Genomic DNA, 43,966 nt, shown 5'->3' on the forward strand with positions numbered 1-43,966 from the left:
TGAATTTTGTCACCTAGAATTAATCTAAATAAACCCGCCCCGTCAGGTTGAAATAATGTCATTAAATGTAGGGGCGGGTTCGTCGGGATTTTGGTGTCTATTATTAATATTAATAAATCCGCCCCTTCCCCGGTATGAATTGAATGAGGCGTGAATTTTGTCAATTGAAATTAACGTTAATAAATCCGCCCCGTAATCAGTTTATAAATAATTGTTGGGGTGGGGCGGGTTTATAACCATTATTTCTGAGTACGATAAGTTATTGCGTAACCCGCCCCTACAGGTCTTTAATTAATTTCGAGTTCCCGCAGAAAGTAAAATTGCTCAGTTCCGTCAACACGACCTAAATAACCCGTTAAGGGAGAAGATAACTCTATCAGCAAGTCTCGAACTTTTTCTTGAGAAAGTGTCGAGTTGATGTCGGTTGCAAACATCGAATTATATTGAATTCTGATTTCTGTAACTGTGGGTTGAGCGGTTCCGAATTCTCCCTGTTTTTTAACGGCTTCAATAATTTTGCTTCGCCGTTGAATGTCTTGTTTAACTTTCTCAATATATTCATCAATTTTATCATCAATTTGTCCGGCTGTAAAATATTCTTTCAGTTCAATTAGATTAACTGAACCGGGATATTTTGCTTGAAGTTCAACCAAGTTTTGTAAAGTCATGGGATTAATAATACTGATAATAGATTGTTGTGCAGATTTCTCAAGATAACTTGTAGGTTTACCTGGGCCAATAATTAATTTGACAGCAGTTTCATAGCTTTCTCTACCTAAATGTCTCGTACCAATTCGATAGAGTTGTTCTGCTGTAGAATCAGGAAGACTCTTTCCGGCTTTGCATTCCCCCACCATTGGATAGGGTTTATGACAATACAAATCCATCCCACCTGCACCGCCTTTTGCATCACTATGAACCTCAAAACCCAAATACGCTAAACTTTTACGAACGATATTTTCAAAGGCGGTTCCTTTTTCATATTTTCCGCCTGTTTCTGCTGTTCCCAACTCGTTAATTGTAGAAATCCAATCGGGTAAAGGTTTAGTTTTTTTTGCCATTTTCCAACCTATAAATTGTTGAATTTGCTCATCGAATTGTTTCGCCGCAGAATGAGTTACTGCTAACTGAGAAATTGCGGTTTGTAATTCTTCTAATTCGGGATGTAATGGAGGCTGACGGTTGAGAATTTGACGATATCGTTGATCGAAGGCGTCGTTACTTAAAATCGGGTTATCTTCACTAACCGTTAAAGCGGGGGAAATAGGAAGAAAACGGGGACTAGAATTAACCGCAATTTCTGACGGTTCACTCAGTTGATAAACCCGCAAATAGGTTAGAAAAAAATGTCCTCGCTTGGCTAAAGTTTGATGCAAAGCTTCCTCAGTCCAAACCGTTAACTGAGATAACAAATCCAACCGTTCTGCTTCGTTAACGATTTGACAAAGTTCACATTTTGCCCAACTTTTTATCGTTACCGTTTCCGAACCCAATTCAGCTAAACTCTGATGAACTGTTGGTAAAAAATTCGGACGATAATATTGTTCGTTTGGGAGGGTATTGGATGATGTATCTGCGGGATAAAGAGCGAACTGTCTACCGGGATTAATAAAAATTCCAGCAATAATTAAGATAGTTCGCCCTTGGTTTAACGCTTCCAATTCGGGAGCAGGTAGACGCAAAGCAACGTCAATAGAAATAGATTGACTCACGTTTATTTCCTTTTAAACTCAACTAAAAATTAGCTAAATCTTGTTCATCGCTAGCATCTTCTTCTTCAAAAGATAATACACCCAAGTCAAACAGTTCTTCTTCGATCATGTCATCAGGGACAATATAGGAAGGATCGCTGAGAATTTCTTGAAGTAAAGGATTACTCGCGCCTAATAAATTTTCAGCACCTTTTTCAGCAATAAATTGTTCAATTTCTTCTTTTGTGAGTTGATATTCAACTTCCCGTTTATTGTAAACCGAACGAATCGCAATCAGGGGTTTAAGCTCATCTTCTTTCAGTTCAACATATTCTCCGCCTTTCTCGATCAAAGGTGTAATATATGTATTCTGAATATAAGGAGTCATTTTTCGGTCTTTGGAACGAACTAAACAACTGCGGGTTAACTCAATCCCAAAGTTTTCGGGTTGGGTTAATCTTCGGAGTCCAGCGCCTAATGAATTTCCTCCCGTGTATTGTAACACTGCTACCCCGATTTTAACTTTTTTTCCGTCTTCGGTTCCAATGATTTTAAAGTTGATATAGTTGTCTTTTCCAGATTTATTGTTGACGCTTTCAGTGACATCTTTAATCAAAACTCGCTCAATGGTTTGACCAATTAACCCTCGAAATCCAAATAACAAAGCATCTGCTATTGAGTAGTTATCGTCAATATAGTTGTCAATTTCTAATTGCATTTCTATATTGAAAGCAGATTGAACTTTATTTTCAACTTCGGGAGAACTTACTTGGGGATCTAAAAGCTGAGGCAGTTTTTCTTTGCACCAAGTTAAAACCCTTCGGACAGTTTCAGATTTAGTTTTTCCAAGTTTACGCAATTCTGTTTCATCAAATGGATAAAGCGGATAAGGAGGTGTGAGATTTGTTTCTTTGTACAACTGGTTTAGTCGTAATTTCACCAACTCAACAACCGATTCTTCATCCATAAATTTCAAGTTGAGTGCTTCTCCATAAGCGGAAACTTTCTGCCAAGATAGATCAGCTTTTTTTATTTTATCTTGCCAAACCGCAGGTAACATTACGCTGAGAATAACGCCATTGCTTAAGTTCTCAAACAGTTCTTTAATCAATCCAGCAACAATTTGTGCTTTGGTGAACCCCTGTTCATTAAATTCTTTACTATCTAGCTCATCAAAGCAAATCAAGATTTTATTGTACTGGCTAATAATTGCCAAAGTTTCAACTACAGTTTCAAACGATTGGGATTGAGTGGGTAGTCTCAACTCATTTGCGTTACATTGAGCAATTTCTTCACCCGCTAACCACTTGACTGCGTATGGAAACTGATCGGGTGAAAGTGTCCAGAAGATCGCTTTGATAATATCAGGATTTTTGTCAGCTATTTTTTTGTGAAAAGCTCTGGTAAACTGCTCAACTTTTTTTGAGATAGATTCCAACGAAGCCTTTTGAAACTTTTCAACCAAATTTGGAGGATCATACTGATTGGGTTGGGGTTTAACAACTTTAAGAACGTGGTTAATCATTGCAGTTGCTAACTCTTGCCATTGTTTGACTTCTTGATGACCCACTTTTTTAAGACTATTAGCCAAGATTTTTTGAAAGGTGTTTTTGAGATCTTGATTGAGATTTCCGTATTGATTGGCATAGACAAATAACGTATTACCCTGAGTTTGCAATTGATGACGAAGGCGACTAATGATATGACTTTTTCCGGTTCCATATTCCGCAGTCACTACAATTGAGGTTGTTTGATTTTGTTTGAGGGCTTGCAGAACTGCATTTGAGGCGTGAGCATTGAGAGATTTGACATCAGTAATAGCGTAATTCCAGATGTGGTTGTGGCACACACTATACTCGCTAAAAGGATTTTTTTCCAGAAGGGCTGATTTGATGTCTTCCAGGGGAGAATGAACGTTTGAATGTGTCATGGTACTGTCCTAAAAATTTAAGGTTTACAAACAATTTACAATTAGAAACTGAGCCGTCTGACGTAATAGCGCATTCCTCCAAGTTCAGTTTTGATCGAGTCTTCAGCTTTATCGGGGGTAATATCTGTCATTTCACCGCCTATCAGTTGGATCAAGTCATTGGCTTGCATTTCTAACATCCAATCACTAAATTGCGATCGCGTGACTTTTTCCCCAATTTCCCGGCGAATGCGATAAATTGGCACAAGATTGTCATAATTAAAGTCACGGTTGAGGCACTCATAAACCTCCAAGGCGACGGACTTAAACTCATCATAAGATGTAATCTTATTTTCTGAAATAGAGGGTTGAGAATTGACCTGTTTTGTGTTATAATTGCTCTGTCGCAGCCACCGCAAAACGGCGTTAAAATCCTTCGTTCTCACCCGTTGTCTGGCGTTATATTCAAAGTCAGGACTTTTCAGACAGTCCTCTAAAATCTGCAAACCGATATCGGTTAAAGAAACTTTAACAGATCGGTTTTTCGTTGTGATCGCGATCGCACCTTTTTCGTTTAATTCGTCTAGTACGGGTTGATAGGTGGCGACTTTCTCTTTACCTTGTTTAACCGAATTAATCAAATCACTTTTTTTGATTTGATCAGTTGCGCCGCCTAAGTCCCACAGTGCAAGCAACAGACGAGTTTTGATTTTTAAATCTACAGAATTGGGCATGATTTTCACGGTACTAACTGAGGCTGTTCAAACTTGCATCAGCTTAGATTCTCCTTCTATCTAATATTGTATAAGAGGTCAGTTTAGATTAAAATCCGTAATATCACGGAAATTAAGTGATTGTTTGTTACTGCTGTGTTGAAAATACTTAGGTGTAGATGATGAAAATTATTCAATCTCTCCATGCGGCGATTTTAGTGGCTGATTTAGAAAAAGCAAATAATTTCTATGGAAATATTCTCGAACTTCCTCAAGTTGAACGTTCTCTCAATTTTCCTGGAACTTGGTATCAAGTCGGAGACTTTCAAATTCATTTAATTCAAGCCCCTGCGGTAGTTCCTGATGTGGTTAATAACGAAAAATGGGGACGAAACAGACATCTCGCCTTTTCTGTAGATAACTTAGAAGAATTCCAACAAAAACTCACCGAAAATAACTGCACGTTTCAAATGAGTTCATCGGGTAGGGCGGCGTTATTTGTGCAAGATCCTGATGGTAATATTATCGAACTCAGTCAAGCTTAAATCATTCCATGAAAATTATTGCTTATTCCTACAGCGATCCGTTGCTAGAAACACCTCCGAACCGGATGATTTGGGGTTGGGAAATCGATCAGGTTTATCAAGATTTGGGAGAACGTCAACAACTGGATAAACTATTAGCAGACTGTGAAGCTGAACCGACAGAATATCTGTTAATTCGACGGTTTGAAGAACTCGGAGACTCTCTACAACAAGTTAGCGATCGCCTCTTGCAATTAGAAAGATTAAATGTTAAAATTATTGCTATAGAATCTAATCTGAATCGTGCGATTTCTGATGCGACTCAAGTTGATTTAATTAAACTGATTGCCGAAATTCAAACCAGTCAACGCAGTCGCCGCATCCGTCAGGGACACGCCCGCAACCGCATCAATGCCACACCACCCCCCGGAAAAGCCCCCTACGGTTATCGTCGGGGAAAAGAGCGCTATACTTTAGATCGAACCACCGCCCCAGTCGTTAAAGAATTTTTTGAACGGTTTTTAATTTACGGTTCGTTGCGGGGGGCGGTGCGATATTTAGAAAAGCGATATAGCAAGAAAATCTCAGTCACAACGGGGAGAAGATGGTTAACAAATCCCGTTTATCGAGGAGATTTAGAATATAAAAATGGGGAAGTTCTTCTCAATACTCATGTTGCAATTTTATCTCGGGAAGAAGCCGCCCAAATTGATAGATTATTGCGCCGCAACCAACAAATGTCTCCGAAAACTGCAAGTGCGCCTCGTTCCTTAGCGGGTTTAGTGTTTTGTGGGGAATGTGGCTGTTTGATGACGGTTAGCCGAGTCACAACCTATCGGAAAAGCCGCGAATATTTGTATTTGCGCCCCACCGCTTGCCCGCTTCAACCCAAGTGTAAAGCCTTATCCTATAATAACATTTTAGAGGCAACAATTCAACAAATTTGTGAGGATTTACCCCGAGCGGTTTCAGAGTTAGAACTACCCAATTTAGATAGAATTAAAATAGAACTTCAACAAGCCCTAACAATAAAACAAGAAATTCTCTCTCAATTACCCCAGTTAACCGCAACGGGAATATTAGATGAAGAAACCGCCCAACTGCGAACCTACAAAGTGAAAACAGAAATCGCCCAACTCCAAGGAAAACTCGCTCAATTTCCCCCAGTGAGTTTAAAAGAAACCGCCCAAGCCGTTTCTATACAGCAGTTTTGGCTAGATTTATCGGAAACTGAACGGCGCTTTTATTTTCGAGAATTTATCCGTAAAATTGAGATTATTCGACAAGACAAAAACTGGAAACTCAATGTTGAGTTTATTTTTTAACTAACCCCCCAACGACCTCTCCCTAACCCTCTCCTACGAGGAGTTTGAAAGCTTAAAAGCGGGGAATAAATTCCCCGTCTAAAAACCCACCTAAGTCCTATACGCGAGGACTTTATGTATTAGACAGAGATTTTAATCTCTGGATCTCTGGATCTCTGACTGGTTATAAATATAATAATAAAGTCTCTTTATTTAACTGGGGTTTTGCTTGAGAAGCAGAAGCTGCTTTAGTTCCCGGAAAACGAGCAATTGCGGCGGCTGAGGTTGATGTTTGTTCCGAATTTGGATTGAGTAAAATAAAATTATTCAGAATTTCTAACTGAGCATCAACAATTTCATCATAATTTTCATACCACTTGGCGATCTCAACTGATAAGGTTTCGATATCATCTTCTAACGGTTCTATTAACTCAAGTAGTTCTTGACGTTTTGACTCGGGGAAGAGTTGAGGTTTTTCTTTCAAAAGTTGCAGAAAGGCTTTTAGGTTTTGACTGTGAAAAGACATAGACTAATATCTGTTAATTGTAACATACAATCAATTGGGTACAGTCCTGATTAACGCTAATGTTGAATCGGGATATTTTCTCACCTCACCACTCAACACCAGGGATCAGAAAACTGCACCCAGTTTAGAGTTTAGCCTTTAGTGAGGCGAAGATGCTCCATCACCCGACGCTTGCGTTCATCCGATGAACTCAAGGGGTTGTACGAGGTGGATGAAGCTTGGGTGAACTGTCCTAGACTACGGGCTAGGTGTTCTTGAATTTTCTGCTTCTGCTCGTCTGAACTGGCCATAATTATTTAGCGGGAACTCGCATCAGGTGTTTTACCTCTCTATTCTTATACGAATTGAGAACTTTTTGACGAAGAAAAATAGATAACTTGAGAAGATAGCGTGATCCTGTCACTTCAACCCCTTTTCGGAAGTTTGGGTACTCGGGTTAGATGTCCAACTCGAGAGGTTTTCCCCCAGAAAAATTACGGTCTTTCCACCTTGACGAAAATCCCAGTTTAGGTAATATTTATAATTAGAAGAATAAATTCTAATCATAACCCTATAACTTCAGGAGGTATTGTCATGTTCTTTCCTTTATGCCTGTTTTCATTTTTCGTTCTCGCCGCTTACTTGACAGTTCCTCTCGTCTAACCGATTAGTAATCATTAACTTCCCTTAACCTATCAAAAACAGGTGAGGGAAGTTTTTTATGTCTTGTTGTCTTGATTTTATCATAAAACATTCAACTAAAATTCAAAGCAAGTTGAAAATTATTTAATTTTTTAGAGCTATTTTTAAAACCAGAAAAACCACCAATGTACAGAGAAAACTTAACAGCAAATCTTTGTGTCTTTGTGTTGAATCACCGTACTACTCTATAATTAAAAAGTGACAAGCAGAGTTACACCATGTCATCATCCTCAAATCCAACTCCCATCACTCCCGACTCACCGCGTAATCTTTGGATTATAGCTGTTCTAATTATTACACTATTTCTACTCATTTTAGCAATGATTTTACAATTTCCTCAACCCAAACTTTTAACCGATCCATTTTTACAGCTTCCCACAGAAAACTCAGTTAGAGTTGTGTGGTTTACTGAGTTTTCCGGTTCTCGTCACTTCGTTAGTTACGGTGAAAATTTAGAACAAAACGTAGCGGCTAAAACCACTAAACTGAGTCGCACTCAAGAAGATCAAAAGTCCCGAGTCGGAGAACAAACCGCAGACGGAACCGTTTATCAAAAACCAACAATGCGCCACATTTGGCGACACGAAGCAGAAGTTCCCAATTTAACGCCAGGAGTGCGAGTTCCCTATCAAGTTACGAGTCTAACGAATCAAGGCGGAACAGTCAAGAGTGAGGTGTTTTCTTTGGCGGCTAAACCCCTACCTGGAACCCCTTTAAAAATCTTATTAACTTCCGATCATCAGTTAAAACCGATGACGGCTGCAAACTTACAAAAAGTGGTTGAAACAATAGATAATATTGATGGAATTTTCTTAGCCGGAGATTTAATCAATATTCCTGATCGCGCTTCGGAATGGTTTGATGATAACCGAGGCGGTGCATTTTTTCCACTGTTACAAGGTCGAGGAAATTATCAACTCGAAAAAAATGGCGTAAACACAACCTATAAGGGCGGTAAACTTATTCAAAATATGCCTTTATTTCCCGCTATTGGCAACCATGAAATTATGGGTAAATTCTCAACAGAGATTGATTTGAATGAACAGTTTAATAATCCCTATCCTCGCCAAGCGGCTGAAACAGTTTATCAGAAAAACATCCAAACTATTAATACCAATAATAATCCAGAAGTCAAAACAGAATGGTTAAAAAATAATAGCTTTAACAGCGATACCTATAATGAAATTTTCACTTTACCCAATGGAGATAAAAACTATTATGCTGTTACTTTTGGAGATATTCGTTTAGTTGTTTTGTATGTGACCAATATTTGGCGAAATCCCGGTTTAAGTCAAAATATTCGGGGTAAATATCGAGAACGAGATCGTGATTTTAACCAACCGGAAAATTGGGGCTACGGACAACATATTTTTGAACCGAGCAAAAAAGGAAGTGAACAATATAATTGGTTACAGCAAGAATTAAACAGTCCTGAATTTAAACAAGCCAAATATAAAGTGGTTATGTTTCATCATCCGCCTCATTCTTTAGGAGATAATATTGTTCCTCCCTACACTGATCCCGTACAAATTATTGACCGAGATGAACAAGGAAATATTCAAATGATTCGTTATGAATATCCCAAGTCTGAAGATTATATTATTCGAGATGTTATCCCTTTATTAGAACAAGCGGGAGTACAATTAGTGTATTACGGACATTCCCATCTGTGGAACCGTTTTGTCAGTAAAAGCGGGATACATTTTTTAGAATCATCCAATGTCGGAAATACTTATGGGGCTTATTTAGGAGACAAACGACGGTTTATTCCTCCCGGTTTTCAAACTCAAAATTATAGTGCAGTGGGCGATCCGAATAACTTAGAAGCTGTAATGCCAACTCTACAACCTATTTTATCAGAAAAAGGTGAACCTTTACCCTATATTGCCAGTGATGACATCACCGCTTTTAGTATTTTTGACACCGCCACCGGAACCGTCAGTAGTTACTATTTTGATACACGACAACCCAATTCAGATGTGATAAAATTTGATGAGTTTGTCTTAAATCCCTAATCACTGGATAGTGATTTGAGCGAGATTGAAGCTTGGATTGAACTGAGATGATATTGAAGTTGTTCTTTCTGCAAACTGTACATATGTTGAAATAATTTCCAGCAATATTCTTCAGTCAGACCACAGGTGATAGCACCTCGCATCACAACGTTAAAATACCAGTCATTGGGTGCAAGTTCTTCGGGTAATTTATTGACGACCGTATACGTTCTAACATCAGAATAACGTTGACCTTTGCAAAAAACCTCAACTCTTTCTGGTCGATAACTCCCCACATGAATAGCTTGATGATGATTGAAACACACTTCTTCTCGCTGATCTAAAAGATTGATCATTCGTCGAGGAAGGTGATACAAAACTCCTTCAACGTGACTCTTGGGATCTTGGACAATATCTAATGCGCCACAATTTCGGCGACGATATTGTAAATAAAATCCTAATCGATATCCTTTGATTAGAGCAGGCCCAACTACATAATGATGAGTGGGTTCTTTCATTGTTCGCTGCAAATCAACCGGACACATACATGATCCATAAGCAAAATAATAGAACATTTCTTCTACAATTGGCTTTTGCTTGTTTTGAAGTGATCCTGAATTGGAAATATTCGTAGACTGAAGCATTGTATCCATTTTGATTTCAACTTTAATTTCAACTTTTTTTGATCCGATTAAACAAGATTGACGACTTTAGCTGTTAAGGAAGAAACGGAATGAGAAATAATGCGACCAGGTACACCCACAACCGTAGAATGAGGGGGAACATCTTTTAAAACAACGGCACCTGCACCGACACGAACTTGATCGCCGATGGTGATATTACCGAGTATTTTACTTCCAGCACCTGCAATCACACCGCAGCCTAAAGTGGGATGACGTTTACCCGTTTCTTTTCCCGTTCCTCCCAGTGTTACCCCTTGATAAATTAAACAATAATCGCCAATAATTGCGGTTTCTCCAATCACAACTCCCATACCATGATCGATAAAAACATGATGACCAATTGTTGCACCCGGATGAATCTCTATTCCGGTTAAAAATCGAGCAAAATGAGACAGAAGTCGAGGAATAACGGGGAGGTTTAATTGATATAAAAAGTGGGCAATGCGATAAAATAATAAGGCTTGGGGGCCAGGATAACAGAGTAGGACTTCTAACCAATTGCGAGCTGCCGGATCACGTTGAAAAGCGATCGCATAGTCAGAAATTACTATTTTAAAAGGATTCCAAAACCGAGTTAAATGGTTAGAATGAGATTGAATGTTATTAGAAGAAGTGGCAATCATCATTATAAATCCTGAGCGTTTTATTGAACTGTTGTAGTAAGCACTGAAAAACTAAGCCGTTAAAGAGTTGTTGCGATGCCCGCGCACCAAGCCTGAAGCTAAAGTTCAACGACAAACAATCAGCTTGAAATGATTAAGATAGGAAAAGCTTACAGCACTTACTACAAACTCGATGGTGGTTTGAAGCTGAGGCGCGAGAATCTACAAGTTAAGCAAATTTAAGCAAAAACGAAATGATTTTCTGATGCGATCGCCAAGTCACTAACTTCGATATTTTGCAGAGTTGCCAAATCAAAACCCGCGAAAGAAATTTGCGTATTTGCTCCCTCTTGAGTCAGAACCAAATCATCAATAGAAGTTGCATCTGTACCACTCAGATCGAGGCGATCAATTCCCACTTCAAAATCAACAATCGTATCAATTCCCTCGGCAATATTCAAAACAAAAGTATCCGCACCTTCACCGCCTGAAAAATCATCGCCAGTTAGGGTGTCGTTACCCGAACCCCCATTAATAATATCATCGCCATCATCACCCCAGATGCGATCGTCGCCTTCACCTCCCAATAGGAGGTCATTTCCGGCTTTACCTCCGATGCGATCATCGCCGTTACCGCCCTCAATGGTGTCATCGCCGCCCACCGTACCGCCAGGTAAACGACTGTTACCGTCTCCGCGCAACACATCATCACCGTCATCGCCAAAAATCCGATCTTTTTGGAAGCCACCCGCTATCGTATCATTGCCTTCTCCTCCGTAAAGGCTATTATTACCCGCTAGACTGGGGAATCCGGGGATCACAGCTTGAGTTGCATCAATCAAATCATCCCCCGGACCTGCAAAAACACTATCGTGATTTCCGTCAAATTCACCATTGATATCACCGGCATTAAATACATCATCATTTGCAGTCCCGAAAATTTCTTCTGTTTCAGCTTCAAGTGCGGCGAGTCTTGCGGGTGAGGGTTCATTAACATGAGTCAGCAAATCATCGGGTTCTACAAATCGATGTGAACCTCGGTTCGGTTCAAAGATAACACCATCTGGAATAAGATTAGGATAAAAATTGGTAAACCCAATCATTAAAGAAGAACGAGAAGCTAAATAATCGGGTTTAACTTCCGGTTCTAAACTATGACCAATACTAAACCCAAAAGGAGAACGCATCGTTTCTAAAGCATCATCCCAAGTTGGCGCTTCTGATACGGGTAAACCCCCGTCTGTTTGATAGAGTCCTAACTCATCCGGTCGATTAATATTGTAGGGAACTTGAGAAATATAGACACCTCCTTTCCCCTGTTCATCGAGCATTTGATCGTAGTCAAATTCAAAGGTTACGCTGGCGGTACCGTCTGGATTTCCTTCAAAAATGGGAGTGCTAACCGCTTGAGTAACAGGTATGGATACCGCCAGATCTTCTACTCCGTCATTATTAACATCCAGACCGGAATTATCTTCTGGAATACTCTCAAAGAGATCAAATTCGTTACCAATTAAATCCCCCGTTTGACCGTCATACCAAAAGTTACTTTCAACGCTGCCAATATTCGTTAGTATCCATAGTTGCCACCGTGCATCTAGGATTTCAACGGGAAACTGATTGTAGGGTGTAGAAACATCTTCGGGTCGGGTGAGATCAATGCGATAGGGAAGTCCGGTAAATTCAACATCCATTCTAACTGTATTCTCGGCTTTAGAATAAGTGATGGTTGTATCCATTCCCCCTTCTAACATTTCCGGTGTAACGATATCAACTTCATCAATAAACGAAGTTCGAGCCGCATGGGAGATATACCGAATTCGTCCTTCATCATCCGGTGCAAATTGAGTGGCTAAATTCACAAACGCATCGGACAGACTTTGAGTTGAAAGTTCGGAATTAAAGGAGCGATATTCTTCTAAATCAACAAAATCATAAAATTTCAGTCCGGCTTCTAAACCGATATCTTTAAGATGAATCAACGCTTCAGAATTACTCAGATCGGATAATTCTGGATTCGCTTCTTTGTAAAAGTTTAAGTCAACAAATGGAGAGAATAAACGACCGTCTTCAATTCCTTCATTCAGTAAATGTTCAAAGGCTTGACGAGGACTGAGATCGGATAAATCAGGATTGGAAACTCGCTGATAGTAATTAACATCAATGAAGGGAGAAAATTGTAATCCCCCATCGACTCCAACAGCTAAAAAATGATCGAGTCCTGTGAGAAATTCGCCTTGTTCAACGGCTTCTGCGGCTTCGGGATTAAATTCTAAATAGAATTCTTCATCGAAAACTTGATTGATTGAAAGCATGACATAAACTCCTGTTTGGGTAGATGAATAATTCGGGATTCCCACCCCTTTCCCGACTGTGGAAAGTGACAGTTATTTGCTTTGTGAATTACAATTTTTTGAGATTGTCAATCACTGATTAATGAACTGTTTCCTAAACTTTCCACCCCTTGTTAGTTCTCCCTAAACCTCTGCGTGGGGAGAAATAAAACGGCCCCGATTTTCAAGGATAATTATCTGTAGCTTTTTTTTCGGTATTTCATCTGAGAAAGAGGGGGAAGTGTTGAATAATTGAGAGAATTAGGGTTGGAACTGCTGTTTAAAATCAGTTTTGAGAGTTGACTGACAGCCGGAGATTTTAACAGCGAAAAATGGTTTCCTTCAACTTGAGAGAATGTAGTATGTTTCGGTAATAAAGAAGACCAAATTTCCTGAGATTCGTTAGCAACCCGCTCGTGAATGTTTTGCGTCGCCATCACCAATAAACAAGGAATATCTACGGTTAAAGGTAAGGCTTGATAGCGATGCAAGGCGTTAAGATTAGCGCAAAAAACATCAAACAGAGGACGCAAATTATCTAGATTTCCCGAGGGAATAAAACCCCGTTGTTGTGCTTCTTTGAGAGCGGCGAGTACGATATCTTCAGAATCATTATTTACCCGAAGACAATCGAGGTTGAAAAGTTCTCCCGCTTCGGCAACATCGGAAACAAACCATGAAACCAGCGTCTTGAATTCTGCCTGTTTTCGCGGACGAGGTGCGGGACTATCAATTAATACCAAATGTTCAACTTCAACCCCCTGTTTAATCAGTTGTTGAGCCGCTTCATAGGCAATAACGCCACCCATTGACCATCCGCCCAGACGGTAGGGAGCCGAGGGTTGTATCGCCCGAATTTCCTGTAAATAAACTTCTGCCATTTCAGGAATAGAATTCATCGGTTTGTATTGATGATCGCTTTGAGCCTGAACTCCGTAAAACTGGAACTGGGCTGACAACAATTTACCCAAATCCTGATAACACAAAATACCGCCACCGGAAGGGTGAAACCAAAAGACTTTAGGATGAGTTTCTTGACCCGCAATTGAAACTAAATGTGACCGAGATAGGGTAGAATTTTTGTTGTGTTTATCGATGAATTCAGCTAATTTTGCTAAAGTGGGATGTTGCAACAGCATCGTTACCGGAAGTTCAACCCCAAAGCGATCGCTAATGGCTGCGGTTAAACGAACTGCTGTAAACGAGTTTCCGCCCAACTCAAAGAAATGATCCTCACGATGAAGCTTGTCAATTTCGAGAACTTCTGACCATAAAATCGCCAATTTCTGTTCAGTTGGCGTGCGTGGAAGTTCGCTAGAATCGGCGTGTTGAACCTCTTGGGGAATAGGAAGTGCTTTGCGATCGACTTTTCCGGTTGCGCCTAAAGGGAGTTGATTCATAAACACAAATCGGGTCGGAATCATGTATTCTGGTAAAAATTCCGTTGCGTGTTTTTGCAGTTCTTCACTCAGTATTGTTTCCCCTTCTTTAGCGACGATATAAGCCGCGATATAGGCTTCTTGAGGGCGCTCGCCGATCACTTTAGCGACTGCATTTGCAACCCCATGATGACGCTGTAAAACGCTCTCGATTTCACCCAATTCTATTCGATGTCCCCGCACTTTCACTTGACCATCTTTTCGTCCGAGAAAATCAATATAACCCGGTGAACGTCTGACCCCCCAATCCCCCGTGCGGTAAATTCGTTCTTGAGAAATTGGATGAGTAATAAAAGAACGAGTTGTTTTTTCGGAATCTTGCCAATATCCCTCTGCAACACCCACCCCACCGATGTACAATTCACCGGGAATATTATCAGGACGAGGTTGCAATCTTTCATCTAAAACATAGAAGGATTGATTGCTGAGAGGATAGCCGTAAGGGATGCTTGTCCAGGTCGAATCTACCCCGTCAATCTCGTAGTAAATTGACCAAATAGAAGCCTCCGTCGCCCCACCTAAACTAACAACTTTTGCGGCTAATATTTGCTTGAGTTTATCCGGTAATTGTACGGGAATCCAATCGCCACTCATCATCACCAAACGAATCGAAAGGCTATTATAAACCCGATTTCGTTCGAGATATTCCACTAAAAGATGAGCCAAGGCGGGAACCGAATTCCAAACAGTTACCCCGTATTTTTCACAAAGTTGAGTACACAAAGCGGGTTCTCGATTCGCACCGACAGGAGGTAATACTAAAGTTGCACCTGCGGCGATGCTTCCAAAGATATCGTAAACTGATAAATCAAAACTCAGTTCAGAGATGCCAAAAATTACATCATCAGCGGTAATTTTAAATCGACGATTGATGTCTTCTATGGTGTTGACGGGGCCGAGATGATTCAACATGACGCCTTTGGGTTGACCTGTTGAACCCGACGTAAAAATTACATAGGCTAAATCATCGGAAGATTGAATTCGGGGTAAATTGCTAAATTCAGCAACTAAATTTTCTGAACAATCGACCGCAATTTTAGTTAGATTTCCCAGACAATCATCGTTTAAATGTGCTTGAGAAGTGAGAACAATTCGACATCCACACCGTTGTAATACATTGAGTTTTCGGTTCTCTGGAAAAGCCGGATCGATTGGTACATAAGCCGCCCCCGCAGCGAGAATTGCCTGAGCCGCAATAATTTGTTCCCAACCTTTAGCGGCGTAAATCGCAATTAATTCATTGGGTTGAACTTGATACTGTTGGCGTAAAGTCCAAGCAATTTGGTTAGAAAGAGCCAGCGCTTCTGCATAGGTTATCGTTCGACGGGAATCGATAATCAGGGGTTTATTTGGAAGTTTTTCGGCTTGCTCATAAAGGTATTCATGCAAACAATAATCGGATAATAACGGGGCTGAAACTTGATTGTATTCAGTATGGTTTTGTTGCTGTTCCTGTGAGCGGAAATCAAAATAAGATTGGTTCCAAACTTTGTCATTTTCTGCAAAACTAGACACTAGAGAAACATAGGCGTTGAACATATCATCCAACACACCGGTCTCAAAAGCGGAATCCATCGTATCCCAGATTAATGAAACCCCTCCATCGGGTCGGCTAATGGCTTGATGATCGACAAGAACTTGAGGTGTTTCTAGACCACAAAATGCAACTTTTTCCCCTTCTAATTGAAAGATTCCTGATGGAATGGGTTGGCCTGGTTCTGCTAACATACTGACAAAAGCAACGGGACTGGCGGCGTGAAATGCGGCTCCATCTTGACGATTTCGTTCTTGCAAAACATCCAATCCACAAATCATTGAACGAGCTAAATCTCGAAAAACTTGGCGATGAATTTCCTGGGAATGCTGTTGAAAAGATTTGGCTTCTCGAAAATCAACTTCAACCAAAATTGTACTCGCAAAATTCCCCAAAACTCTCGATAAATCTGCAAATTCCCGATCCCGATTCTGCACCATCATGGTCAAAGAATAGTGCTGAGTTTTTGACCAATAAGCAATGATTAAACTATAGGCGGTCAATAACAGGGTTGTTGGGCTGATTTCTTTAGTTTTAGCCCGTTGACAAATGATTTCCCATTGTTGGGCAGAAAGAACGTGTTTGCGGCGAATGAGTTGAGAACGACGTGCAGAATTGAGTTGAGAAACTAAGGGAAAAGTAGGGCCTTCTGGTAAGGTTTTTAAGCGTTCAAACCAATAGTTTTTAGCTCGTTGATAGCGCTCAGTGGCTCGTTTTTGTTGGATGTAAGCATCATAACCGCAGAGATCAAAGGAAATTTTGGGTAAACAACAATTGGGGTTTGTATAAATCTCTGAGAGTTCGTGCAGTACCATTCTTACACTTGTTCCATCCAAAAATAACAAGTCAATATTGATGTGAACTCGGGTAAAATTCGGTAAACGTGTGATCTGTACTTCTATGTTGGGTGGTGTATCGGACTGGAGATCAGCCCGATAAAATGTTTGGCGAATTTCTGCAAGTTTTTGAGTCGTTTCTTCGCCGTTTAGATGACACAAATTTTGTTCGGGAATCTGATAGTTAATGGTGTCTTCTACAACATAAATTTCACCGGTGGGTAATACCACTGCGCGTAATATTTCATGTCTGGCAATCAGAATGTTTAACGCTTGAGTGAGTGCTTGGCTGTCACATTCATCGAGATCAAATTCTAAGTAAAGATGGGGATGAACATGAAGGTCAAAACTTGGCTGTTGTCCAACAAAATAAGCACGTTGGAGGGGAGAAAGTTGGGCAGAAGCAGAGAGAGTATGATTGAAAGAAGCTGGCATTTTCTCAGTATTAATCATCATCGGTGTTTATTGAGTGATCAGGGTTTGGATAGCAGAATTTAAGGTTTGAACGGTGCGGAAGGTTTCAGGAGTTAATAAATCATCGGGAAAGGTAATGTTAAATTCATCTTCTAGGTCAATCATTAGATTGGTAGCCGACATAGAATCTAGCCCCAAACTATTGAGGTCTGCTTCGTCATCAATTTGGTCAATTGATTGAACGAATTTTAAATGTTCAACCATACATTCTTTGAGCTTGTTTAGGGTGTTGTTTAGGGTGTTGTTCATGGTGTTGTTCATGGTGTTGTTCATGGTGTTATTCATGGTAAATTCTCCGATTTGATAATAGGTAATGAGTCAGCAAGTTTGAGTTTAAACGGTTAATTCTAAGTTGCGAATTCGGGTAATTTTTACATCGCTTTCTAGAGAGATTAACCGTTCATGTCCAGTTCGCAGAGCGTAACATTCTACGGGGTTTCCATTGCGTAATGCGACTTCAACAGGAGCGGGACGAGTGAGGAAAGCAACCAGACTGGCTGTTAGTCCATAAGCGCCTACATTCGGAATGGCAACAATATCACCAATACGCAGGGATGAAGGTAAGTTAGAATTGCGAGCCAAACAATCTAAAGGACTACATAAAGGCCCTACAACAAAGGTTCTTTGTTCGGAAGAAACCTCAGTTGATGTTGTTTCGTTTTCTGCCGATAGATTGTGCATAAAAACATAACCTCTGGGAATTCTTCCGAGTCCAGACATTCCGCCTAAGTGGTTAATTCCCGCATCTAAAACCACAAATCGAGACTCATCTTTTCCGGGTTTAATGTCGAGAACCGTTGCAATCAACGTCCCACTAGAAGCCGCTAGATAACGCCCAGATTCAAACCAAACCTCAGCCGATAAACTGTGATGGCGCTTGGCTAATATTTCCTCTAATCGAGGTTTCAACGTGTCTAGGGAAACACTCGAATTGAGATTCGCAAACGGCCAGGGAAAACCACCCCCCAAGTCGATAACTTTGGGTGTAAATCCCAGTTCTACAGTCAATCTTTCTACACAGTCAATTGCTGCGGTAACAGCTTCTACGATGGTATCTTCATTGTCTAACTGAGTTCCATAATAGATGTGATACCCAACTAATTCAACGGATGAACTCAGATTTTTGAGTTGTTCTTTACCCTCGGTAAGCACTGTTTCTTCAAAGCCGAATTGTGTCGCCGTTCCGCTCATCGCCAGTCCACTTTTTAGAGGGGTAATGGGGTTAACTCTCAGCAATAAACGAACGGATTTTTGAGTCGAACGAGCGGCGTTATCAATCCGTAAAACATCAGTCCATGATTCGGCAGAAAAAGCCGTTACGCCTGTTTCCATTGCTCGGCGAATTTCTCCATCGGTTTTCCCCGGCCCACTATAGAGAATATGGTCTAAAGAAATCCCGGAATTTTGAGCGACTAACAGTTCATTTTCTGAACAAACTTCTAAACAACATCCAGCTTGACGAACTGCATTCACAATCGCCGGGAGTGGGTTGGCTTTGAGTGAATAAAAGATTTTAGCATCCGTTGGTAAGGCTTGCTGAAGGGTCTTTACTTGTCGATCAACGCTGTCGAGATCGTAGACATAAAGCGGTGAACCAAAGCGAGAAACTAATGTGTTCCAATTTTGAACAATTTGCTGTTTTTCCATCGAATTAACTCCTGTTTTCTGAAGGGATAAGGGATTAAATTATGAGCAAATGTCAACTTTTAGTTAACAGTTTTGACGTTTTCATTTCCACGAGCATTCGGCGATCAACTTTGCCGTTATAAGTGCTAGGAAGTCGATCTAATATCTCTACAGAATCAGGAATTTTGTAGGATTCTAACACCCGACTCAGTGTTGATAAGATCATTTTTTCGCTAACATCCGATTCGCCGACTACAAATAAAGCTAAATGATCGTCAATTTGCACCACTGAAGCATCTTTAACCCCCTCAATTTCTAAAGCTGCGGTTTCAATTTCTAAGGGATGTATCCGAAATCCTCGTCGCTTAATTTGGGCATCTCGTCGTCCAACAAAATAGAGATATCCGGCTTCATCCATTTGGAAATCATCGCCCGTATATAAAGCCCGCCCAATTCCTAACGGATGAGTGCGATATCGAACCTCTGTTTCCATCGGCGCTTTCCAATATCCCAAGGCAACATGACGCCCACAAATTACCAATTCCCCGACTTCTCCAGGAGGTAATAAATTCCCCGCTTCATCAACAATAAAAGCTTGGGTATTATCGAGGGGTCGTCCAACAGAACCGGGGTGTTTTTCTGCTTCTTCAGGCGTTAAAATTGAGACGCGCTTACATTCGGTTAATCCATACATCGGATAGATTAATCCGTTGGGTAAGATATTTTTTAATCGCTCAATATGTTGGGGACTGAGATGAGCGCCTGTGTTCGTAATTAAGCGAATTTCGGGGAGGGTTTGTTGACGTCGTTCTAGAATTCTGATCAGGGATTCAAACAGATTAGGAATTCCCGGAAGAATAGTAATCTTTTGTTGACGTAATGTACCCAATAAAGCGGGGCCGGCAAATTCAGAACGATTAACGACTAAACGAGCGCCAACTTGTGCGGCGAGAAAGGCTTGATACAGACCGTAATCGAAGGATAAAGGGAGAAATAAACCAATCGCATCCTCTGAAGAATAACGCAGTCGAGCTTGAATTTTTTCGACAACAAACAGCACGTTATCTTGAGTGAGAACAACCCCTCGCGGAGAACCTGTTGAACCGGAAGTGTAAATAATCAGGGCGGGGTCTGTATCAATTCCATTGACTCTAAAAGCCATTTCATCAAAGGCTTGGAGAGTTTCCGTTAAAGGTTGGGGTTCAAAGTTCTTAATCGCCGCGATATCGAGTTGTAAACACCCTGAAAAACATTCACCCTTTTCTCTTGTGGTTGGGTCTAAAAATATAACCTTGGGTTCAAGTTGACTGCTAATTTTTTGCAGTGAATTTGCTGCGGTGGCTTCGTGTAAAATGGTAGCCGTTGCGCCGAGTAAATTAGCGGCAAATAAAGCGAGTACAATTTCGGGTCTATTTTGAGTAAAAATCAGAACTCGATCCCAACGTTTCACCCCCGCAGATTCTAACTGTTTGGCAAGCTGATAAACTGTGCTGATGGCTTCTGTATAGCTATAAGACTTTTCTCCATCTAAATAGACTTGTTCTGGCCAACGTTCTGCCGCTTTTCGGAGCAGAGAAACCAGTATTCCTTGCTTCATAATTTTTGTTCCCGGTGATGATAAATATTGCTCGTTTGTTGGGAGGACTTACGCAGTTTAAAGTAAGTCCTGTACGTTAAAAACGATTACTCTTAGCCGAGGGTTTTTTTACGAAAAACGAGTCCGAAAATACCCAACCCCATGAATCCGAGAACAGAAGACGGTTCGGGAACTTTTACCCCTTCAAACTGGGTAATCTGACTATCAGAACAAGGGAATAAACCATCGCCTGCTGTGAGTGAACATTGACCGTTAAAAGTGGTGAGTTGCTGTTCTAATAAATCCGGCTCATCACTAGCAGGGCCGTGATAGCGAACAACCGATTGAATTTCTGCGGCAAAAGAATCAAGTAACCCATTTCCAAACAAGAGTTGTTGAGGATTATCGGGTAAATAATTTTCAGTTAAACTGGCGCTAAAATCACCGATTTCACTCGCATCAACAACATCTCCTGTTGCCCAGATTACGGAAGCTTGAACATCAGGATTAGCAAAGTCATCGACACCACAACCCTCTACACAAAATTCAGGATTGTTAAAGATTAACCACCAAACACTATAGGCACCTGGATCGAGATTTGAGGTGTTAATATTTAAGTCGAGACTATTTGAAGTTCTGTTCAGTGTGGCAACAGAATCAACAATCGGTGTCCGGGTGGGTAACTCAAAAAGGTTGCTCGTTTGTAAGGTGGCGGCTTGGGCGGGTGCAGCTAAAGAAACGCCTAAAACAACGAAAGCAGAGGTTAATTTGTTCAACATGATGTCCGTCCTTGTAATCAGTAATAAAGGCAGATATTGAGCGAAAAAAACAGTTAAGAAGATTGATGCTGCAAAGATTTGAAACTGAGGAAACAAGCTGGCATCAACAGCAATGTTCCGGCAACAAACAAGGGTTGATAACTGTGCAAAAGTTGGAAGCAAAAAGCCATTGTCAGGGCGCCGATCGCTTGCGAACAGGCGAAAATTGAGGTAGAAATTGACCAAGCCCAGGAAAACAATTGAGTACCGAGTATTCGACGCAATTCTGCTGCGGTTAACAAGACGATCGCGGGAACACAAGCGCCTGTGAGGGTTGATCCCAGAGCGAGTAATTCAATGTGTTCAGTCGAAGCCAGTATCAACAACGCCAGGGTTTTCGAGAGGTAAGCCAGATGTAAGGCGGTTGCCGATCCGAGTCGTTTGGATAATTCTGTTGCCAGATAGGGGCCAAAGATCGCGCCCACTCCGAACAATTGCCACAACTCGTTTCCGACTTCTAAACCCAGTTCATTGCTGACATAATCACTCAAATAAACCGTTGCGGGAATGTAAGCGATCGCATCCAAGCCGTAAGCGAAAATCAGCAATTTCGGAAGGGAAACTCTAAAATCGGTGGGGGAATTTAAGGACGGCTCAGGTGATTCTGCCCAATATAAGCTTGAAGTAAACAGTCCAAAACAGAGTAAAATCATCGGAATCAACATGAATATTAGCTCTGAACGAAACTCAATCAAACTAGCAGAAATACAAGCCCCCAAACCAATCCCGCTAAACGTCCAAAATTGAGTTTGATGACGGTCTTCTGGAGTCCCCAAACTGAGGGCTAAAATTGGGCCGCTTACCATTAAACAGGCACCGAAAAAACCAAGAACACTGCGGGTTAAAAGCCAGATTCCCACCGTTGGGGATAAAGCTTCTAAAACCAGGCAAAGGCTACTCAAAAACAAACTGATTTGTAATAATCGACTCGCTTTAAGTTTTCGGAGTAGCCAGGGTGCGGTCGTGGCGCCGGCAGCATAAGCAATTAATAAGAATGCTGCGATTTTACTGGGTGCGTTGGTCGGCCATAATCCTTGATGAACCGCTACAGCAGCCAACGGTGTAAACGCCATTCGCGCAATACCAACCCCCACAAACGTTGCACCCCCACCGATAATTCTGGCTTGGAAAAGTTTCATGCGGCTTGCCTTTTGTACTTCCGAACTTTGAGATAAGATTTAGTTGAGAACTGCTGCGGGTTCAGCTAAGACGTCGGGGGTAGAAAATAAGCCTATTTTGGTGAAAAACTTAGCAGTTCCCGAGATTAATTGAGAGTTATATTGATGACGGGTCGGATGAGCGAGCAATTCTTTCCGCATCTTTCCAGGCTGTTCAAGACCTGCATCGATATACATTTCACGTCGATACAGTTTTTGAACGGAAAGCTGCATAAAGGTTTTAACCGCAGTTTCAATTTCCAAAAGTCTTTGTTGTGGATAGGTGTCTTTTAACTGCTGATAAAACAAGTCAACATAGAGGCGACCATAGGTAATGTGACGACCTTCATCGAGATGGTGCAACTCATTCATTTTTTGAACAAATTGAGGTAATGTTGTATCTTTACCCATGCGGCGATTATAAAAATCAACAATTTCCTCAAAGATCAAAATCCGAGTAAATAGCATGAAGTTGGCAATATCAGCTTCGGGTAAATGAGCAACGGCTAAGGCTCGATCTGGATAAATTTTGCCCCCATATTGCAGACAAAATTTAGAGAAATACCACATATGTTCATTTTCTTCTGAAATTAAATGATGCAGATATTCAGAAAGAAGTTCAAAACCTGGGGTGTGTAGTCTGCTAGTCATTTCGACTAAGAGTTCACGAATTCCTGTTACATTCAAACTGCAAAAGTTGACAAATTCCCACTGACTCAGTTCAATTTTCTGTTCTTCAGAAAGTTCATGTTCAAAGCGAGTGCCATGAATGGACATCAGATCGAATGACATCCAAAACTTGCCTTCTTCCAGGCTTTCTGGCCAAATTAGTTCTTTAAATGGATCGTAAGGATCGGCATTCGTGGCTTTAACTAATTGAGCCAGAACTTTTTCAAATTTAGATGTATCTTGAGTTAATGCTAAGGTACTCACGAGTCTGTTTTCCTTTGTATGATGACTACAAAAAAGCTCAATTGACATCTTGGCATTTAGAACTAGCCGCTTTATGTTGGGCTTGAATACTTAAAAAATGCTTTGATGTTCGCTTACTTTTACTTATGTCTGACCCCAAATCGGTTATGCAATTTTTGAGATTTATTTCAAATTTATTTTTTACATTAAACCTGATTGTAAAAATCCCAAAAAATCCATGTTAATTTCCCCTGGAATGACCAGAGGTGCGATCGCTAAAATTGTGAGAATGTTGAAAACCGATCAAGCAACACAACTTAAGAAGTATTCATAAAAAGGGCAAAACTGAGTAAGTTTGACTTTAACTAACTTGTCAGTACATATGTCTGGCTTATCAGAGGTTATGCAATTTGTTATATTTTGTCTAATTTTGTATGTTGCTCCCCGTACATCAACGCCAAACCGGGTTTTTCAGTCTATCCTGATGGCAGTCGCTCACTTCAATTAAACTTGAAACTTCTACTTTGAGCTTCTTGTCGCTTCAGGATTGGTGTCATGCAACGTTCTGTATGATATCCTGTCCTCTAAAATATGGAGAGGCATCCATAGAGTCAAATCCGTTTTTGAAGGGATTCGGCTCGGAACTTAAGGGCATCTACAGATGTCCAATGTCCCAGACTCACTTGCGATCGCATTCCATTCCCAATATTCTCAAGTTGCTATGCTGATAGTCCAAAAATACGGTGGTACCTCTGTCGGATCTGTTGAACGCATCCAAGCGGTTGCTCAACGAGTCGTGAAAACAGCCCGCGAACATTCGGTGGTTGTCGTTGTTTCAGCGATGGGAAAAACAACGGATCAACTCGTCAAGCTGGCGACGGAAATTTCTACAACACCCAACCGCCGAGAAATGGATATGTTACTCTCAACGGGAGAACAAGTCAGCATCGCACTGATGAGTATGGCGATCCAAGAACTCGGACAACCCGCCATTTCTATGACCGGCGCCCAAGTGGGAATTGTGACCGAAGCTGAACATACTCGCGCCCGAATTCTGCACATTCAAACCGATAGAATTGAACGTCACCTCAAAAAAGGTAAAGTTGTCGTTGTCGCAGGCTTCCAGGGGATTACAGACCGGGAAGAATTAGAAATCACAACGCTAGGGCGGGGCGGTTCAGATACTTCGGCGGTGGCGTTGGCGGCAGCCCTACAAGCCGATCAATGTGAAATTTATACCGATGTTCCCGGCATTTTAACCACTGATCCGCGTTTGGTTCCTGAAGCCCAGTTAATGACGGAAATTACCTGTGACGAGATGTTGGAATTAGCCAGTTTGGGGGCGAAAGTGTTGCATCCTCGGGCGGTGGAAATAGCCCGAAACTATGGGATGCCGTTGGTGGTGCGATCGAGTTGGAGTGATGAACCGGGAACTCGCGTTACCTCTGCGACTCGTCAACCTCGACCCCTAGAAGGCTTAGAATTAACGCATCCGGTTGATGCGGTAGAATTTGACACCAACCAAGCGGCGGTTTCTCTGTTGCGGGTGCCGGATCGTCCGGGTATTGCGGCGAAACTGTTTGGGGGAATTGCCCTACAACAGTTAAATGTGGATTTGATTATTCAGTCGATTCACGAAGCCAATATTAACGATATCACCTTTACCGTTGGCAAGGATTCCTACAATCAAGCGATCGCCGTTGCAGAGGCTTTATTACCAACGTTGGGCTACAACGAAGATGCGAATTTAGGACAACCCGAAGTCAAAGGCGATCAAACCCCTATTGCCAAAGTCAGTATTGTCGGGGCGGGAATGATTGGCCGTCCGAATGTGGCATCGGGGATGTTTACCACCTTAGCCGAAGCAGGAATTAATATTCAGATGATTTCCACTTCGGAAGTCAAGGTGAGTTGTGTGATCGCCGCCGTTGACTGCGATCGCGCCGTTGAAGCCTTGTGTCAACAGTTTGAAGTGAATTTAGGCACCCCAGAAATGCCGTTATCCACTCCAACCTCTACGACTCCTTTACCGCCTGTGCGGGGAGTTGCCCTCGATCGCCATCAAGCCCGTTTAGCCATTCGTCACATCCCCGATCGTCCGGGAATGGCCGCGAAAGTGTTCGCCCTGTTGGCTGAACATAATATTAGCGTCGATATGATTATTCAGTCCCAACGCTGTCATCAAGTCAATGGCATTTTAACTCGTGATATTGCTTTTACACTCTCACAAGCCGATGCAGATGACGCCCAAAGGGTGTTAGAAGAAGCAACTAGCGAGTTAGGCTGTGGGGAAATTGTCGTCAATAAAGCGATCGCCAAAGTAAGCGCAGTCGGGGCGGGAATGGTGGATCATCCCGGAGTTGCGGCGCGAATGTTTGAGGCTTTGGCAAAAGAAAACATTAATATTTCCATGATTGCCACCTCAGAAATTAAAATTAGTTGCGTCGTGGATGAAGAACAGAGTATACAAGCCTTACAAGCAGTTCATCGGGCGTTTGGGTTATCCGGCGATCATCGCGTTATTGTCGGTGAACCCGTTACAGTGCGCTAAATTTTATGGGCTATTGAGGGGCAATCATCCGGTTGAGTGCTTGAGTTGTTTGAAAACTCAATAGCCGTCTAAATGGTATCATCGGATAGAATAAAAGTTTCGAGCGAAAATTGTGATCGCAATTTCATCTTAATCTGACCCGCCCTCTATCCTTGGAATGCCTATTTTTGCAAAGATCGTCAACATCCTACTGGGTTAGGCACAGAGGTTTTTAACACCATTGAAGCCAACTCCCAACCGGATGCGCCCTGTTCAAACTTGATGAGGCATGGAATCAACCTTTATTAATCAGCTTAATAGCGGGTTTACGCTTTTCCTCAGCTTACTCGTTGAGGCATTGCCGTTTCTGCTATTAGGAGTCTTATTTTCAAGTGTTCTCAATCAGTTAGTCGATGAACGCAAACTTCTGTCATTGGTTCCTACTCATCCACTTTTAGCCGCATTATTCGGCAGTTTGGTGGGATTTTTGTTTCCGGTGTGTGAATGCGGTAACGTTCCGGTTGCCCGTCGGTTTCTCATTCAGGGAATACCCGCTTCCGCCGCCATTGGATTTTTATTTGCCGCCCCCACGATCAATCCTATTGTTATCTGGTCTACTTGGATCGCTTTTCGTGACCAACCGGAAATTGTTTTTCTGCGTGTTCTATTATCGTTGATGATTGCCACCTTACTCGGTTGGGTGTTTAGTTTCCAGAAAGACCTACGCCCCATCCTCCAACCGACTCTCGCCCGTCTGTTACCGTCCCCGCCCCCCAACAAAAAAACGACTGAGGCGAGTGAAAGTTCACCCTTGCTGCAACCGGGGACTTATTTGTTAGGGTCAGCCGAACAACCGGTTAGGCTAGAGTCTATCCCGTTTTGGCAAGCCGGACAAGGCATGGGGACAACAGACAAAAAGACTTCAAAACTCGATAAACGCCCAACCATTCACTTCCGATCTCTGTTTTTTCGCCCCTCAAAAGAACGTTTGGGCTTGATGGTCGAAAATATGGTACAAGAATTGCGGGAGTTAGGCGGTATTTTGGTGATTGGCAGTGCGATCGCTGCTATTATTCAGGTGGCGATGCCCCGTGAAATTATTCTCAGTTTAGGACATGGGCCGGTTTCCTCGATTGTCGCGATGTTACTGTTGGGGGGAGTGGTTTCGATTTGTTCAACTGTTGATGCGTTTTTTGCCCTTTCTTTTGCTGCAACCTTTACCAGTGGATCACTGTTAGCATTTTTGGTATTCGGGCCGATGATTGACATTAAAACCGTTGGCTTGATGTTATCTGTATTTAAGGGACGAGCTGTGGTTTACTTAATTGTATTAGCGGCTCAACTGACTTTTTTATTGACTTTGATTGTAAATTTAAACTTCAGTTGGTAGTCGTTTACCTATGATTGATCGTCGCTTCACTGCTGTCCGTCGTCGCCTAACTCCCCTATGGCAAAAGGTTCAACCCTGGCTTGATCCGATCGCGATTTTGGCTTGGGGAATTTTATTATTGAAATATTGGATAACAGGTAAACTCAATATTCTCATTCATCCCAATTATTTCATATTGACGATTATCGGCGGAATTGGTTTACTGGGAATTGGCACTGTGAAATTTTACCAAGTCCTACAAACCGATAGTCTTGAGTCGGAAATCCCCAAAAAATCCCAAACTCTTCAACATATTAGCCTGTTTCCTCCCGGCTGGAGTAGCCTGATTTTCCTCGCTGCGGCTATTTTGGGTTTATGGATCACCCCAAAAACTTTCGGCAGTCATACGGCTTTACAACGGGGGCTAACGGAATCTTTACCTGTGACTCGCACTCAACCTCAAGAATTTCGGACGGCAGCCAAACCCGAGGAGCGATCGTTGATAGAATGGGTACGGATGTTGAATGTTAACCCAGAACCAGACTCCTACACCGATCAAAAAGCTAAAGTAACGGGTTTTATTATTTATCCGCCTTCCCTTCCTCCAGAGTATTTATGGCTGTCTCGGTTTGTGATTACTTGTTGTGCGGCTGATGCTTATCCTGTCGGTTTACCTGTGTTACTTCCAGCTAATACTCTCCGCCAAGATTATCCTCAAGATAGTTGGTTAGAGGTCGTTGGTCAAATGATAACGCAAACTATTGACGGGGAACGAAGATTAACGATAAAAGCCACAAAATTAACCCCTATTCCTGAACCGAGAAATCCTTATGAATATTAACCCGAATCAATCATTATTGGGAAACTCACCACAAAGACACAAAGACACAAAGATTCGCGCTTTGAGTTTTATGGTGTTTTAGTGGTTTTCTTCTGTCTGTTTCAGGAGTAACAAAGGTTTTGTAATCTTCGCTCGTCATGCTAGAGTTATCGTTGATCTGGGTGATTACCAGAAGGAAGATCTGTAGGATAAGGACTATCTTGACTCGGAACATGAGATTCTACTGTACTCGGCGCTGTTCCTCCTGAACCACTGGGTTGTTCTCCCGCTCTCGCATTTTCAGTTTCTTCTGCGGTAACATTGGGATTAGCATTGATTTCTGCTGTTCTCGCCCCTGCATTTTGAGCAACTTCTTCGGGTAAATTTTCTGAATGTTTTGTCTTTGGATTAGCCATTACTGATTCCTCGTTATCTAGATTGACGCTTAATACTACGTCTTGAGTTTCTATCTCCTAACTTAGCGATTATTTTCTCAATTTTCTTCTATCTAAAGGTGTATTTAGGAAGATTTAATTCAACCTTTGCTAAAGAAATATCATTTTACCAGGGAATTAATTCCCTGTCTGATAGCGAAAGTCGGTTAAAACCGACTCAATTTAATTGTTAGTCCTTTTCAAAGGTTTGTTTATTAGACGGGGAATTCATTTCCCGACAGACTTCAAATTCCACTCTGAGATTTTCTAACTCAGTTTGAAGCTGTTCCCGAGTGTTGGTTAACTCAAAAATTGCTCTTTCGTAATATTATAGAGGTGTTTTGTTGTCCTGGTAATTCATTAGATTTATCCTTTATTCAAATCCTACCAGGGAATTAATTCCCTGTCTGATAGTGAAAGTCGGTTTTAACCGACTCAAGTTTAATTGTTAGTCCTTTTCAAAGGACTTTGTTTATTAGACGGGGAATTCATTCCCCGAAAGACTTCAAATTCCACTAGAGGGGTTTTGTTGTCGTTGGAATTCATTAGATTTATCCTTTATTCAAATCCTACCAGGGAATTAATTCCCTGTCTGATAGCGAAAGTCGGTTAAAACCGACTCAAGTTTAATTGTTAGTCCTTTTCAAAGGACTTTGTTTATTAGACGGGGAATTCATTCCCCGAAAAACTTCAAATTCCACTAGATGGGTTTTGTTGTCGTTGGAATTCATTAGATTTATCTTTTATTCAAATCCTACCAGGGAATTAATTCCCTGTCTGATAGTGAAAGTCGGTTAAAACCGACTCAAGTTTAATTGTTAGTCCTTTTCAAAGGACTTTGTTTATTAGACGGGGAATTCATTCTTTTTCCGTAGCTTGATCTATTATTTTGTTAATATCTTGAACCGTCTTATTTTCTAGACTTTCCATCCGGTTCATTACTTTGTCCGTTCGTTTGGCGACGATGTAATCAAGGTCATTCGCCAGTTTATTTAACTTTTTTGCTGAACGATCAACAAAATCTCGTTCTACTTTTTTCGCCGAACGTTCTATCTTTTTAACGAAGCCACCAAAAATCCATCCAAGCATGAATAGAACTCCTAGAGTGAAAATTTATAAAATCTGATCAATGAACTTATAACTCAAATATACTCGTTTGATTCTCATCAAGCATCCGTAGATTTACGGAAATTTAATAAAACAAATAAAATCAACCTCAAAAACATCACACCGGACAATAAATTGCCGTAATTTTCCTCAGTCATCACGAGAAGATCGTTTGATCAACCCTACACCTCTTCCTGTTTTCTAAAAAATGAGTTAAATTAGAATAAATGCTTGCGGTGTACCTACCAACCATCCCCCATCGCCATAAGTAGCGTACAAAATCTATTTGAATCATCAAGAAATGCCCAAACAGCGATCGCATATCCTACCCTTTCTTCTACCCGGATTCATAGCAGTTGTGTTATTTTTAAAGGAACGGGGTTTTCAAACTCCTATCGATCCTTCATTCTCTATTCCTGAAATGTCATCTTTTCCGATCGCCAAACCTGTTGATAATCTCGATGAGTTAAAACAGTCTGTTCATCAACAAGTCAATGAATATCGCGCCTCAAAAAACTTACCTCCCCTACAACTTGATCCGCGTATTAGCGAGGAAGCTGTGAAGCATAGCGAGGCGATGGCGAGTGGAGAAGTCAAATTTAGCCATGATGGATCAAAACAACGATTTCAGGCGGTGGGTCAAAAAATTCCATATCGGATGATTGCTGAAAATTTAGCGTATAATTCGGGATATGCTGATCCGGGTCGAAAAGCCGTCGAAGGCTGGATCGCCAGTGATGGTCATCGTCGCAATATGGAAGGAAACTTTAATTTAACGGGGATCGGGATTGCCAGAAATGCGAAGGGAGAGTATTATTTTACTCAGATTTTTGTTCGCAGTCGGTGATCAGATTCGGAGTTAAATTTCTCTTTTCTTATGAATAATTTTCAGGTTTGCGATCGCGATCTTTCTGAGGAAATTCTAGCCAGTTACTTAACGGCTGATCGGTTAGCTATCGATACCGAAACGATGGGTTTACTACCCTGGCGTGATCGCTTGTGTTTGGTGCAGATTTGTGATGCTAAGGGTCAAGTAACGGCGGTGAGGATTGAAAAAGATCAAACCGAAGCCCCCCATTTAAAAACCCTATTAGAAGCCAGTAACGTGCTGAAAATTTTTCATTTTGCGCGGTTTGACATGGCCACATTGTTGTATTATTTAGATATCGATGTTAATCCCGTTTTCTGTACCAAAATTGCCAGTAAATTAGCCAGAACCTACACCGGAAAACATGGGCTAAAGGATTTAGTCCAAGAACTCGAACAAGTCGAACTCGATAAAACTTCTCAAAGTTCAGACTGGGGAAATGTCGGCAATCTTTCCAAAGATCAATTGAACTATGCAGCCAACGATGTACGCTATTTATTGAGTGTACAACAAAAACTGATGGCGATGTTAGAGCGAGAAGAACGCTTAGATTTAGCCCAAAACTGTTTTGACTGTTTACCGACTTTGGTGACTTTAGATTTACTGCATTTTAAAGATATCTTTGAGCATCATTAACACCGGAGATGCCTAAATAGACAAGCCGAGAACTTATTGAGGGTTGGGTGTATTCATCTGGCGATGAACGCCTAACAAAAGCGGTAATGCTAGCAGTTGAATGATCACAGAAAAAATCACCAAAACCAGGAGAGAGCGATCGTACAAAATCCCCATCAACACACTCCCTAAAAACCAGGCTAAACCATAACCTGTTGCAAAAACTCCAAACGCAGAACCTCGCTGATCCGCAGAAACAATTCGGGTAATTCCAGCTTTCATAATCGATTCTTGCGCCCCCATACCAATTCCCCAAAGGATTATACCAACAATAGCCACTTGAGGCGTTCCTAAAAAAACCAACGGTGCAAATACTGAAGCCAAAAAAGCCGCGATCGCTAAACTCAATAGTCCAATTCGATCAAAGAGTCGTCCAAATAAAATAGCGGCGATCGCATCAACGCCCATTGCTAAAGCATACAGCAACGGAATTGAATGAGTATCACTCAGATTCACCAGTTGAAAATGATAGGCAATCAAGGGAAAATCAGCATATCCGGCGGCGATTAACACCACTGATCCCAAATACAACCAAAAGGCTTTGGGAAATTTTTCAGCTTTGAGAATTGCTCGATTTGCGAGTTCAAATTCACGGGGATTTGGATAAACTTTTTGTAGAGTGAGTAGTACAATTAACCCAATCACCGCCGGAATCATTAACGTTGTATAACCCGCAGAATAATCATTTTGCAGAGACAAAACCACCGCCACCATTAATGGCCCAGATACCGCCCCAATTTGATCCAACGCTTCATGGACACCAAAGCCAAACCCTGTCCCCACTTGCGTCACCGCATGAGATAACAACACATCTCGCGGAGGAGTGCGAATAGCTTTTCCGGTTCGTTCCGCCATCATCAGTCCCGCCGCTACAGGTAAATTTCCGGCTAAAGCTAATAGGGGAACAACCAGGGTATTAATAATATATCCAATCGTTGTAATCCGCCAATATTGACGAGTGCGATCGCTTAAAAAACCAATAAATAAACGTAACCCGTAGGCAATTAATTCACCGAACCCCGCAACCAGCCCGACAACCGTACCCGTCGCGCCGAGAGATCCTAAAAATTGCCCATTGATACTTCGCGCCCCTTCATAGGTTGCATCCGCACACAGACTGACAATTCCTAGCAAAATGACAAATTTAAACGCAGCGCTTTTTGATGGGGTTGACTTCATGCTGAATCTAAACTGAGAGTTAACCCCTTGCTTTTATCATAAGTTCCTCACGCTCACCCGTTTGATTAGATACAGTTGAGGGGAATCGATTAACGCTGCAATTGATCAAGAGATTCCGTTGCTTTTTTCTCTCTCCGTGAATATACGGATGACCCGACTCTACTCTTAATAATTTGTAATGTTTTTTTGAGGATTCTAGTTAAGATTTGAGTATAAATTCTTAGCAATCGCCTGGACTATCCAAACAGAATCTCGCAGAAAAACACCCGGTTGAAGATCTTTCATTTGACTGGTTGAGTATACCCCTATTTAACGTCTTGCTTTCAGTATCTAGCCCCACAAACCTTATATGCTTATAGCTTAGAACGAAGGGGAAGAGCAATCATATTTTTTACAGGAACATAATTGGCTTGAACAGTCATCACCCGTTGAACCAACCGAGTTAAACCATACCCTGCTAATCCAATCGTTGCACCTGCGGCGACAATTGGACCCATGCTTATACCGACGGCTGTTTCAGCCAAAGCCAAGCTCATTCCACTTAAAATGGCAGAAATTCCGGCTCCCGTAAATGCACCTCCAGCTACAGAAATTAGGGCGCAACAGTCCTTTTCTTGAATCGCTTTTTTCGCGCCATAAGCCGCCACACAAACCACTGCTCCTGCAACCGTTACAGGCGCACTTACTGATGCACTTCCAAATCCCCCCAGAACTCCCACTCCAATCGCTGCTAAGTTAGAGTGAGTTATTTGTTCTGATGTATCAGACGTTACTTTATCTAAAGTTTTAACGTTTTCTTTTGTATTGGGGAAAGTCATTGTTTTCTGCCTTTTGTAAGTTATTTTGCTGAATTCAAAGCTATCATAGCGTTCCGATTATGATATTAGTATTTTTACGGAATAAAGTGTTAATTTTCTTAAACTTTCCGGAATCTGAGTTTCACAGGTTAAGGTTTTGGATTGACGGCAATACCGGGGCAGAATCACTGTATTCATACCTAAGTGAAGCCATTGTTAGGATCAGAATAATTTTATTTTGGTAAAAAATATTAATTTACCGTACAGTTTGAGCCGTATTTTTCCCAAAACCAGGCTGGACGTGTTAACAATAAAATGAACCATAATCCCCTAAAAACTCTAAACCTTCAAACCCATGCTCACCGAACGAGCCAAACAACTCATCCCCAAAGCCCGTATTGTCAGCTTGGCTAACTGGGAACAAATCTATCCCTCGGCGACGATCGCCCGGTTTCAAGCCGCAGACGACGAGGGACGTTATCCCAGCGATAGCGATCTTGAAGCGTTAGTCGCTACCTTCCAAGACTTCCCTGAACCCGAAAAAGCTGCCGCCCTCGCTCGAGTTGGTGTTGTGCGTTTACTGCGAGATCAGGCCGATACTATTGTTACAGAAGCGCGTGAAACGGTTTTGTCTGAATATCCAGGTATTACCGATCCAGGGGGTGATCTTTATCCGAGCGATCGCGCTAACGCTTGCTGGCGAGATTTTTGGCATTTTTTGCGCTGTATTACCTATGGGATAGCTGGAGGCCGCGAATATACCAGCGAAGAAGGGCTACATTATATGGAATTGTTGTATGAAGAATTAAATGTCCCTTTACAAGCGATGGTTTCTGGGCTAGAAGGCTTGAAAGCCGCAAGTTTGAAGCGTTTCCCGGAGACTCACCCAGAAGATCTCGCCCCTTATTTTGACCATCTGATTACTCAAATGCGCCGTTTTCTTCCCTGCTAGGCCGCTTTGGGTAATCTTCCTTTATGTCGAGACAAGTAACATAAATGCTGGTATTTGAGGCAAAACTTGAGGGACTGAACGAGCAGTATCTAAAGCTGGATGAAGCGATTAGAACTGCTCGTTTTGTTCGCAATGCTTGCCTTCGGTACTGGATGGATAACATTGGTGTTGGACGTTACGACCTTAACAAATTCTGTGCCGTTCTCGCCTCCAACACGGACTTTCCTTGGGTATCTAAACTTAACTCGATGGCTCGTCAAGCGAGTGCTGAAAGAGCGTGGAGTGCAATTGCCAGGTTCTTCGATAATTGTAAAAAAGGTAAGCCAGGGAAGAAAGGTTATCCTCGCTTCAAGAAAGAACAAACTCACGGGAGTGTTGAGTACAAAACCTGTGGATGGAAGCTTTCTACTGACCGAAGATACATCACTTTTACCGATGGCTTTAAAGCAGGAACTTTCAAGCTTTGGGGAACCCGTGACTTGCATTTCTACCAGCTTAAACAGTTCAAGAGGGTGCGGGTCGTTCGTCGTGCTGATGGGTACTATGCCCAATTTTGTATCGATCAGGAGCGAGTTGAAAGGCGAGAACCAACGGGTAAAACTATCGGTATTGATGTGGGGTTGAACCACTTCTACACCGACAGTAATGGGGAAACAGTTGCAAACCCTAGACACTTGCGTAAAAGTGAAAAGGCTTTGAAACGGCTGCAACGCCGATTTTCTAAAACGAAAAAAGGCTCTAAAAACAGAGCCAAGTTGAGAAATAAACTTGCGCGTAAGCACCTCAAAGTAAGTCGCCCACGTAAAGACTTTGCTGTTAAGACGGCAAGGTGCGTGGTGAGGTCTAACGACCTCGTGGCCTATGAGGATTTGCAGGTGCGAAATATGGTCAAGAATCATCGCTTGGCTAAATCGATCAGTGATGCTTCCTGGTCATTGTTTCGGGAGTGGGTTGAGTATTTTGGTAAAGTGTTTGGTGTGGTAACTGTTGCAGTTCCACCTCACTACACTTCGCAGAACTGTTCTAATTGTGGTGAGACTGTCAAAAAATCTCTTAGTACAAGAACTCATGTTTGTCCCCATTGTGGACACACCCAGGATCGAGACTGGAATGCAGCACGGAACATATTAGAAAAAGGTCTAAGTACGGCGGGTCACGTCGGAATCAACGCCTCTGGAGAGACTGACCTCTGCTTGAGTGGAGAAATCCCTTCAAGCAAGTCAACTCGTGGAAAGAGGAAGCCCAAAGAGTGATCTTTGGAATCCCCCGCTACACCCTAGCGGGTGTAGCGGGGGAGGATGTCAATATAAAGCTTGTAATCCCCTATCAAAACTGGATCACGTCCAATGCCTTCTACCGTCGAACAACTTAAAGCCAAATTTGACAACGCCATTATCGCCGCGTTTGGTGAGGAGATGGCGGGAATTGACCCGATGTTGGTTCCGGCGAGTAATCCGAAATTTGGGGATTATCAATGTAATGTGGCGATGTCGCTGACGAAGGTATTAAAAAATAATCCTAAAGCGATCGCCGCTCAAATTATCGAAAAACTGGATATCAGCGAGATTTGTCAACCGCCAGAAATTGCAGGGCCAGGGTTTATCAATCTCCGCCTGAAACCCGAATATTTAGAAGCAAAACTGAATACCATTTTAACAGATGAACGATTAGGGATTCCCAGCGTTGACCATCCCCAAAAAGTGATTGTTGATTTTTCTAGCCCGAATATTGCTAAAGAAATGCACGTTGGACATTTACGTTCAACGATTATTGGAGATTCGATCGCGAGGATTTTAGAATTTTTAGGACATGATGTTTTGCGTCTCAATCATGTGGGAGATTGGGGGACGCAATTTGGAATGTTAATTACTTATTTACGAGAAGTTTATCCCGAAGCGTTAACCACAGCCGATGCCTTAGATATCGGGGATTTAGTCGCATTTTACCGTCAGGCTAAAGTTCGCTTTGATGAAGACGAAGGCTTCAAAGAAGCCGCCCGTCAAGAAGTGGTCAAATTACAAGCAGGCGCTGAAGATAGCCGTCGGGCTTGGCAACTGTTGTGTGAACAATCTCGGCGCGAATTTCAAGTGATTTATGATTTGTTGGATATTAAATTAGAAGAACGAGGAGAATCGTTTTATAATCCCTTATTGTCGGAAGTTGTAGCTGATTTAGAGAAAACAGGCTTATTAGAAGAAAATCAAGGCGCGAAATGTGTCTTTTTAGATGGGTTTCAAAATAAAGAAGGGGAAGCGTTACCGTTAATTGTACAGAAGTCTGATGGCGGATATAATTATGCCACAACTGATTTAGCGGCACTACGATATAGAATTAATCAAGATGAAGCTAAACGAATGATTTATGTGACCGATGCAGGTCAAGCGAATCATTTTACACAAGTTTGGCAGGTGGCGAGAAAAGCAGGTTGGATACCCGATAATGTTGAGGTGGTTCATGTTCCGTTTGGGTTAGTTTTAGGGGAAGATGGGAAGAAATTAAAAACTCGTTCCGGGGAAACGGTTAGACTGCGAGAGTTATTAGATGAAGCGATTAACCGCACCGAAAAAGATTTAGAAACGCGGATAAAAGAAGAAGAAAGAACCGAGTCCCAAGCGTTTATAGATAACGTGGCAAAAGTTGTAGGAATGAGTGCGGTTAAATACGCAGATCTCAGCCAAAATCGCACCAGTAACTATGTCTTTAGTTTTGATAAAATGCTGTCATTGCAAGGAAATACTGCGCCCTATTTACTCTATGCTTATGTGAGAATTCAAGGAATTCGTCGCAAAGGAGAAATCGACTTTAAACAAGTGGGAACCGAGGCGAAAATGCAGCTTCAAGAAGAGGCTGAATTTACCCTAGCCAAGCATTTATTACAACTCAATGAAGTGATTGAAGCCGTAGCGACAGACTTACTCCCAAACCGTTTGTGTCAATACTTATTTGAACTTAGTCAAAAATTTAATCAATTTTATGACCAGTGTCCCGTGTTGAAAGCAGAAGACGCTCAACGAATCTCTCGTTTAGGGCTATGCGATCTGACCGCACGCACGTTAAAATTAGGATTATCCCTCTTAGGCATATCTGTCCTAGAGCGGATGTAAGCTGAGATCAATTCAGCTAAAATTAAACTCGGGTAACGAGTGCAATTTTAACAAAAAAAGTGTAGAGATTTGTAGATAAAACAATACAGAGGAGCTATTTTATGTCTGAAGTTCAACCCGAAAGCACAAAAAAGATTGAAACAGTCCCACAGACCCCGGTTACAACACCGCTAGTACCCCCACAGAATTCTTCTACGACTGGAGTTAAAGGATTTCTCAACGGTTGGAAGTTGAAAGTTGGGTTAGCCGTTGCAGGTTTATTAATAGTAGTGGCGGGGCTTTTTTGGTTCTATTATCCCTATAAGATTGCGATGATTGGTTTGGAGAGATGGTCTAGAGAATCGGGCGCTCAATCCATTGATTGTATGATGCGTGATACTGACAATAATCAGTATATTAGTTGTAGCGCCAAGATGGAGCAGAAAGTTTTTCCGCTTGAATGTGGTTCGAGTCTTTTTAATATCGGATGTCGAGTCTCTAAAGCGGAACTTCTCCGAGAGTAAGTTAATCTTTTGTATAAGAAACCCGGTTTTTTGGAGAAGCCGGGTTTTTCTATCTCAGAATTTGACTTATTTAGATTCTGAGTTATTAGAAGCCGTTAAGACATCCCAAAACGCTTGAGTCGCCTTTGTTAAACGTTCCCCTAAATCGGCTAAATCTTTGACAATTCCTTGCAAGTTGCTTTCAGCTTCCGTCTCAAACTGTTTGAAAGAAGTCTCAATTTGCTCTTTATCAATCAATCGAATTTGCTCAATTCTCTCTCGGACACTTCGCACCGCTTCGGTATAAGCATCACGATTGATTTCGGCTGCGGTTTGCAGTTCTATTTTGACCAAATTCTGAATCGCTTGCAATAACGCTTCAGTTTCTTTCTGAGGTTCACTTGTAGAAGAATTTTCGGAGGTTGAAGTCATTTCTGTTGAAGATGTTTCTACCAGTGCAGACTCTTTCGGTACATTGTGTTCTTCAGTCATTCTTTATTCTCCTGAGTTTGATCAATCTCTCTTTCAGTTTTTTCTAAGTTAATTCGGGAAAAGTCTAGCTTTTTCCCTGTGTATTGTATCGATAAACGATAGAAGGTATCGTTTTGGAATAATAAGAGCTGCCATCAATAATCGAGCTAGTTGTCAATTTAACGCTAAACTAATCGGATGGCAAACTCGACATTTCTTGTTCAATCTTCAATAACGCTTGTACCCGAGCTTCTGTAGAAGGATGAGTTGAGAACAAACTTGCCATTCTTTGACCGGAAAATCCATTCATAATCAAAAGCGGTTCAAACGAAGGGTTGGCTCTGAGGGGAACCTGTCGCGCCATACTATCTAAGCGTTGTAACGCCCGAGCCAATGCTTTGGGATTTTTCGTTAATTTCGCCGCGCCCGCATCAGCCGAATATTCTCGGGTTCGAGAAATTGCCATTTGAATGACAGTCGCTGATATCGGCGCCAACATTACCGTTAATAGAATACCAATCGGATTTCCACCCTGTTGATTATTGCGCGAACTTCCTCCAAACCATAACGCATAAGTTGCAAATTGAGCGATCGCCGAAATTGCACCGCCTATCGTCGCCGCTACCGCTTGGGTAAGGGTATCACGGTTTCTGATGTGGGTGAGTTCGTGAGCAATCACTCCTTCAAGTTCATCTTGGGGTAATATTTTCAGAATGCCTTCTGTAACGGCAACTGCGGCATTTTTGGGATCGCGCCCTGTGGCAAAGGCGTTCGGCGCCTGAGTCGGAACGATGTAGACTCCTGGCATGGGTAAATTAGCGCGATCGCACAGTCGCTTCACCATCTTATGCAGTTCGGGTGCTTGTTCGTAGCTAACAGGTTGGGCGCGATAAGCGGCTAAAGCAATTTTATCGGAATAAAACCAAGAACCCAGGTTCATGATCGCCGCTATACCTAAGCCCACCATTAAACCTGTTGTTCCGCCAATCACTTGAGAGCAAATTGTCACGAGTAATGCACTCAGTATTCCTAATAAAGCAACGGTTTTTAAGAGGTTCATGGGTTTCTCTCCTTTGGATCTCAAACCAGGAGTTAGCTAAGATTGCCTCTATTGTATCGGTAAATTATCCGTTCAAGTTAAGGCGGGAATGCCGATTTTTAATGACGGTTTAACCGACTCAAGGCCTTCGGAAATCAGCATTGATCAACCTGTAGTTAGACCGTTGGACAGGATTTAAAACTGACAAATATACTTAGGACTGACTGGACAGGTTGGCTCTTTAATTGGATTATTGCGAACAAATAAATAGGTTAACCGTTCTAAGGGTTGAAGCGAACTAATATCGGTGACTTGATTATTATTGAGATTCAGTTCATTGAGTTGTTTCAACGACTGTAAAGGGGTGACATCTTCGACTTGATTGAAACTGAGGTTCAGGAAATTCAAATTTTCCAGGGAGCGTAAGGGGCTAACATCTTTAACTTTGTTATAACTCAAGTTGATTTCCGTTAAATTTTTTAAAGATTGCAAGGGGGTTAAATCAGTGATTTGATTGTTAATTAACTTCAGTCGGGTAATGCTGGTTAAAGATTGTAAGGGACTCAGATCAGAGATTTGACTGGTACTCAAGTCGAGTTGAGAGTAGGTGATTAAATTTTCTGCGGCTCTGGCGCAGTTAAAGGTTCCGGCTCGTTGTAAAATAACACTCATGGTTCGTTGAGCCGAGGGAGGAAGTTGCTCTCGATTGATACACCAGTCCATGAAGCTATCATCTTTCTCAACTGATTCTGAAGGTGGGGTTTCTGATGGGATTGACTCGGGTTCAGTTGGCGACTCGGTTTGTGGGGATTCAGACTCAGCGATTCCTGTATGTGGATCAGTTAATACTGTTATCGCCAATAAGAATAGGATTAGGAATGGCTTCAACTGACGTTTCACGAGTAGTTTCTCTTTCTAGTTATCAGTCATTTATATCATTTATAGTATAGCATTTCTCCCTTCATTATAAGGATCTGAAAATTTTGACAATGCAACTCACTATCCTTTTAGCATGATAACGCTAGAGGAACATATTCCCGGAACGGATATTCCCAAGAAAACAGATACTTATACCTCCAGGGAGTCGCTCACTGATCGCACTTATGTCGGACGCCATTTACCCCCCGCTCCCAAATTTAACACAGAAGGAAATCTCCCACCCGTTGAAGATTTAGCCATTTTGTATCATAAAAAAAAGGATGCAAACGGCAACCCAATCACCCGTTATTCCAAAAAATCAACATTACTCTTTCCTTATTTTGTCCAGTGGTTTACGGATGGATTTCTTCGCATCGATCACAACAATAAATTTAAAAACACTTCAAACCATCATATTGATTTGTGTAACGTTTATGGGCTAAAACCCAAACAAACCCATTTATTGAGAACCCATCAAGGCGGTAAACTCAAAAGCCAAATCATCAACGGTGAAGAATATCCTCCATTTTATTATGAAGATGCTGAACAAGGCAAAGTCAAACCCGAATTTGAAGGACTTTACGAAACGTTAAATGATGAAAAAAGACTCCCACCCGAACGAAAAGCCAAACTATTTGCAATGGGAGTTGAACGGGCTAACGTTCACATTGGCTATGTGATGTTGAATGTAATTTGTCTACGGGAACACAATCGCCTTTGTGATATTTTAGCCCAAAATTATCCAGAATGGGATGATGAACGTCTCTTCCAAACTGCCCGAAATATTCTCGTTGTGATCATGCTCAAACTGGTTGCGGAAGACTACGTTAATCATATCACGCCCTATCATTTTAAGTTTGTGGTTGATCCCTTTGCATTTACCGATGAAAGATGGTATCGCGAGAATTGGGTGACACTAGAATTTGATTTGGTCTATCGCTGGCATAGTGCCATTCCCGAAACCATTTTATACGATGGTCAACCCGTTTCTTTGTATTCTTCTTTGTGGAATAATCAGATGATTATCGACAAGGGAATTGGGGCATTAATGGAAGAAACCTGTTCTCAACCAGCCACCCAAATTGGTTTACATAATACACCCGATTTTCTGGTAGATATGACCGAAATTCCCAGTATTAAACTGGGACGAAAAGCACAAATGGCAAGCTACAACGATTACCGGGAAATGTGTAAATTTCCTCGGGTTACAGACTTTGATCAAATTAGCAGCGATGAAGACGTTCAAAAAGAACTGGCACGGTTGTATGGTAACGTCGAAAATATAGAATTCTATGTCGGACTTTACGCCGAAGATCCGCGAGAAAATTCAGCATTAGGGCCGTTAGTCGGACGATTAATTGGGGTAGATGCCTTTTCTCAAGTCTTAACCAATCCCCTATTAGCCCCGCCAATTTTTAACAAAGATACCTTTTCTCCAGTAGGTTGGGAAATTATTCACGAAACCAAGCTGGTATCTGATGTCGTCAATCGTAATGTTCCCAAAAAAGATAAGCCTTACCGAGTCACATTTTACCGTTAAGAAACCCACTCAATCCGCAGAAAATCGATCATAAAAAAGGAAGTTTAACCCATGAAACGTTTGGTCGTTTGTTGTGATTGATTCAAGCTTTAGCTAAACCCGATGCCGAATATTGTTGGGATTTTGGAATCCAATTTAAAACCAAGCCGGAAATGTCTATTGATGATGTTACAGTCCTTTGGGATCAAGATGAATCTCCTTTCTTTACGGTCGGTCGCTTAACAGTTAAACATCAACAGATTAACCTTGATAAACAATGCGATTTTTGTGAAAATTTACGTTTTTCTCCTTGGAATGGTTTAGCCGTTCATCGTCCAGTTGGTGCATTAAATCGACTGCGGAGTGTTGTTTATTCTTTAGTCGGTGAATATCGTCATCAAAAACGACGACTCAACTATCAAGAACCTACAGGTGCAGAACGTTTTGATTAGGGTATTAGATCAGTTGAGGAATTATGAATTATCAATTATGAATGAGAAAAAGGATTAATTCTTGGAGGACTGTGATCTTTGTTATCCTATCCGTAAGTTACTTTCATAATTGATAATTCTACATTCATAATTTAGTTAAATTTATTCAAGAAAAATGATTGTCTAACTCACTTGAACGACCCCAAAAGTGGGAATCGTCAATTCAAGTCAAGCAAGTTATAGTGAAATTATTCGGTTTAGGCCGTAGAACTGTTGTAAGAGATAGCAGTTTTTGTGAAATAGTTAATGAAGTCAGGGTAAATTGCGGCTAATTTGTCCTCAATTTCTGACTCTCAAATCAAAACAAGGAGCAATTTTCATGTCTATCAACGGCGTAATCATGCAATATTTCCACTGGTACCTCCCTGGCGATGGTACTCTGTGGGAACAAGTCAAAAACAAAGCCCAAGAATTAGCCGATGCTGGAATTACCGCCCTCTGGCTTCCTCCTGCTTACAAAGGAAGTGGTGGAGGGAATGATGTCGGGTATGGTGTCTACGATATGTATGATTTGGGTGAATTTGATCAAAAAGGTTCAGTTCGTACAAAATACGGAACTTATCAACAATATATCGATGCCATTCAATCCCTGAAAAATTCCGGGATTCAAGTTTATGCCGATGTTGTTCTCAATCACCGAATGGGAGGTGAATCTACAGAAATTGCCAAAGCAACTCCCTTTCACCAAAATGATCGCGTTTATCCAATCGGAGGGTTACGAGACGTTAAAGCCTATACTCATTTTACCTTTCCCGGACGTCAAGGCCAATATTCAAATTTTGAATGGCATTGGTGGCATTTTGATGCGGTTGATTATGATGATTATAGCAAAGAACAAAACGTCGTTTATTTGTTTGAGGGAAAACAATTTGATGATTATGTTGCCCTAGAAAAAGGCAACTTTGCTTACTTAATGGGATGCGATCTCGATTTTCAAAAACCCGAAGTGCAACTAGAAGCAATCCGTTGGGGAAAATGGTATCTTGATACAACCGGGGCTGATGGGTTTCGCCTTGATGCAATTAAACATATTTCTTCTTGGTTTTTCCCTATTTGGATTGACGAATTAGAACGTCATGTCGGCAAAGATTTGTTTGTTGTTGGGGAATATTGGCAGAACAGTGTTTCGACATTACATTGGTATGTGAACGCAGTACAAGGCAAAATGTCAGTGTTTGATGTACCCCTGCATTACAACTTTTATTATGCCAGTAAATCGGGGGGACATTATGATATGCGACAAATCTTTGATGGCACGATGATGAAGGAACGTCCGACTCATGCGGTGACTTTTGTCGAAAACCATGATTCTCAGCCCTTGCAAGCGTTAGAATCCCCCGTTGAACCTTGGTTTAAACCGCTTGCTTATGCCATCATTCTACTGCGGCGAGAAGGATATCCTTGTATTTTTCATGCCGATTATTACGGGGCAGAATACGAAGATTATGGGCGTGATGGCAATCGTTATCCGATTTTCTTACCTTCTCAGCGTTGGATCATTGATAAACTTCTCTATGCCCGTCAACACTACGCTTATGGCAATCAATATGATTACATTGATCACTATAATACCATTGGTTGGACTCGTTTAGGTGATCAAGAACATCCCAAAGCAATGGCTGTGATTATGAGTGATAGTGTTCCCGGTTGGAAATGGATGGAAGTCGGTAAACGGAATACTAAGTTTATCGATCTGACTGAACACATTAAAGAACCCATTTACACTAACGAAGAAGGTTGGGCTGAATTTCGTTGTAAGGGAGGATCAGTTTCCGTTTGGATCGAAGAATAGTTGATACCATGTCCGGTTAATCGATTATGATTATGTAGGGGCGGGTTCTAAACCATCTCTAACACCTATTACTAAATTTAAAAAACC

Annotated in this window: 36 protein-coding genes and 1 pseudogene; 15 read left to right on the top strand and 22 right to left on the bottom strand. The window is 41.6% G+C overall.

Annotation, left to right across the window (positions count from 1 at the left end):
* Positions 1-287: 287 nt before the first annotated feature.
* From WN50_RS14965 to WN50_RS14975, 3 genes are read right to left on the bottom strand one after another with little or no spacing between them, the layout of a single operon-like run.
* On the bottom strand, positions 288-1,712 hold the full coding sequence (locus WN50_RS14965) for a DUF1802 family protein (protein ID WP_046276782.1): 1,425 nt from the start codon (positions 1,710-1,712) through the stop codon (positions 288-290).
* Between the two features lie 22 nt (positions 1,713-1,734).
* Positions 1,735-3,621, bottom strand: a complete 1,887-nt coding sequence (locus tag WN50_RS14970) for a P-loop NTPase fold protein (protein ID WP_049559664.1) — start codon at positions 3,619-3,621, stop codon at positions 1,735-1,737.
* A 41-nt stretch (positions 3,622-3,662) separates the two neighbouring features.
* On the bottom strand, positions 3,663-4,334 hold the full coding sequence (locus WN50_RS14975; protein WP_046276783.1) for a hypothetical protein: 672 nt from the start codon (positions 4,332-4,334) through the stop codon (positions 3,663-3,665).
* Positions 4,335-4,495: 161 nt separating this feature from the next.
* On the opposite strand from WN50_RS14975, the gene WN50_RS14980 reads away from it, so the two are divergent.
* A complete protein-coding gene (locus WN50_RS14980; protein WP_046276784.1) occupies positions 4,496-4,858 on the top strand; it encodes a VOC family protein in 363 nt (120 codons plus the stop codon).
* 8 nt (positions 4,859-4,866) lie between these two features.
* Positions 4,867-6,162 (top strand): recombinase family protein, encoded by a 1,296-nt coding sequence (locus tag WN50_RS14985; RefSeq protein WP_046276785.1) that lies wholly within the window; start codon positions 4,867-4,869, stop codon positions 6,160-6,162.
* 163 nt (positions 6,163-6,325) lie between these two features.
* Here WN50_RS14985 and WN50_RS14990 read toward each other — a convergent pair whose 3' ends face one another.
* Together WN50_RS14990 and WN50_RS35355 are read right to left on the bottom strand one after the other, a co-directional pair.
* The gene (locus WN50_RS14990) at positions 6,326-6,667 is read right to left on the bottom strand and encodes a hypothetical protein (protein WP_046276786.1); all 342 of its coding nucleotides are present in this window, start codon (positions 6,665-6,667) and stop codon (positions 6,326-6,328) included.
* Between the two features lie 131 nt (positions 6,668-6,798).
* Positions 6,799-6,957: a hypothetical protein gene (locus tag WN50_RS35355; protein ID WP_200906290.1), complete on the bottom strand. Its 159-nt coding sequence runs from the start codon at positions 6,955-6,957 to the stop codon at positions 6,799-6,801.
* Between the two features lie 609 nt (positions 6,958-7,566).
* Here WN50_RS35355 and WN50_RS14995 point away from each other — a divergent pair.
* A complete protein-coding gene (locus WN50_RS14995) occupies positions 7,567-9,363 on the top strand; it encodes a purple acid phosphatase family protein (protein WP_082172449.1) in 1,797 nt (598 codons plus the stop codon).
* Here the strand turns inward: WN50_RS14995 and WN50_RS15000 are convergent.
* The 10 genes and pseudogenes from WN50_RS15000 to WN50_RS15045 form a co-directional block, all read right to left on the bottom strand.
* On the bottom strand, positions 9,360-9,917 hold the full coding sequence (locus WN50_RS15000) for a gamma-glutamylcyclotransferase (protein ID WP_152964825.1): 558 nt from the start codon (positions 9,915-9,917) through the stop codon (positions 9,360-9,362). The genes WN50_RS14995 and WN50_RS15000 overlap by 4 nt on opposite strands.
* A gap of 155 nt (positions 9,918-10,072) precedes the next feature.
* Positions 10,073-10,576 (bottom strand): annotated as a pseudogene (gene cysE, locus WN50_RS15005) (serine O-acetyltransferase); the annotation flags it as partial.
* Positions 10,577-10,866: 290 nt separating this feature from the next.
* Positions 10,867-12,942 (bottom strand): calcium-binding protein, encoded by a 2,076-nt coding sequence (locus WN50_RS15010; protein WP_049559667.1) that lies wholly within the window; start codon positions 12,940-12,942, stop codon positions 10,867-10,869.
* 212 nt (positions 12,943-13,154) lie between these two features.
* Complete coding sequence (locus WN50_RS15015; protein ID WP_046276788.1) at positions 13,155-17,225, bottom strand: non-ribosomal peptide synthetase; 4,071 nt, start codon at positions 17,223-17,225, stop codon at positions 13,155-13,157.
* A gap of 6 nt (positions 17,226-17,231) precedes the next feature.
* Complete coding sequence (locus WN50_RS15020) at positions 17,232-17,528, bottom strand: phosphopantetheine-binding protein (RefSeq protein ID WP_082172450.1); 297 nt, start codon at positions 17,526-17,528, stop codon at positions 17,232-17,234.
* Positions 17,529-17,576: 48 nt separating this feature from the next.
* Positions 17,577-18,890: a type III PLP-dependent enzyme domain-containing protein gene (locus tag WN50_RS15025; RefSeq protein ID WP_049559670.1), complete on the bottom strand. Its 1,314-nt coding sequence runs from the start codon at positions 18,888-18,890 to the stop codon at positions 17,577-17,579.
* A 52-nt stretch (positions 18,891-18,942) separates the two neighbouring features.
* Complete coding sequence (locus WN50_RS15030) at positions 18,943-20,466, bottom strand: class I adenylate-forming enzyme family protein (RefSeq protein WP_049559672.1); 1,524 nt, start codon at positions 20,464-20,466, stop codon at positions 18,943-18,945.
* Positions 20,467-20,558: 92 nt separating this feature from the next.
* A complete protein-coding gene (locus WN50_RS15035; RefSeq protein ID WP_046276790.1) occupies positions 20,559-21,224 on the bottom strand; it encodes a PEP-CTERM sorting domain-containing protein in 666 nt (221 codons plus the stop codon).
* Between the two features lie 53 nt (positions 21,225-21,277).
* On the bottom strand, positions 21,278-22,402 hold the full coding sequence (locus WN50_RS15040; protein ID WP_046276791.1) for a YbfB/YjiJ family MFS transporter: 1,125 nt from the start codon (positions 22,400-22,402) through the stop codon (positions 21,278-21,280).
* 39 nt (positions 22,403-22,441) lie between these two features.
* Positions 22,442-23,353, bottom strand: a complete 912-nt coding sequence (locus WN50_RS15045) for a diiron oxygenase (RefSeq protein WP_046276815.1) — start codon at positions 23,351-23,353, stop codon at positions 22,442-22,444.
* 700 nt (positions 23,354-24,053) lie between these two features.
* Here WN50_RS15045 and WN50_RS15050 point away from each other — a divergent pair.
* The 3 genes from WN50_RS15050 (at position 24,054) to WN50_RS15060 (ending at position 28,072) form a co-directional block, all read left to right on the top strand.
* Positions 24,054-25,883: an aspartate kinase gene (locus tag WN50_RS15050; protein ID WP_046276792.1), complete on the top strand. Its 1,830-nt coding sequence runs from the start codon at positions 24,054-24,056 to the stop codon at positions 25,881-25,883.
* Between the two features lie 268 nt (positions 25,884-26,151).
* Positions 26,152-27,252 carry a permease gene (locus WN50_RS15055; RefSeq protein ID WP_046276793.1) on the top strand — a complete coding sequence of 367 codons (1,101 nt, stop codon included), beginning with the start codon at positions 26,152-26,154 and terminating at the stop codon, positions 27,250-27,252.
* A 10-nt stretch (positions 27,253-27,262) separates the two neighbouring features.
* Entirely contained in the window at positions 27,263-28,072 is an 810-nt protein-coding gene (locus WN50_RS15060; RefSeq protein ID WP_046276794.1) for a TIGR03943 family putative permease subunit, read from the top strand.
* A 146-nt stretch (positions 28,073-28,218) separates the two neighbouring features.
* On the opposite strand, the gene WN50_RS15065 is transcribed toward WN50_RS15060, so the two are convergent.
* Both WN50_RS15065 and WN50_RS15070 read right to left on the bottom strand, forming a co-directional pair.
* The gene (locus WN50_RS15065) at positions 28,219-28,467 is read right to left on the bottom strand and encodes a hypothetical protein (protein ID WP_046276795.1); all 249 of its coding nucleotides are present in this window, start codon (positions 28,465-28,467) and stop codon (positions 28,219-28,221) included.
* 876 nt (positions 28,468-29,343) lie between these two features.
* On the bottom strand, positions 29,344-29,574 hold the full coding sequence (locus tag WN50_RS15070) for a hypothetical protein (RefSeq protein WP_046276796.1): 231 nt from the start codon (positions 29,572-29,574) through the stop codon (positions 29,344-29,346).
* A 319-nt stretch (positions 29,575-29,893) separates the two neighbouring features.
* On the opposite strand from WN50_RS15070, the gene WN50_RS15075 reads away from it, so the two are divergent.
* Positions 29,894-30,439 carry a CAP domain-containing protein gene (locus WN50_RS15075; RefSeq protein WP_053221526.1) on the top strand — a complete coding sequence of 182 codons (546 nt, stop codon included), beginning with the start codon at positions 29,894-29,896 and terminating at the stop codon, positions 30,437-30,439.
* A 30-nt stretch (positions 30,440-30,469) separates the two neighbouring features.
* Positions 30,470-31,096 (top strand): ribonuclease H-like domain-containing protein, encoded by a 627-nt coding sequence (locus WN50_RS15080; RefSeq protein ID WP_046276797.1) that lies wholly within the window; start codon positions 30,470-30,472, stop codon positions 31,094-31,096.
* 33 nt (positions 31,097-31,129) lie between these two features.
* Here the strand turns inward: WN50_RS15080 and WN50_RS15085 are convergent, their stop codons facing one another.
* Together WN50_RS15085 and WN50_RS30980 are read right to left on the bottom strand one after the other, a co-directional pair.
* Entirely contained in the window at positions 31,130-32,314 is a 1,185-nt protein-coding gene (locus tag WN50_RS15085) for an MFS transporter (protein ID WP_046276798.1), read from the bottom strand.
* A gap of 353 nt (positions 32,315-32,667) precedes the next feature.
* A complete protein-coding gene (locus tag WN50_RS30980) occupies positions 32,668-33,132 on the bottom strand; it encodes a hypothetical protein (protein ID WP_053221527.1) in 465 nt (154 codons plus the stop codon).
* A 334-nt stretch (positions 33,133-33,466) separates the two neighbouring features.
* Between WN50_RS30980 and WN50_RS15095 the strand changes: the two genes are divergently transcribed.
* The 4 genes from WN50_RS15095 (at position 33,467) to WN50_RS15110 (ending at position 37,670) form a co-directional block, all read left to right on the top strand.
* Positions 33,467-34,063 (top strand): globin family protein, encoded by a 597-nt coding sequence (locus tag WN50_RS15095; RefSeq protein ID WP_046276799.1) that lies wholly within the window; start codon positions 33,467-33,469, stop codon positions 34,061-34,063.
* A gap of 44 nt (positions 34,064-34,107) precedes the next feature.
* Entirely contained in the window at positions 34,108-35,316 is a 1,209-nt protein-coding gene (locus tag WN50_RS15100) for an RNA-guided endonuclease InsQ/TnpB family protein (protein ID WP_046276800.1), read from the top strand.
* A gap of 93 nt (positions 35,317-35,409) precedes the next feature.
* Positions 35,410-37,167: an arginine--tRNA ligase gene (gene argS / locus WN50_RS15105; RefSeq protein ID WP_046276801.1), complete on the top strand. Its 1,758-nt coding sequence runs from the start codon at positions 35,410-35,412 to the stop codon at positions 37,165-37,167.
* A 101-nt stretch (positions 37,168-37,268) separates the two neighbouring features.
* The gene (locus WN50_RS15110) at positions 37,269-37,670 is read left to right on the top strand and encodes a hypothetical protein (RefSeq protein ID WP_046276802.1); all 402 of its coding nucleotides are present in this window, start codon (positions 37,269-37,271) and stop codon (positions 37,668-37,670) included.
* A 66-nt stretch (positions 37,671-37,736) separates the two neighbouring features.
* Here WN50_RS15110 and WN50_RS15115 read toward each other — a convergent pair whose 3' ends face one another.
* From WN50_RS15115 to WN50_RS15125, 3 genes are all read right to left on the bottom strand, one after another.
* Positions 37,737-38,141 (bottom strand): hypothetical protein, encoded by a 405-nt coding sequence (locus WN50_RS15115; protein WP_046276803.1) that lies wholly within the window; start codon positions 38,139-38,141, stop codon positions 37,737-37,739.
* A 169-nt stretch (positions 38,142-38,310) separates the two neighbouring features.
* Positions 38,311-39,180, bottom strand: a complete 870-nt coding sequence (locus WN50_RS15120; RefSeq protein WP_046276804.1) for a zinc metalloprotease HtpX — start codon at positions 39,178-39,180, stop codon at positions 38,311-38,313.
* Positions 39,181-39,354: 174 nt separating this feature from the next.
* Entirely contained in the window at positions 39,355-40,059 is a 705-nt protein-coding gene (locus WN50_RS15125; protein WP_046276805.1) for a leucine-rich repeat domain-containing protein, read from the bottom strand.
* A 112-nt stretch (positions 40,060-40,171) separates the two neighbouring features.
* Between WN50_RS15125 and WN50_RS15130 the strand changes: the two genes are divergently transcribed.
* The 3 genes from WN50_RS15130 to WN50_RS15140 all read left to right on the top strand — a co-directional run bounded on the left by WN50_RS15130 (position 40,172) and on the right by WN50_RS15140 (position 43,879).
* The gene (locus WN50_RS15130; protein ID WP_072075586.1) at positions 40,172-41,617 is read left to right on the top strand and encodes a peroxidase family protein; all 1,446 of its coding nucleotides are present in this window, start codon (positions 40,172-40,174) and stop codon (positions 41,615-41,617) included.
* A gap of 77 nt (positions 41,618-41,694) precedes the next feature.
* Positions 41,695-42,048 carry a catalase family protein gene (locus WN50_RS15135; protein ID WP_046276806.1) on the top strand — a complete coding sequence of 118 codons (354 nt, stop codon included), beginning with the start codon at positions 41,695-41,697 and terminating at the stop codon, positions 42,046-42,048.
* A gap of 358 nt (positions 42,049-42,406) precedes the next feature.
* Positions 42,407-43,879, top strand: a complete 1,473-nt coding sequence (locus WN50_RS15140) for an alpha-amylase (protein ID WP_046276807.1) — start codon at positions 42,407-42,409, stop codon at positions 43,877-43,879.
* The last annotated feature ends 87 nt before the right edge of the window (positions 43,880-43,966 follow it).

The sequence above is a fragment of the Limnoraphis robusta CS-951 genome, assembly GCF_000972705.2.

What these genes read in the sequence shown, in the direction of transcription:
- WN50_RS14970 (WP_049559664.1), bottom strand. Translation starts at nt 3,621, where the DNA reads ATGACACATTCAAACGTTCATTCTCCCCTGGAAGACATCAAATCAGCC.
- WN50_RS14975 (WP_046276783.1), bottom strand. Translation starts at nt 4,334, where the DNA reads ATGCCCAATTCTGTAGATTTAAAAATCAAAACTCGTCTGTTGCTTGCA.
- WN50_RS14980 (WP_046276784.1), top strand. Translation starts at nt 4,496, where the DNA reads ATGAAAATTATTCAATCTCTCCATGCGGCGATTTTAGTGGCTGATTTA.
- WN50_RS14985 (WP_046276785.1), top strand. Translation starts at nt 4,867, where the DNA reads ATGAAAATTATTGCTTATTCCTACAGCGATCCGTTGCTAGAAACACCT.
- WN50_RS14990 (WP_046276786.1), bottom strand. Translation starts at nt 6,667, where the DNA reads ATGTCTTTTCACAGTCAAAACCTAAAAGCCTTTCTGCAACTTTTGAAA.
- WN50_RS35355 (WP_200906290.1), bottom strand. Translation starts at nt 6,957, where the DNA reads ATGGCCAGTTCAGACGAGCAGAAGCAGAAAATTCAAGAACACCTAGCC.
- WN50_RS14995 (WP_082172449.1), top strand. Translation starts at nt 7,567, where the DNA reads ATGTCATCATCCTCAAATCCAACTCCCATCACTCCCGACTCACCGCGT.
- WN50_RS15000 (WP_152964825.1), bottom strand. Translation starts at nt 9,917, where the DNA reads ATGTTCTATTATTTTGCTTATGGATCATGTATGTGTCCGGTTGATTTG.
- WN50_RS15010 (WP_049559667.1), bottom strand. Translation starts at nt 12,942, where the DNA reads ATGCTTTCAATCAATCAAGTTTTCGATGAAGAATTCTATTTAGAATTT.
- WN50_RS15015 (WP_046276788.1), bottom strand. Translation starts at nt 17,225, where the DNA reads ATGATGATTAATACTGAGAAAATGCCAGCTTCTTTCAATCATACTCTC.
- WN50_RS15020 (WP_082172450.1), bottom strand. Translation starts at nt 17,528, where the DNA reads ATGAATAACACCATGAACAACACCATGAACAACACCATGAACAACACC.
- WN50_RS15025 (WP_049559670.1), bottom strand. Translation starts at nt 18,890, where the DNA reads ATGGAAAAACAGCAAATTGTTCAAAATTGGAACACATTAGTTTCTCGC.
- WN50_RS15030 (WP_049559672.1), bottom strand. Translation starts at nt 20,466, where the DNA reads ATGAAGCAAGGAATACTGGTTTCTCTGCTCCGAAAAGCGGCAGAACGT.
- WN50_RS15035 (WP_046276790.1), bottom strand. Translation starts at nt 21,224, where the DNA reads ATGTTGAACAAATTAACCTCTGCTTTCGTTGTTTTAGGCGTTTCTTTA.
- WN50_RS15040 (WP_046276791.1), bottom strand. Translation starts at nt 22,402, where the DNA reads ATGAAACTTTTCCAAGCCAGAATTATCGGTGGGGGTGCAACGTTTGTG.
- WN50_RS15050 (WP_046276792.1), top strand. Translation starts at nt 24,054, where the DNA reads ATGCTGATAGTCCAAAAATACGGTGGTACCTCTGTCGGATCTGTTGAA.
- WN50_RS15055 (WP_046276793.1), top strand. Translation starts at nt 26,152, where the DNA reads ATGGAATCAACCTTTATTAATCAGCTTAATAGCGGGTTTACGCTTTTC.
- WN50_RS15060 (WP_046276794.1), top strand. Translation starts at nt 27,263, where the DNA reads ATGATTGATCGTCGCTTCACTGCTGTCCGTCGTCGCCTAACTCCCCTA.
- WN50_RS15065 (WP_046276795.1), bottom strand. Translation starts at nt 28,467, where the DNA reads ATGGCTAATCCAAAGACAAAACATTCAGAAAATTTACCCGAAGAAGTT.
- WN50_RS15070 (WP_046276796.1), bottom strand. Translation starts at nt 29,574, where the DNA reads ATGCTTGGATGGATTTTTGGTGGCTTCGTTAAAAAGATAGAACGTTCG.
- WN50_RS15075 (WP_053221526.1), top strand. Translation starts at nt 29,894, where the DNA reads ATGCCCAAACAGCGATCGCATATCCTACCCTTTCTTCTACCCGGATTC.
- WN50_RS15080 (WP_046276797.1), top strand. Translation starts at nt 30,470, where the DNA reads ATGAATAATTTTCAGGTTTGCGATCGCGATCTTTCTGAGGAAATTCTA.
- WN50_RS15085 (WP_046276798.1), bottom strand. Translation starts at nt 32,314, where the DNA reads ATGAAGTCAACCCCATCAAAAAGCGCTGCGTTTAAATTTGTCATTTTG.
- WN50_RS30980 (WP_053221527.1), bottom strand. Translation starts at nt 33,132, where the DNA reads ATGACTTTCCCCAATACAAAAGAAAACGTTAAAACTTTAGATAAAGTA.
- WN50_RS15095 (WP_046276799.1), top strand. Translation starts at nt 33,467, where the DNA reads ATGCTCACCGAACGAGCCAAACAACTCATCCCCAAAGCCCGTATTGTC.
- WN50_RS15100 (WP_046276800.1), top strand. Translation starts at nt 34,108, where the DNA reads ATGCTGGTATTTGAGGCAAAACTTGAGGGACTGAACGAGCAGTATCTA.
- argS (WP_046276801.1), top strand. Translation starts at nt 35,410, where the DNA reads ATGCCTTCTACCGTCGAACAACTTAAAGCCAAATTTGACAACGCCATT.
- WN50_RS15110 (WP_046276802.1), top strand. Translation starts at nt 37,269, where the DNA reads ATGTCTGAAGTTCAACCCGAAAGCACAAAAAAGATTGAAACAGTCCCA.
- WN50_RS15115 (WP_046276803.1), bottom strand. Translation starts at nt 38,141, where the DNA reads ATGACTGAAGAACACAATGTACCGAAAGAGTCTGCACTGGTAGAAACA.
- WN50_RS15120 (WP_046276804.1), bottom strand. Translation starts at nt 39,180, where the DNA reads ATGAACCTCTTAAAAACCGTTGCTTTATTAGGAATACTGAGTGCATTA.
- WN50_RS15130 (WP_072075586.1), top strand. Translation starts at nt 40,172, where the DNA reads ATGATAACGCTAGAGGAACATATTCCCGGAACGGATATTCCCAAGAAA.
- WN50_RS15140 (WP_046276807.1), top strand. Translation starts at nt 42,407, where the DNA reads ATGTCTATCAACGGCGTAATCATGCAATATTTCCACTGGTACCTCCCT.